We start from the raw sequence: 55,531 nt of genomic DNA on the forward strand, positions 1-55,531 counted from the left end.
GGCTGCTCGCGCACCACGTCCGGAGGATCGGATTCGCCATCTGGCCCCCAGCCTTCGCTGGGGTGAGCGGTGCAAAGGGGCGAACACGCCACGACTGTTTTCGCTGAACAATTCCGCCGCCGTTGCACTCCAGTTGCACTGTTTTTCACGCCGACAGTCTAACCGAGCACCTTCTTCAGGAACCCCGGCGGCTGGTAGGTGGAGCGGTTCATGACCACCCCGGCGATGCGGCCGCCCACCGCCTCGATCTCGTCGCGCAGGGCGATGGGTTCGGCGGCGCGGGTGGTCTCCGCGGCGACCACCAGAACGGTGGCGTCCACATAGGGGGCCAGGTTGACGGCCATGTCCGAGCGGTCGGCGGACGGGGCGTCCACCACCACGGTCTCGGCGTGCTTGCGCATGGCGTCCCAGTAGGCCGCATCGTGCAGGGCCTCGACCCGCTGGCCGGACTTCAGCACCTCGCCCCGAAACCGGGTGATCCATAGCCGGCCGCCGAGGCAGGGCTGGGCGATCAGCAGCCGGGCGGGCGCCACCGGGCGGCCGTCCTTGGCCGTCAGGCGCGGCGACACGGTGAAGAAGCACGAGCCGTCGGGCGAGGCGTAGGCGGTCTTGCCCAGCTTGCCGAAGCGGTCCGGCTGGGCGCCGACGGCCTCCAGCTGCTGCTGGGCGTTCAGGTCGGCGTCCACCAGCCAGACCGGACGGCGGGCCCGAACGGCGGCCAGGCGGGCGAACTCGCGCGCCACGGCGGAGGTCCCCTCCCCGTGGTTGGCGGCTACGAACTGGATCACGCGGCCGCGATGGCCCGACGCCGGACCCAGCGCCGCCCAAAGTCCCGCCATTTCCGCAGTGAGGTCGACCATCGAATCGTTACGCGCACCTGTTTGGCCGAAGCTATCACAACCCCCGACCGAAATCGGCTTGGTTGGACGCAGTCCAACCAGGCAGATTTCGGTCCAGTTTAAACTGGGAGCCTGATTCACGGCATCGGCGGAAACGCGAAGCGATTCCACCTCAACCGATCAGGCTCTCAGGGGAACACTCAGCGGGCCTTCAGGGGGGCCACCGCCAGCACCGGCAGCTCCAGCGTCCGCCCCGCCGATCCGGGCGTGGTGAAGCCGGGCCGCAGGAAGATGCGGATCAGCCCGACGCACAGGGCCGTGAACCCGGCGAACAGGATCACCAGCAGCATGCCGGGCATGCGCAGGCTCGTCCCCCGCGTGGGCGGCGAGGCGCGTTCCACGATGCGGATGTTGTCCGCCCCGCTCCGGGCCAGGGACGTGGCCGCGCGGCTCTGGCTTTCACGCAGGGCGAACTCGCGGATGTTGCTGGTCAGCATCTCCCGGTCCGCCGACAGGGTGGCGTTGCGGGACTCCAGCTCCGTCAGCCGCGACTGGCGCGCGCGCAGGTCGTTCAGCTGGGCCTCCAGCACCGACCGCCGCCCGATCAGGGAGTCCCGCTCGGCGGTCAGCTGGATCCGCTCGGTGTCCAGCGACACCCAGATGGGGTTCGGCCCCGTCTGCACGTCGCGCGGCCCCACCGCCGTGCCGGTGTTCACGAAGGCCTGCATCTGGGCGATGCGCTCCTCGATGTCCCGCACTGGCTGGGAGTCCGGCTGATAGCGCGCCAGCAGGTTCTCGCGCTCGGTGCGCAGCAGCAGCACCTGGTCCTGGGCCGCCACGTTCAGCTGCTGGTTCAGCACGATCTCGGCGGGAACCGAGCCCAGTTCCAGCCGCAGCCGGGCCAGCCGGTTCGACACCTGGGCGAGCTGGGCGTCCACCGCCAGCCGCTCGGCGAAGACGGTCTGGTAGGACGCCCCCAGGCTGTCGCGGGCCGTGTTGAAGTCGCCGATGTCATTGGTGCGCAGGAAGGCTTCATAGGCGCTGTCCGCGTCCAGCAGTTCATCCTCGAACACCTCGCGCTGCTCCTGCAGGGCCGGCGTCATGCGGTCCTGGAACACCTCGCGGCGATAGATCAGGTACTGATCCAGCAGGCCGTTCAGAACCGCCGCCGCCGTGTCGGCGTCGCGCGCCTCATAGCTCAGCTGGATCACCCCGCTGAGGGGCGCCGTGGACACTTCAAGGTCGCGAATCATGGTGCGCAGCGCGCTCCGCTCCGCCGCCTCGGCGCTGGCCGCCCGGGACGCCGCCCGTTCGCCCAGCACGGTCTCCACACCCACCGCCTGGATCACCCGGCGCTTCAGCTCGCTGCTGTTCAGGATGGCCGCCTCGGCCTGGGCGATCTCGTTGACCTGGGGCACATTGGTGCTGTTCCGCTCGGTCCCCACGGTGGGCTGGTAGACGTACTCCTGCCCCACTGTGGCGACGATCCCGGCCCGGGCCGTGTAGGTCTTGCTGATGGTCGTCAGAATGAGGATGACGCCGAGAATGCAGATGGCCAGGAACACGGCGACCATGACCCACAGTTCGCGGAACAGCAGGGCCGCCAGGTCCAGCAACCCGTATCGCGGGCGGGTCGACAGATAGGCGGACGTGCGCATGAACGGCGAATCCCGGCAAACAGGGTTAACAGACCCACAGTTCGCCGTTCCGCGTTAACCATCGGTTACGATTGCAGGGTCAGCCTGACGCCCGAAGCCGCCGCACGAGTCGTTGATGTCCATGGATCGCCGCCATCTTCTGATCGCCCTGGCCTCCACCGGCGCCCTGGCCGGCTGTTCCGGCGGCGCGGGACTGGGCCGATCGGCGCAGACCCCCGGCTTCCCCGACATCGCCTTCGCCGACTGGAGCGACGCCGAGCCGGAGTATCTGATCTATCCCGGCGACGAACTGGACATCCAGACGCCCACGGCGCCCGAACTGAACCGGGCGGTGCGCGTGGGCCCCGACGGGCGCATCTCCATGCCGCTGATCGGCCAGGTCATGGCGGCGGACCGCTCCCTGCCCGAACTGGAGGCGTCGCTGGCGACGGCCTACGCCAGACAGCTGCGCCATCCTATGGTCGAGGTCACCCTGACCCAGGCCGGGCCGCTGAAAGTGTGGGTGGACGGCGAAGTGCGAACCCCCGGCGTCTACGACATGCCCGGCGACATCGAGGCCTGGCAGGCGATCATCATGGCCGGCGGTTTCCTGCCCACGGGAAGGCGGTCCCAGGTGGCGCTGGTCCGGCGCGGGCCGGGCAATGTGCGCATGATGCGGGTGGTGGACCTGAGCGGACCGCGCACCACAGCCGTGGCCTTGCGCCGGTCCGATATCCTGTACGTGCCCCGCACCACCCTGGCGGAGCTGGCGGTGTTCTTCAGCCAGATCCGCGATTCGCTGCCGGTCAGCTTCAGCTATTCGATCAACGACAGCGTCTACACACGCTTCTAGAGCCTGATCGCGGTTCTATCCGAAACGATCATGCTCTAGGCGGCCAGATTGACCACGCCCTGATCGATCCAGCGGCGCGCGGCGCGCTGGGCTTCGGCCAGATCCTCGCGGTCCATCTCGGCGGACAGTTCCTTGCGATAGGCGCGAGCCTCGATCGAGCCTTTCATGGCGGCCAGATTGAAGATCATGTGGGCGCTGACCCGATCCATGGGCGCACCGCCCTGACCGGTCGAATACATCATGCCCAGGCGGAACAGGGCGTCTCCGTCCATGTCCGGAGTGGGCAGCGGCAGGCCGCTGTCCATGGGGGCTTCACAGTCGTGCGCCAGTTCTTGCGCGATCATCACCGTATCTCCTTGCGAAGGCCTTTCTGGCCTCGTCCTGTGACACGATCAAAGACCGGCGCTATTGAAGTTAAAGTTAACGGCGGAGGGCGCGCAAAATCTTTTGTGTAAAGGAGTCCTGAATACTGAAATGCTGATTCAGGACTCCTCAATCCGGTTGAAAGGTCTTGTTTACCGGGCCCGCTGGCCGAACAGCATCTTTCGCGCCTGCTCGGCCTGTTTTCCCGCCGCGCCGAGATCGCCGCGCAGGTCGTTTCCGACCGCCCTGCCTGCCTGAACCGCCGGCCGGGCGCCGACCCGCTCCATCCAGGCCTTCAGGTGGGGAAAGGCCTCCAGGTCCTGTCCTTGCGGCCCGGGCAGGATCCACGGCCAGATGGCCATGTCGGCGATGGAGTAGTCCCCCGCCACATAGTCCCGATCCGCCAGTCGCGTGTTCAGTACGCCATAGAGCCGGTTGGTCTCGTCGGTGTAGCGACGCACCCCGTAAGCGATCTGACGCTGGTCCTTGATCAGGGCGGGGGCGTACTGGCGGAAGTGATGGGTCTGGCCCGCCATGGGGCCCAGGCCCCCCACCTGCCAGAAAAGCCACTGGTCCACCTCCGCCCGCGCCCGGATGTCCGTCGGATAGAATTGACCGGTCTTGTTCGCCAGATACTGCAGGATCGCGCCGGACTCGAAGATCGACAGCGGCTTGCCGTCCGGCCCCTCGGGATCGACCAGGGCCGGCATGCGGTTGTTGGGACTGATGGCCAGGAACTCGGGCGTGAACTGCTCACCCGCGCCGATGTTCACCGGCTTGACCACATAGGGCAGACCCATCTCTTCAAGAGCGATGGAGACCTTCCAGCCATTGGGCGTGGGCCAGTACCAGAGTTCCAGGGGCTTGGTCATGATGATCCTTTCCAGCGTCACGGTTCGATTTGGGAAGGAGCGTGCGCCCTCGCAACAGGCGCGCGGAATTAACCTGAACCGCTCGTTCAGGGTGAATTCATGTCAAGGGCGAGACCTTGGCGACACAGTTAAACGGCCGCTCGCAAGAAATCCGTCGCGGCCCCTTCGAGAGGATCGCCATGAAAACCCTCGTCAAGGCCGCCGCCGTCGCCATCGGCCTCATCACCGTCTCCGCGCCCCTGGCCGCCGAGGCCCAGTCGCGTCGCGATGGCCGGGAGTGGCGCCAGGACCGTCGTGAGGACCGACGGGATTACCGCCGCGACAACCGTCAGGACCAGCGCGAATGGCGCCGTGACCGTCGCGAGGACCGCCGCGACTGGCGCCGTGATAACCGTCAGGACCGCCGCGACTTCCGTCAGGATCGCCGCGCCGATCGCTGGGAGCGGAGCAATCCCAACTGGTGGCGCGGCCGCCCCGAGTTCCGCGACTATCGCGGCGCCCGCCGGGGGTACTACTACGCCCCCAGCTACGGCTATTACCGGGTCGAGCCGCGGTATTATGGCTATCGCTGGCAGCGTGGCCACTCCCTGCCCTACGCCTATCGCAGCTACCATGTGCGTGACCCCTATTTCTACGGACTGCGGCCGGCGCCGCGGGGGTATCGCTGGGTGCACGCCAATAACGACATCGTCCTGATCGCCCTGGCTACAGGCCTGATCGCGGACATCGTCCTGAACGTTTACTGATCACCTGCCATCATCGAACGTGGAGCCCCGCCACCCGGCGGGGCTTTTTCGTTTCAGAACAGATACAAGGGCGATAGCTGACAACCACGTTCAGTTAAGGTTCATGGCGAACTGCCCAGTCTTCAATCAACGCCGCCACCCTGGCGGGTACGAGGATGAACAGCATGAAACGCTTCATCGTGGCCACGGCGATCGCGTCGCTCGTCGTGCCGATCATGGCCAGCGCGGGCGAAGCCTTCGCCCAGGACCGCCGCCCTGACCGCAACAGCGAAATGACCCGTGAACAGACCCGGCGCCCGGATTCCTCCGGCTCGACCCGCGGCGCAACGCCTCAACGGCAGGAGCGGCAGGAGGCGCGGCAGGAACGCCGCAGTGATCGTCAGGAACGCCGTGCGGACAGACCGGCGCGCCCTGATCGCCCCCAGACCGACCGCACGCCGCCCCCGCCCCAGACCGGCGGCCCCCGCACGGACCGGCGCGAAGACCGGCAAGAGCGCCGTGAGGATCGGCGCGGCGACAGACCGAACCGCCCGGACCGTCCCCAGACCGACCGCAGGCCGACCCCGCCTCAGACCGGCGGCCCGCGCACGGACAGACGAGAAGACCGGCGCGATTGGGACCGGGATCGTCGTCCCAACCCGGACGCCCGGCGCGACGATCGCCGAAATGACCGGTCAGACAGACGCCCGGATCGCCGTGACGACCGCTGGGATCGGCGTGACGACCGGCGCGGCGACCGCTGGGACCGTCGTGATGATCGACGGGACGACCGGCGCGAAGCCCGCCGGGATCGACGGGAATATCGCGAGTTCCGCCAGCGCTGGAACCGCGACCACTGGCGCCGCGACTGGCAGCGCCGTCAGCAGGCCAACTGGTGGCGTCACCACAGCTGGTTCCGCGGTTATTCTGGCCTGAGGGTCGGGTTCTACTACGCGCCCAGCTACGGCTACTATCAGGTCCCGCGCCAACATTGGGGCCGCCGCTGGTCCGAGGGCGACTACCTGCCCAGCGTCTTCTGGCGTTATCAGGTGAATGACTACCGCTTCTACGGCCTGGGTTATCCGCCGGTCGGCACCCGGTGGGTGCACGTGGACAACCACATCTATCTGATCGACCAGCATGACGGCTACATCATCGAGGTGATCTTCGACGCCTGGAACTGGTAGACCCGTTCAGACGAAAAGAGGCCCCGGCGGAGCGATCCACCGGGGCCTTTTTCATTGTGCGAAGGTGTGGGGGCTTACTCGACCCCCAGCCTGGCCTTCAGGATCTCGTTCACGGCCGCCGGATTGGCCTTGCCGCCGGTGGCCTTCATGACCTGGCCGACGAACCAGCCCAGGGCCTGGGGCTTGTCCTTCACGGCCTCGGCCTTGTCGGGATTGGCGGCGATGATGGCGTCGATGGCGGCCTCGATGGCGCCGGTGTCGGTGACCTGTTTCAGGCCGTGTTTCTCCACCACCTCGGACGGGCTCCCCTGCCCGTTCCAGACGTGGTCGAACACTTCCTTGGCGATCTTCGACGAGATGGTCCCGTCCTCGATCAGCGCCACCAGCTCGGCCACATGGGCGGCCGGGACCGGGCTCTGGTCGAAGTCCAGATGGTCGGCGGCCAGCCGGGCCGACAGTTCGTTGGTGACCCAGTTGGAGACCAGCTTGGCGTCGCGCCCCTTCGCCGCCGCCTCGAAATAGTCCGCCTTGGCCTGTTCGGAGATCAGCACCACCGCATCATATTGCGACAGGCCGTACTGGCTCATCAGCCGCTTGCGCTTCTCGTCGGGCAGCTCCGGCAGGGAGGCCTTGATCTCGTCGATCCAGGCCTGCTCGATCTCCAGCGGCAGCAGGTCCGGGTCCGGGAAGTAGCGGTAGTCCATGGCCTCTTCCTTGGAGCGCATGGACCGGGTCTCGCCGGACGCGGGGTCGTACAGGCGGGTCTCCTGATCGATCTTGCCGCCGTCCTCGAGGATCTCGATCTGTCGGCGCGCCTCGTACTGGATGGCCTGGGAGATGAAGCGGAACGAGTTGACGTTCTTGATCTCGCAGCGGGTGCCCAGATGGCTGAAGTCCCCGGTTTCCTTGTATTTGGCGTACTGGCCCTCCCGGCAGACCGACACGTTCACGTCAGCCCGCAGGTTGCCCTTCTCCATGTCCCCGTCGCAGGTGCCCAGATAGATCAGGATGGTCCGGATCTTCTTGACGTAGGCCACCGCCTCCTCAGGACTGCGCAGGTCCGGCCGGGAGACGATCTCCATCAGGGCCGTGCCCGAGCGGTTCAGGTCCACATAGGATTCGGTCGGCGACAGGTCGTGGATCAGCTTGCCGGCGTCCTGCTCCAGATGCAGGCGCTCGATGCCCACATTGAAGAAGGACCCGTCCTCGGCCTCAACCTCCACCACGCCCTCGCCCACGATGGGGTGATACAGCTGGCTGATCTGATAGCCGGTGGGCAGGTCGGGATAGAAATAGTTCTTCCGGTCGAACTGGCTGAACGTATTGATCCGGGCGTTGAGGCCCAGCCCCGTGCGCACCGCCTGCTCCACGCAGAACCGGTTCAGGGTCGGCAGCATGCCGGGGAAGCCGGCGTCCACCAGCGACACCTGCTCGTTCGGCCCGGCTCCGAAGCCGACGGCGGCGCCCGAGAACAGCTTGGCCTTCGACGCCACCTGGGCGTGGATTTCCAGCCCCATGACGATTTCCCACGGGCCGGTCCGGCCCTGGATGAGTTTGGAAGATTCAATCTTGGTGTCGGTCATGGCATCGTATCTAGAGCGGCCGCGTCAGCGGGTGAAGGCGTTTCAGACCTGCGGCGGGGCAAAAGGCGCAATAGGGGAATATTGAGGGCTGCGCCGCCGATCAAAGCAATCAGGCCGGAACCAGCCGTCAGGGCGCCTGCCCATCGACTGTCCAAAACGCCGTCAGGGTAGATGAGCGCGCCTTCAAGCGCTCCGGGCTCTAGCGCCAACCATAGACCCAGACCTGTCCAGACGAGACCAAGAAGCATCACGGCCAAGCCCACCAGCGATAGCAGCGCGAGCGGGATGACAACGATGATCCATCGGCGAGGCGACGGAAGTTCTCCAACGTGTCCCATGGATCTGGCGATGAGCCAGAGGCGCCAACCAATGAGACCGGCAAGCGCTGCCGATACAAGCGCCGTCCCCAACGAAGGCTGATAGGCGCCGTCCGGACTCATGGCTGTGAAGGATGCAACGAAGGCAAGCAGGCAGATCGGCAGAGCGACCCAGTAGATGGCCAGGACCGCACGTTTGAAAAGGCGGCTGGACCTCAAGCTCATGGCGTCTTTCTCGGCACTCTCCGATCAGGAGAAGGTTTCCAAAAGACCCATGGCCAGCCCACGAGCAGCACCGCCGCGATGGCGGTGGCCCCTGCGATCACATCATATGGATAGGGCGTCACGCCGTAGTCGCGCATTACAGCGGCACCCATCAGCGCGGCTCCTGAAAACAGGAACGCACAGATGCCTGCAGCGACCGAAAGGCCTTTTATCCACGGCCTCCACCCAGCCTTAGTCACCACCACTTCTCCGGCCGCGCCACGAACCCGGCGGCCTGCTCCAGCGCGTCGGCCACCCGGAACACCGTCGCCTCGTCCAGCGCCTTGCCGATGACCTGCAGGCCGAGCGGCAGGCCGCCCTTGTCCAGACCGGCGGGGACCGAAATGCCCGGCAGGCCGGCCAGGTTGGCGGTCACCGTGAACACGTCGTTCAGGTACATGGTCAGCGGGTCCACCTGCTTGTCGCCCAAGGCGAAGGCGGCCGACGGCGTGGACGGCGTCAGGATGGCGTCGACCTTGCCCCAGACATCGTCGAAGTCCTGGGCGATGCGGCGGCGCACCTTCAGGGCCCGGACATAATAGGCGTCATAGAATCCGGCCGACAGCACATAGGCGCCGATGGTCAGGCGGCGCTGGACCTCCTTGCCGAAGCCCTCGGCGCGGCTGGTCTCGTACAGGTCGGTCAGAGACTTCGCCTCGCTGGCCCGGTGGCCGAAGCGCATGCCGTCATAGCGGGCCAGGTTCGACGAGGCCTCGGCCGGGGCGATGATGTAATAGGCCGGCAGGGCGTACTTCGTGTGCGGCAGGCTGATCTCGACGATCTCGGCGCCGGCGTCCTTCAGCCAGGCCTTGCCCTGCTCCCACAGCGCCAGCTGTTCGGCGGGCATGCCGTCAACCACATATTCCTTCGGGATCCCGATCCGCAGGCCCTTCACGCCCTTGCCCAGGCTGGCGGTCCAGTCCGGCGTCTCCACGTCCAGGCTGGTGGAGTCCTTGGTGTCGAACGAGCACATGGACCGCAGCAGGATGGCCGCATCCGCCACCGTCTTCGTGATCGGCCCGGCCTGATCCAGCGACGAGGCGAAAGCCACCATGCCGAAGCGGCTGGCGCGGCCGTAGGTGGGCTTGATGCCGACCGTACCGGTGAAGGCCGCGGGCTGGCGGATCGAGCCGCCGGTGTCCGACGCCGTGGCCGCCAGACACAGGTCCGCCGCCACCGCCGAGGCCGAGCCGCCGGACGAGCCGCCCGGCGTCAGGTCGGCGTTGGAGCCGCTGGACTTCCAGGGATTCACTACCGGGCCGAAGGCGCTGGTCTCGTTGGACGAGCCCATGGCGAACTCGTCCATGTTCAGCTTGCCCAGCATCACCGCCCCGTCGCGCCACAGGTTGGCGGTGACGGTGGATTCATAGGGCGGCACGAAGCCCTTCAGCATGTTCGAGCCGGCCGTGGTCTGGACCCCGTCGGTGCAGAACAGGTCCTTGATCCCCAGCGGCGCGCCTTCCAGCGCCCCACCCTCGCCTTTCGCCAGCTTCGCGTCGGACGCCCGCGCCATCGCCAGCGCCTTGTCTCCCGTGATCTGGACATAGGCGTTCAGGGTCGGATTGGCAGCCTCGATGGTCTTGAGGAAGGCGGCGGTGATCTCTTCGGACGAGAAGTCGCGGGCCGTGAGGCCGTCGACGGCGGCCTTGAGGGTCAGTTTCGTCAGGTCGGTCATGGCTTACTCGACCACCTTGGGCACGACGAAGAAGCCGTCGGCGGATTTGGGAGCGTTGGACAGCACCGCATCCACCTTGCCGCCGTCGGTGACCACGTCCTCGCGCAGGCGCAGGGGCTGGCGCACATTGGAGGTCATGGGCTCCACGCCCTCCACGTCCACCTCGTTCAGCTGTTCGATCCACGCGAGGATGCCGTTCAACTCCTGGGCCAGCGGCTCAAGGCGGTCTTCCGGCGTCTTGATGCGGGCGAGGTGGGCGACGCGCCTCACCGTCGCGGCGTCGATGGCCATGCGGCCCTCCAAATCACGAAAGAAGTGAAAGTCACCTCGGGATTAGCCGCCCCTTCGCGGTTGCACAAGCGGCGCGCGCCTGGCCGTCCGCGTCGTCGCACCGGCTGGATTTCGGGGCGGGCCGGACTAAGCTGCCTCCTGCCCCCTGACCATGAGGATCCCGCCATGCCCATCACCGGACCCCAGGCCCGCGCCGCCCGCGTCCTTGTGGAATGGCCGCGCGATCATGTGGCCCGGCTGTCCGGGGTCGAGGCCGAGGCCCTGGCCGCCTTCGAACGGGGCAAGATCGATCCCGGCGACGCTGCACGCGGCGCGATCCAGTCTGCGCTGGAAAGCGGCGGCGCCGTCTTCATCCCGGAAGATGGCCGACAGGGCCTCGGCGTCCGGCTGAAATTCACCAGAAAGGACGCGAAACAGATCAATCGCATGGAAAGCGAAGGCGGTCCCGTCGGCGACGACGACGTCTGACAGCGCCGATCAGCGCGCCGGGGTGACGGTGACCCGGTCCGATACGCCGTCTTCGCCCATGCGGAACTCCACGATGAGGCGGCGATCTTCGGTGACGATGTCGCCGTCCTCGCTCATGCGGCTTTCGCGGGCGTCCAGCACCACGCGGCGACGGCCTTCCTCGGACACGGTCCACTCCTCGAAGTCGCCGATCCGGTAGACGCGCCAGCCTTCGGCGGGACCCGCGAACAGGCCCAGATAGGTGACGAGACCGTTCATGGCCGGATCGCCGCCCGATACGGCGAACAGCTTGGCGTTCTGGTTCTCCATGGGATGGAGCTGCATCACCGAGGCGGCCGACTGCAGGGCGGCGCCCGCCGCGAGCTCGATGATCTCGGGCTCACCCGCAGGCTGGGCGCGGGTGTCGGCGGGCTGGGCCGTTGGCACGGCGGCGGCGACAGGTTCGCGCGTGCGGTCCACCGCGTGTTCTTCCTCGGGCAGACCGTCGCAGGCCGAAATCATCAGGCCCAGAGCCGCCGCAATCGCCAGATTTCTGCTCATCATCCGTCCCTCCGTCAGCCAGTGGAATTCAGTTTCGCCTTTGACACGGCCTTGCGCCAGTCCTACCGCCCGTTTCGTGCCTGTTTTCGATCTTTCAGATCTGTCCGCCGCCTGCCCGCCCGACACCCCTTGGCTGGGGCTGGACCTGGGTGAGAAGACCATCGGCGTGGCCGCGTCCGACGCCACCCGCATGATCGCCAGTCCGCTGGAGCTGATCCGCAAGACGAAGTTCACCGCAGACGCAGAGCGCTTGTTCAAGCTGATGGACCATCGGAAGGTCTCGGCGCTGATCATCGGCCTGCCGGTGAACATGGACGGCAGCGAGGGGGCCCGCGCGCAGTCTGTCCGCGCTTTCGCCCGCAATCTGGAGCGCATCCGCCCGATCAATGTGGCCTTCTGGGACGAGCGGCTGTCCACCTCGGCGGTGGAGCGGTTCCTGATCGAGGATCTGGACCTGAACCGGAAACGGCGCGCCGGGGTGATCGACCGGACCGCCGCCGCCTGGATCCTGCAAGGCGCGCTGGATCGGCTGAGGCCCGCATGAACGCCTTGCTGTCCGGCTTCCTGCCGGTGTTCGCCCTGATCGCCCTGGGCTGGGGTCTGAAGGCCGCCCGCTTCCTGCCCGAGGACGGCTGGCGGCCGGTGGAGCGGCTGACCTATTTCGTCTTCTATCCGGCCTTCCTGATCCCCGGCATCTGGAACGCCGACTTCACCGGCGGCGGTGCGGGCGTTGTGGCGCTTGCGACGCTGGCGGGCGCCATGCTGATGGCCCTGATCACCTTTCTGGCCAAGCCGCTGATCAAGGTGTCCGACGCCGCCTACACCAGCGTATTCCAGGGGGTGATCCGCTGGAACGGCTTCGTCTTCCTGCCGGTCGCCGCGTCCATCTTCGGACAGGAGTCCGTGGGGCTGGCCGCAGTGGCGCTGGGCGCGTTGATCCCCTCCATCAACATCGTCTGCGTGCTGGTGCTGGCCAGATGGGGCGTGGGCCAGGGCGGCGGCTGGCGCATGGTGGGGCGTTCGCTGTGGGTCAATCCGATCATCTGGTCCTGCGTCATCGGCACGGCGCTGAACCTGACCGGCCTGCGCCCGCCGGACGTCCTGATGACGCCCTTCGCCATGCTGGGGGGCGCGGCTATCGTGCTGGGCCTGATGGTGGCGGGGGCGGGGCTAAGCTTCCGCGACGCGGCGGGACGGCCGGTGGTGGTGGGACTGGTCACGGCCGCCAAGCTGCTGGTCCTGCCCCTGATCATGGCCGGGTTCGCCATCGTGCTGGGAGCCGACCGCACGGCGCTGGGCATCGTCCTGCTGGCCGGATCGGCGCCGGGCGCAGCGGCCTCCTATGTGCTGGCGCGCCAGATGGGCGGGGACGCCCCCCTGATGGCGGCGGTGGTGGCCTTCACCACCCTGGGCGCCCTGTTCACCATGCCCCTGATGCTGTTCCTGTTCGGATTCCTGTGACTGGGGCGTCGCAGCGCTGGCGTTCGGCGGGACTCAGCCCTATAGCGAGGCCTCGATGACCCAGGCCGTCACCGATCTTGTCCGTTCACGGCTGACGCCGTTTCCCCGGGCCCATTTCAATTCCGCCGGCGATCTGAATCCCGTGACGCTGACCGCGCTGCTGGATCTGGCCGACGCCTGCGTGGATGTGAACCGTCAGGGGGCCAAGGCGCTGGATCTGATGCGCGGGCGCACGGTGGTCAATCTGTTCTTCGAGAACTCCACCCGCACCTCGGCTTCTTTCGAGATCGCGGCCAAGCGGCTGGGCGCAGACGTGGTCAGCATGAACCCGCGCACCTCCTCGGTAGCCAAGGGCGAGACCCTGATCGATACGGCCATGACCCTGAACGCCATGAAGCCGGACATTCTGGTGGTGCGCCATTCGGCGTCGGGCGCGGCGGAGCTGCTGTCCCAGAAGGTGGGCTGCGCCGTGGTCAACGCCGGCGACGGCCGGCACGAGCACCCCACCCAGGCCCTGCTGGACATGCTGAGCCTGCGCCGCGCCTTCGGCGACGTGGGGGGGCTGACGGTGGCCATCTGCGGCGACGTTGCCCACAGCCGGGTCGCGCGCTCGAACGTGGCCTTGCTGTCCATGATGGGGGTGAGGGTGCGCCTGATCGGCCCCCCAACCCTGGTGCCCGGCGACGCGGACCGCTGGGGCTGCGAGGTGTTTCACGACATGCGCGAGGGGCTGAAGGGCTGCGACGTGGTCATGATGCTGCGCCTGCAGCTGGAGCGCATGGACGGCGCCCTGGCCCCGTCGACCCGCGAATACTACCGCTTCTGGGGCCTCGACGCCGAGAAGCTGGCCTGGGCGGCGCCCGGCGCCAGGGTGATGCACCCCGGCCCCATGAACCGGGGTGTCGAGATCGACTCCGGCGTGGCCGACGACCCCGCCGTCTCCCTGATCCAGGATCAGGTGGAGATGGGCGTGGCGGTGCGCATGGCGGTGCTGGCCTCCCTGTCCGCGCGGCAGGAGGCGGAACGATGAGCGGCCCATCCTCCAAGGCTTTGGCGATCATCAACGCCCGGCTGGTGGACCCGGCGGGCGACTATGACGGCCCCGGCGCGGTGCTGATCCAGGACGGCCGCATCGTCGAGGTCGTCCACGGCGCCGCGACCCGGACCCCGGACGGGGTCGAAATCATCGACGCCGGCGGCATGGTGCTGGCGCCGGGCCTGATCGACATCCGGGTCAAGACTGGCGAGCCGGGCGCCGAGCCCAAGGAGACCCTAAAGTCGGCCAGCCTGTCGGCGGCGGCGGGCGGGGTCACCACCATCGTCATCCAGCCGGACACCGACCCGGCCGTGGACGACCCGGCCATGGTCGATTTCATCCAGCGGCGCGGCGCGGCCCTTAATCTGGTCAATGTGCGCGCGGCCGGCGCCGCCACGCGCGGGCTGGACGGCGAGCGCATGGCCGAAATCGGTCTGATGGCCGAGGCCGGCGCCCTGTACTTCACCGACGGCGACCGCATCATCGCCAACAGCCGCACCCTGCAGCGGGTGATGAGCTACGCCTCCGCCTTCAACGCCCTGATCGCCCACCGCCCGGCGGACCCGTGGCTGTCGGAGGGCGCCTGCGCCACCTCGGGCGAACTGGCCACGCGGCTGGGTCTGTCGGGCGCGCCGGCCATCGCCGAGCGTATCCAGCTGGAGCGCGATCTGGCGCTGGTGGAACAAACCGGCGCCCGGTTCCTGGCCGACCAGATCTCCACCGAGGCGGCGCTGGATTGCCTGGCTCGCGCCCGCGCCAGGGGGCTGGAGGTCGCCGCCAGCGTGTCGATCAACCACCTGTGCTTCAACGAGGTGGACATCGGCGACTACCGCACCTTCTACCGGCTGGACCCGCCCCTGCGCGCCGAGAGTGACCGGCAGGCCATGATTGAGGCGGTGCGCGAAGGGCTGATCGACGTCATCACCTCGGCCCACACCCCGGCCCCGGCCGAGGACAAGCGCCGTCCGTTCAGCGAGGCGGCGCCCGGCGCCGTGGGGCTTGAGACCCTGCTGCCCGCCGCGCTGAGCCTGCACCACGAGGCCGGGCTGGACCTGATCGACATCCTGCGGCCCCTGACCAGCGGCCCGGCCGCCCTGCTGGGGCTGGACGCGGGCGAGCTGCAAGCGGACGCCCCGGCCGATCTGGTGCTGTTCAACCCCAATGCGCCGGTGGTCATCGACGCCGACAAGCTGCGGTCCAAATCCAAGAACTCGCCCTTCGACGGGCGCGTGCTGCAGGGCAAGGTCTTGCTCACCATCGTCGGCGGGCGCATCGTGCACGACGCACGTTAAAGGGGCATTCGAGTGCAGGATCTGGTCGGACCGGCGATGCTGACGCTGGGGCTTACGGCCCTTGGGGGATATCTGCTGGGCTCCATTCCGTTCGGGGTGGTGATCACCCGGGCGGCGGGCGCAGGGGATGTGCGCAACATCGGCTCCGGCAATATCGGCGCGACCAATGTGCTGCGGACCGGCCGCAAGGATCTGGCCCTGGCCACGCTTCTGCTGGACGCGGGCAAGGGCGCGGCTGCCCTGCTGATCGCGCGCTGGCTGTTCGACAATGAGGCGGCGGCGGTCATCGCCGGCGGCGCGGCGTTTCTGGGCCACCTGTTCCCGATCTGGCTGGGCTTCAAGGGCGGCAAGGGCGTGGCCACCTTCTTCGGCCTGATCATCGCCGCCGCCTGGCCGCTGGGCCTGATGGCGGGGGCGACCTGGCTGATCGTCGCCTTCGCCCTGAGATATTCGTCGCTGGCGGCCCTGATCGCCTCGGCCGCCACGCCGCTCTATGCCCTGCTGCCCCTCGCGGTCCTGGGGCTGCCCGTCCCGGCCCCGATCCTGCTTCTGAGCGTGTTCACCGCCGTGCTGATCTGGATCCGGCACCATGAGAACATCGGCCGGCTGATGAAGGGGACGGAGTCCCGTATCGGGTCAAAGGCCAAGTGACCCCCGCGGCGGACGAGGCCGAACGCTTCGCCCGCCTGCGTCTGGCGCGCACCGACCGTGTCGGTCCCGTCGCTTTCTCCCAGTTGATGCAGCAGTTCCGCACCGCGCGGGAGGCGCTGGACGCCCTGCCGGGTCTGGCGCGGCGAGGCGGCGGCGGACACCCTCTGCCGGACGTGGGTCTCATTCAGGCCGAGCTTGCGGCGGGCGAGGCGGCGGGGGCCCGCCTGATGCTGCTGGGCGATCCCGACTACCCCCCGCAGCTGGCCGCGCTGGACCCGCCCCCGCCCCTGCTTTGGACGCGGGGCGACACGACCCTGCTCAACCGCGACAACCTCGCCATCGTCGGCGCGCGCATCGCCTCGGCGGGCGGCCAGCGGATCGCGCGGGGGCTGGCGACGGGCTTGGGTCAGGCTGGCTTCATCGTAACGTCAGGCATGGCGCGGGGCATCGACGGCGCCGCGCACGAAGGCGCCCTGCCGACCGGAACCGTCGCCGTTCTGGGCGGCGGCGTCGACGACATCTATCCGCCCGAGCACGCCGCGCTTTACGAAAGTCTGGCCGACCAGGGCTGCGTCGTCTCGGAAAGCCCCATGGGCGCGAAGGCGCAAGCCCGCGACTTTCCCCGTCGCAACCGCATCATCTCGGGGCTGGCCAGGGGCGTGATCGTGGTCGAGGCCGAACTGCGCTCCGGCTCGCTGATCACCGCGCGGCTGGCGGGCGAACAGGGGCGCGACGTGTTCGCCGTGCCCGGGTCCCCGTTGGACCCACGTTCGAAAGGTCCGAACGAGCTGCTGCGTCAGGGCGCGGTCCTGTGCGAGGGCGTGGACGATGTCCTGAACGCCTTCAACGGCCTGCGCACCCTGCGAGAGCCCGACGTCCCGGCGTGGGAACCTGGCCCGATCGACGCGGACCTGGACCTGATCGAACGCCTGGCTGCCCTGCTCTCGCCCGTCCCCGCCCCGCGCGACGAACTGGCCCGCGCCGCCGGCGCGTCCATTGGCGAAACCAACGCAGCGCTGCTGGAATTATGTCTGGCCGGCCGCGCGGTTCTACTGCCGGGGGGCATGGTCGCCACGGCCTGACCAGAGCAATCAGGGCAAGCGTCAGCCGGCTTGGCGATTGACACCGGCGCCGGACCCCACCACGTTCGCGCTCCCCTCCTCCAGACTGCGACTTCATGAACCTCGTCATCGTCGAAAGCCCGGCCAAGGCCAAAACCATCAACAAATACCTCGGCCCGGACTTCCGTGTGCTGGCCTCCTACGGCCACGTGCGGGACCTGCCGTCCAAGGACGGATCGGTGAAGCCGGACGAAGACTTCGCCATGTCATGGGAGGTCGACGCCAAGGCGTCCAAGCGCCTGAGCGAGATCGCCGAGGCGGCCAAGTCGTCCGACCGCATCATCCTGGCCACCGACCCCGACCGCGAGGGCGAGGCCATCAGCTGGCACGTGCTGGAGATCCTCCAGAAGAAGAAGGCCGTGAAGGACGCGGTCGTCCAGCGCGTCACCTTCAACGCCATCACCAAATCGGCGGTGCTTGAGGCCATGGCCCAGCCCCGCGACATCGACATGGAGCTGGTGGAGGCCTATCTGGCCCGCCGCGCCCTGGACTATCTGGTGGGCTTCACCCTGTCGCCGGTGCTGTGGCGCAAGCTGCCGGGCGCCCGGTCGGCAGGACGTGTGCAGTCCGTCGCCCTTCGCATCGTCGTCGACCGCGAGATGGAGATCGAGCGGTTCAAGGCGCAGGAGTACTGGTCGGTCGAAGCGGACCTGACCGCAGACAGCCCGCCGTTCACCGCCCGTCTGGTCAAGCACGCCGGCAAGCGGGTCCAGCGTCTGGACATCACCGACGAGGCGACGGCCCAGGCCGCCCGCGCCGCCATCGAGGCCGGCGCCTTCACCATCCGCTCGATCGAGAAGAAGCCGGTCAAGCGGAACCCGTCGCCGCCCTTCACCACCTCGACCCTCCAGCAGGAGGCCTCGCGCAAGCTGGGCTTCACCGCCCAGCGCACCATGCAGGCGGCCCAGAAGCTGTATGAAGGCGTGGACGATCAGGGCGGCCTGATCACCTACATGCGGACCGACGGGGTCTATGTGACCCCTGAAGGCATCGCCCAGGCGCGCGAAGTGATCGGCGAACGCTTCGGCCCGGCCTACGTCCCGTCCGAGCCGCGCTACTACAAGACCAAGGCCAAGAACGCCCAGGAAGCGCACGAAGCCATCCGCCCAACCAACATCACCCGCGCGCCGGAGACCCTGCGCCTGGATGGCGATCTGCAGCGGCTCTACGAGCTGATCTGGAAGCGCATGGTCGCCAGCCAGATGGAGCAGGCGCGACTGGACCGCACCACGGTCGACATCGAAACGCCAGACGGCCAGACCGGCCTGCGCGCCACCGGTCAGGTGGTCGCCTTCGACGGCTTCATCGCCGTCTACGAAGAAGGCCGCGACGAGCGCGTCAAGGGCGCCGAGGACGAGGACGATGACGGGGGCCGCCTGCCCGCGCTGAAGGAAGGCGCTGCGGCCACAGCGGAAGCTATCCGGACGGAACAGCATTTCACCGAGCCGCCGCCGCGCTATTCCGAGGCCACCCTGGTCAAGAAGCTGGAGGAGCTGGGCATCGGGCGACCCTCCACCTACGCCTCGATCCTGACCACCCTGCGCGACCGCGAATACGTCCGCATGGACAAGAACCGGTTCTATCCCGAGGACAAGGGACGGCTGGTCACGGCGTTCCTGGAGCAGTTCTTCGCCCGCTGGGTGGAATACGACTTCACCGCCGCGCTGGAGACCCAGCTGGACGAGGTGTCGGCGGGCGAACTGGACTGGAAGCTGCTGCTGCGCCGGTTCTGGGACGACTTCCACGCCGCCACCCAGGCGGCGGGCGAACTGCGCACCACCGCCATCCTCGATCACCTGAACGACGCCTTGGGCCCGCACATCTTCCCGGACAAGGGCGACGGGACCGACCCGCGCGCCTGCCCGTCCTGCGCCGACGGCCGCCTGAGCCTGAAGACCAGCCGTTTCGGCGCCTTCATCGGTTGCTCGAACTATCCGGAATGCCGCTACACCCGCCCCGTCGCCTCGCCGGACGCGGGCGAGAACGGCGAGAATGGCGGCGACCGCGAACTGGGGCTTGATCCCGAGACCAGCCAGCCGGTGCACCTGAAGATCGGCCGCTTCGGTCCCTATGTGGAGACCACCCCGCCGGAGGCCGAGAAGCCCAAACGGTCGTCCCTGCCCAAGGGGTGGTCGCCGGCGTCCGTGGATCTGGAGAAGGCCCTGCGACTGCTGCGCCTGCCGCGCGAGGTCGGGATACACCCCGAGGACGGCAAGCTGATCACCGCCGGTCTGGGCCGCTACGGTCCCTTCGTGGCCCACGACGGCACCTATGCGAACCTGTCCGACATCGAGGAGGTGTTCGATGTGGGCCTGAACCGCGCCGTCGCCCTGCTGGCCGAGAAGCGCGCCAGCCGGGGCGCGGGACGCGGCGGGGCCATGGCGCCGCTGAAGGATCTGGGCGCGCACCCCGAGACGGGTGAGCCGGTGCACGTCATGGCGGGCCGCTACGGTCCCTATGTGAAGTCGGGCAAAATCAACGCCACCCTGCCCAAGGGAACCGCGCCCGAGGACCTGACCATGGAGGCGGCCCTGCCCCTGCTGGCCGCCAAGGCTGGAAGTGCGCCCGCAAAGAAGAAGGCGGCGCCGAAGAAGACCGCAACGAAGAAGGCTCCGGCGAAGAAAACAGCGGCGAAAAAGCCGGCGGCGAAGAAGAAGGCGGCCGCGGACTGACGCTGCGCCTTGCGGCCGTCACACCGACTTGCCACAACCACCGGCATGAGTGACGCCTCTCCCATCGCCGACCGCACCACCGGCCAGGAGGTCCCCTCCTCCCATGCTCGCCCGCTAAAGCTCGACGAGGCGCTGCTGGCTTCGCCCGAGCGGTTCTTCAACCGCGAACTGTCGTGGCTGGCGTTCAACGCACGGGTTCTGGAAGAAGCAGCCAACCCCGCGCACCCCCTGCTGGAGCGGGTGCGGTTCTTGTCCATCTCGGCCAACAACCTGGACGAATTCTACATGGTCCGCGTGGCGGGCCTGAAAGGCCAGGTGCGTCAACGGCTGCGCGTGGTCTCGGCCGACGGTCTCACGCCCGCCGAGACGCTGGAGAGCATCAACACCGCCGCCGGCGCCCTGATGGCCGAACAGCAGGCCCAGTGGCGGGCCCTTTGGCGGGAGTTGAAGGACGCCGGCATCGAGGTGGTCGATCCCGCCAAGATCACCAAGACCGAGCGCGACCGGCTGGAGCCGGAGTTCCTCAATCAGCTGTTCGCCGTCCTGACGCCCCTGGCCATCGACCCGGCGCATCCGTTCCCTTTCCTGCCCAATCTGGGCTTCTCCCTGGCGCTGAAGCTGCGCCGCGAGCGGGACAATCGCATCCTCTACGCTTTGGTCCCCGTGCCGACCCAGGTGCGGCGCTTCTGGGAGCTGGCCACCGACGGTCGCTCGGTGAAGGGACGGCGGCGGTTCGTGACGCTGGAAGCCCTGCTGCTGCTGTTCATCGACCACCTCTTCCCCGGCTGCGAGGTTCTGGAGAAGGGCGTGCTGCGCCTGATCCGGGATTCCGACATCGAGATCGAGGAAGAGGCCGAGGATCTGGTGCTGGAGTTCGAGGAGGCGCTCAAACAGCGCCGCCTGGGTTCAGTGGTGCGGGTCAAGATCGAGGCCTCCATGCCGGAGGACCTCAAGACCTTCATCATCCGCGAGCTGGACGCTGAGCCCCAGGACGTGGTGATGGTGGACGGCATGCTGGGCCTGGCCCAACTGTCCGAGCTCATACCCGGCGACCGGCCCGAGCTGAAATTCCCTCCGTTCGAGCCACGCTACCCTGAGCGGGTCCGCGACCAGGGCGGCGATGTCTTCGCGGCGATCCGCGAGAAGGACATCCTGATCCACCACCCGTTCGAGAGCTTCGACGTGGTGGTCCAGTTCCTGCGTCAGGCCGCCCGCGACCCTAACGTCATCGCCATCAAACAGACCCTGTACCGCACCTCCAAGGACAGCCCCATCGTCGCCGCCCTGATCGAGGCGGCCGAAAACGGCAAGAACGTCACAGCCCTGGTGGAGATCAAGGCGCGCTTCGACGAGGAGGCCAACCTGCGCTGGGCGCGGGCCATGGAGCGGGCGGGCGTCCACGTCGTCTTCGGCTTCGTGGAGTACAAGACACACGCCAAGCTGAGCGTGGTGGTGCGGCGCGAGGCCGACGGGCTGAAGACCTATGTGCACGCGGGCACGGGCAACTATCACCCGGTCACGGCCAAGGTTTACACCGACCTGTCGCTGTTCTCGACCGATCCCGGCATCGGGCGCGACGCGGTCAAGGTGTTCAACTACATCACCGGCTATGCCCAGCCCGGCGAGATGGAGCGCCTGATCGTTTCGCCGCTGCGGATGAAGCTGTCCCTGATCCGCATGATCGAGCAGGAAATGGAGTCTGCGGGGGCCGGCAAGCCCGCCGCCATCTGGGTCAAGATGAACTCCCTGGTGGATCCCGAGATTATCGATACGCTCTACCGCGCCAGTCAGGCCGGGGTCAGCATCGACATGGTCATCCGGGGCATCTGCTGTCTGCGCCCCGGCGTGCCGGGCCTGTCGGAGAACATCCGGGTCAAGTCGATCATCGGCCGCTTCCTTGAGCACAGCCGCATTGTGGCCTTCGCCAACGGCCACGCCCTGCCCAGCGACAAGGCCCGGGTCTACATCTCATCCGCCGACTGGATGACCCGCAATCTGGATCGCCGGGTCGAGGTCATGGCGCCCGTGACCAACGCCACGGTGCACGATCAGGTGCTGGACCAGATCATGGTCGCCAACCTGAAGGACGACGCCCAGAGCTGGGTTCTGGATTCTTCCGGGAACTATCACCGGGTCAAACCCGCTGATCCCGAGCGCCCCTTCTCCGCACACGACTATTTCATCAAGAACCCCAGCCTGTCAGGCCGGGGGCGCAAGGTGAAGGTGCTGCCCAAGGTGATCACGTTTGACCGTCCCTATCGATAGGCCTCCGCCGGGCAAGGTGGATGGACGCGACGGCCGCGACGACGTGGCGGTCATCGACGTGGGCTCCAACTCGGTTCGCCTGGTCCTGTACCGGCTCGAGGGCCGGGCCATCTGGACGGTCTACAACGAGAAGGTTCTGGCGGGTCTGGGACGGGACATCGCCGCCACCGGCCGCCTGTCGCCCGAAGGGGTGAGGATGGCGCTGCCGGCGTTGCGCCGCTTCGCTTCCATCGTCGAGGGGGTGCGCCCGGCCGCCGTTCTGACGGCCGCCACCGCGGCTGTACGAGACGCCGAGGACGGCGAAGAGTTCCGTCAGCGCGTGGCCGCCGAGACCAGCCTTCAGGTGCGTGTCCTGACCGGAGAGGAGGAAGCCCGCTATGCGGCCCTTGGCGTGCTGGCCGGAGCGCCGGACGCCGAAGGGATCGCCGCGGACCTGGGCGGCGCCAGCCTGGAGCTTTGCCGGATCGGGGGCGGCAAGGTCCAGGGCGGGGTGACCCTGCCATTGGGCCCGTTCTCTCTGGCGACGCCTGACGGGTTTGACGCCGATCACGCCCGCGCCATGATTGCAGAACGCCTGAAACCCATGGCCAGGGACTATTCCGGCGCCGTGCTGCACGCGGTGGGCGGCGGCTGGCGCAGCCTGGCCCAGATCCACATGTCCATGATCGATCACCCGCTGCGGATCGTGCACCAGTACGCCATGACGGCCCAGCAGGCTCACGACACCGCCCATCTGGTGGCCCACCAGTCGCCCGCCTCACTGGCGCGCACGCCGGGAGTCTCAAAGCGGCGGGTGGAGACCCTCCCCTACGCCGCCCTCGTGCTGGAGGGGCTTCTGGAGCATGGCGGATTCAAACGGGTGGAGTTTTCGGCCTGGGGTCTGCGCGAGGGCCTGTTGTTCGAAAGCCTGGCGCCGTCGCTGGTGTCCGCCGATCCTCTCTTGGCCAGTTGCGAGGCCATCGGGCTGCGTCAGGGCGTGTCCCCCGGCCTGCCCGGGGCGCTGGAAGGCTGGCTGACGGGCGTCATGGCCGCCCTGCCGACCGCGTTCGGCGAGGAGCGGGACGGCGTCCTGACCGCCGCCGCCTGCCGCCTGGCCGATGTGGGAGCCCGGCTTCATCCGGACCACCGGGTAGAATTGGCGTTCGATCAGGTGCTGCGTGCGCCCGCGCCGGGCCAGACCCATGCCGAGCGGGCCTTCCTGGCAAGCACCATCAACGCCAGATACGGCGGATCGGCCGAGACCCCGGCCCCGCGCGTCGTCGAACGCCTGCTGAATGACGACCAGAGGCTGCGCGCCCGGGCCCTTGGTCTGGCCATGCGGCTGGGCAGCGACATGTCTGTGCGCTCGCCGCAAATCCTGGCCAGCACGGTAGTCAGTCTGAAGGGCGGCGTCCTGCGGCTGAGGGCGACAGCCGATCACGCCGACGCCCTGCTGGGCGAACAGACCCGGCGGCGCGTCAAGGCGCTGGCCGAAACCCTGGGCGCCACATTCGAAATCGGCTGACGGAAGGAAAGGTCATGGCGGTGACAGGCATAGGCGGGCTGTTCTTTCGGTCGAAAGATCCGAAGACGCTGGCCGACTGGTATGTGAAGCATCTCGGCGTGGGCCCCACCGAGGACAATCCCTGGATCTGGCCGCAACAGGCCGGACCGACGGTGTTCGCGCCGTTCAAGGCCGACAGTGACTACTTCCCCGCCGACCGCCAGTGGATGATCAATTTCCGGGTTGACGACCTGGACGGCCTCATCGCCTCGCTGACAGCGGCCGGGATCAAGGTGCTGACCAAGGCGGAATGGGACGCGCCCGAGGTGGGTCGATTCGCCCGCATCCACGACCCCGAGGGCAATCCGATCGAGTTGTGGGAGCCGGCGGCAGAATAGAAGCCGTCAGTTTTCGATCTCGACCACCTCGACCTTGGCCCCGTTCAGGACCAGGGCGATCTCGCCACGCTTGAGCTTGAGCGCGTCCTCGCCGAACAGCTGACGCCGCCAGCCCTTCAGGGCATCCACGTCGGCGTCGTCGCTGAGCGCGATCTTCTCCAGGTCCGAGACATTGGCCAGCAGCTTGGTGGCCACATTGGCCTGTTCCGACTTGGCCTTGAGCAGCACCTTCAGCAGTTCCACCACCGAAGCCGGGGCCGGTTCACGCCCGGCAGGCTTCTGGATCTCCGGCGCGTGCTCCTCGGGGTTTTTCAGAACGTCGCGCAAAACCTCGATCAGATCCTGCCCCAGGCGTGATCCTCCGAATCCCTTGGGCGGGGCGCGAAGACGGCTGAAGGCGTCGACATCGGTGGGGGCCTGGGTGGCGATCTCGTCGATGGCGTCATCCTTGAGGATGCGGCCGCGGGGCTGATCCCGCTCCTGCGCCGCGCGCTCGCGCCAAGCGGCCGTGGCCTGAAACGCGGCCAGATACTTGGCGGAAAACCGCTTGGGTTTCAGGCGCTTCCAGGCGTTCTCGGGACTGGTGTCGTAAAGCGCAGGATCGGTCAGCGCCTGCATTTCCTGGGAGACCCAGTCCAGCCGTCCTTCACGCGCCAGACGGTCGCGCAGACGGGGATACAACGCCGCCAGATGGGTTACGTCCCCAAGAGCATAGGTCAGTTGCGACTCCGACAGGGGACGACGCGCCCAGTCGGTGAAGCGGCTGCCCTTGTCCACGTCCTTCTTGAGCATCTGCCGGACCAGCGAATCATAGGCCACCTGATCCCCGAAGCCCGCAGCCATGCCCGCCACCTGTGTGTCGAACAGGGGGGTGGGCATGGCGCCCAGCTTGTTGAATATCTCCACATCCTGCCGCGCGGCGTGGAAGACCTTGGTGATCGCGGGGTCGCGAAGCAGATCCAGAAACGGCGTCAGGTCCAGGCCCTCCGCCATCGGATCAATGATGCTCGCATTCACCGATGTGGCCGCCTGGATCAGGCAGAGTTTCGGCCAGTAGGTCGTCTCCCGCATGAACTCGGTATCGACGGTGATGAACTCGGAACCGGACAGCTGGTCGCAGAACTGGGCCAGCGCCTCATTTGTGGTGATCGGCGTCATGAGGATGCTATAGCCCGGCGCAAGCCGGTCGTGGCAAGAGCACGATCCACATCCGACACGAATTCGAAGGCCCGCGTGACATGAGCGCATCGAACGACACCCGCCCCAACGGCCTGACCTATGCGCAAGCGGGGGTGGACATCGACGCGGGCGAGCGGCTGGTCCAGGCGATCAAGCCGCTGGCGAAATCCACCGCGCGGCCGGGCGCGGAGCCCTCTCTGGGCGGATTCGGCGCCTTGTTCGATCTGAAGGCTGCCGGATTCGTGGATCCCCTGATCGTCACGACCACCGACGGCGTGGGCACCAAGCTGAAAATCGCCATCGAGACCGGCCTGCACAGCGGCGTCGGCGTCGATCTGGTGGCCATGTGCGTCAACGACCTGCTGGCCCAGGGCGCCGAACCCCTGCTGTTCCTGGACTATTTCGCCACCGGCAAGCTGGACGTGGAGGCCGCAACCCAGGTGGTGGCTGGCATCGCCGAGGGCTGTCGTCAGGCCGGCTGCGCCCTCGTGGGTGGCGAGACGGCCGAGATGCCGGGCATGTACGGCGACGGCGACTACGATCTGGCGGGCTTCTCCATGGGCGCCGTGGAGCGGGGGCAGGTGCTGCCGCGGCTCGATCTGCAGAACACCGGCGACGTGATCATCGGCCTGGCCTCTTCGGGCCCGCACTCCAACGGCTATTCGCTGGTCCGCAAGGTGGTGGAGAAATCTGGCCTGAAGTGGAGCGACGAGGCGCCCTTCTCGCCGGGGCACACCCTTGCCGAGGCCCTGATGGCCCCCACGCGCATCTATGTGAAATCCATCGTGCCGCTGATGAAGGCCGGGCTGATCAAGGGCGGCGCCCACATCACCGGCGGCGGCCTGATCGAGAACCCGCCCCGCTGCATCGCCGAAGGGCTGAAAGCCTCGTTCGATTGGGACGCCTGGCCCCTGCCCCATGTGTTCCAGTGGCTGGCCGAGACCGGCGGGATCAGCGACCACGAGATGCGCCGCACCTTCAACTGCGGCGTGGGGTTCATTCTGATCGTCAGCCCCGAAAACGCCGAGCCCGTTCTGGCCTCGCTGCTGAACGCGGGCGAAGCCGCCTTTGTCTGCGGCCAGCTGGAAGCGGCCTGACCCCGGCATGTCCGGCCATGGTCACGATCATTCACCGCCGCCTGCGAAAGACGGCAAGACCCGCGTCGCCATCCTGATCTCGGGCGCCGGGTCCAACATGGCCGCGATCATTGAGGCGGCGAAAGCGGCGGACTATCCGGCCGAGATCGCAGTGGTCATCTCGAACAACCCCGATGCGCGAGGGCTGGCGCTGGCCCGGGCCGCAGGGATCGAGGCCCTGGCCATCGACCATCGCCCGTTCGGAAAGGTCCGCCACGCCCACGAACTGGCCATCGACGCGGCCCTGCGCCTGCGCGGGGTCGAGGTGGTGGTGCTGGCCGGCTATATGCGCATCCTGACCGCCTTTCTGGTGCGCGCCTGGGAGGGGCGGATGCTGAACATCCACCCCAGCCTGTTGCCGAAGTATCCCGGGCTGGACACCCACGCCCGTGCCATCGCATCGGAGGACGCCGAGGCGGGCTGCACCGTGCATCTGGTGACCGAGGGGGTGGACGAGGGGCCGGTGCTGGGTCAGGCCCGTGTAGCGGTTGAAGCAGGAGACACGGCCGAGACCCTGGCCGCGCGAGTCCGCATGGCGGAACACCGTCTTTACCCGGAGGCCCTGGCTGCCTTCATCCGGCAAAGAAAAACGGCGTCGGTCTAAACCAACGCCGTTTCCTTCTGAAGATGTATCCGAAAGTCAGTCGGGACGGGTCGCCGCTCCGGCCGCGCCGCCGATCACGGCCCCGGCGACAGTAGAGGTTGTGTCACCGCCAATAGCCTGACCGGCCGCAGCGCCTGCGATGGCGCCGGTGGCTGCGCGCTGCTCCATCGTCGTGCCGCAAGCGGCCAGAAGCGCCACGGCGCCCGCGACGGGAATGAATTTGATGATCGTCTTCATGGCCTGTTCTCCGTGAGAGAGGCCAGAAAAACGATCCCCCGACGCGGCGGTTCCCCGAAAACCGGCGATCAGCCGACGATGTCGGCGTCCGTGAAGAACTGGGCGATCTCGAGCGCGGCGTTCTCCTGGCTGTCCGAACCGTGCACCGAGTTCTCGCCGACGCTCTCGGCGTACAGGGCGCGGATGGTGCCGGGGGCGGCGTCCTTGGGGTTCGTGGCGCCCATGACTTCGCGGTAGCGGGCCACGGCGTTCTCGCCCTCCAGAACCTGCACCACCACCGGCGCGGAGGTCATGAACTCCACCAGTTCGCCGTAGAACGGGCGTTCCGCGTGGACTTCATAGAATTTCCTGGCCTGGTCTTCGGTCATCTGGATGCGGCGCTGGGCGACGATGCGCAGGCCCGCGTCCTCGATCACGGCGTTGACCTTGCCGGTCAGATTGCGACGGGTGGCGTCCGGCTTGATGATCGAGAAGGTGCGTTCGGTCATGGGAGTGACTTCTTGGGTTTGGTGGTTTGAGGGTCGCGGGCTTATAGACGCGCCGCTGCCGGTTTCCAACTGGAAGCGTTTTCCTTTTTGGCCCTGTCGCCCGGCGCGTCGCGCCTCGCTGTTTGAGGGCGTCGCCGTTTGCCGCTCCACCCCCCTCCTGACTGATTGTTCGCCTGCCATGCTCCAGATCACCGACCTGACCTTCAACGCCTGGGGCCGCAAATTCCTTGAGGACGCCTCCGTCTCCCTGCCGCCCGGCGCAAAGGTCGGGCTGGTGGGCCGCAACGGCATCGGCAAATCGACCCTGTTCAAGCTGATCCTCGGCGAACTGGCCGCCGGCGGCGACGAGATCAGCCTGCCCAAAACCGCTCGCATCGGCTCGGTCGACCAGGAACACCCCGCCACCCCTGTCAGCGTGCTCGAGACCATCCTCGAGGCCGACGAGGAGCGCCACACCCTGCTGGGCCGCCTCGAGACCGCGGAGCCCGAGGAGATGGGCGAGATCTGGACTCGCTTGATCGAGATCGACGCGGACGCCGCCCCCGCCCGCGCCGCGGAAATCCTCGCCGGTCTCGGGTTCGATCACGAAAACCAGCAGCGCCCGATGTCGGAATTCTCCGGCGGCTGGCGCATGCGCGTGGCCCTCGCCGCCGCCCTGTTTGCCGAGCCGGACATGCTGCTGCTCGACGAACCGACCAACTATCTCGATCTGGAAGGCGCGCTGTGGCTGGAGGCGCGGCTGAAGAAATACCCGCACACCGCCCTCATCATCTCCCACGACCGCGAGATGCTGAACGAGGTCTGCACCCACATCCTGCACCTGGCGAACCACACCCTGACGCTCTACACGGGCAACTACGACCAGTTCGAACAGGCCCGCGCCGAAAAGGCCCGCCTGCAGATGTCGGCCAAGGCCAAGCAGGACGCCGAGCGCGCCCACCTCCAGGCCTTTGTCGACCGCTTCAAGGCCAAGGCCTCCAAGGCCGCCCAGGCCCAGTCGCGGATGAAGCGCCTGGCCAAGATGCAGCCGGTCGCCACCACCATCGAGGAGCGGGTCGCCCCCTTCATCCTGCCGTCGCCGCCGCGCCCCCTGGCGCCGCCGCTGATCCGGCTGGAGCGGGCCAATGTCGGCTATGAGCCGGGCAAGCCGATCCTGCGCAATCTCAATCTGCGCATGGATCTGGACGACCGCATCGGCCTGCTGGGCGTCAACGGCGCGGGCAAGTCGACCTTCGCCAAGATGATCGCCGGGGCGCTGAACGTCTCCGAAGGCGAGCTGCACCGCGACCGCAAGATGCGCGTCGGCTGGTTCCACCAGCACCAGATCGAGGCCATGGACCCGACCGACACGCCGCTGGAGATCATCCGCCGCGCCATGCCCGACGCGCCCGAGAGCAGCCGCCGCTCCAAGCTGGCGCAATGGGGTCTGGGCTATGAGAAGCAGGAAACCACCGTCGCCAGCCTGTCGGGCGGCGAGCGCGCCCGCCTGCTGCTCAACCAGGTGGCGATGGATGCGCCGCACATCCTGATCCTCGACGAACCCACCAACCACCTCGACATCGACAGCCGCCGGGCCCTGCTCGACGCGCTGAACGACTATTCCGGCGCCGTCATCCTGATCACCCACGATCGCTCGCTGATGGAGATGGTCGCCGACCGCCTGTGGCTGGCGGCCGACGGTACGGTCAAGCCGTGGGACGGCGACATGGACGACTACGCCAAATTCGTTCTGGACAGGGCCAGACAGTCCGCCGTCAAGCCGAGTCAGATCAAGAACGAGACTTCGGACGCCGCGCCATCCTCGAACAACAAGGGCAAAAGGAACGACAAGAAATCAGGCCCCTCCCCCTCAACCCTGCGCCACGCGGTCAAGAAGGCCGAGGAGCGGATGAGCCAGCTGACCACTGATATCTCCCGTCTCGACGACGAGATGGCGAATGCCTCCGTGAGCAATCCCAAGGCGCTGGAAGGTCTGACCCGCGCCCGGGCGAAAGCGCAGGCGGACCTCGACGCCGCCGAGGCCGAATGGTTGCGGGCCGAAGAGGCGCTGGCTGAGGCGACCGCATGAAACCCGTGGACCTGTCTCGAGAAGCACGAAAGGCAGCGGCCGCGCGGCTGCAGACCTGGCTGAAGGATGAGCTGGATCACGAGATCGGCGGCCTTCAGGCCGAGAGCCTGCTGGACGAACTGGCTGCGGAACTCGGGCCGCTCTTCTACAATCGGGGCGTCGCTGACGCTCGCGCGGTGGTCGCCGCGCGGGCCGAGGACCTGGACGAAGCCCTTTACAGCCTGGAGCGTCAAACCAGTCTGCGTTAGCCGCAACTGACGTTCAATGACGCCGGTTTCCTGATCGAAGAACAGGTTGAGGCGGTCTTCCTGATAGTCATGCGTCACCGCGCAGGTCGTGCAGGCCATCCGGACATTGGAGTTCTGGGGAAAGGTCACGGCGCCGTGGTGCGACCCGATGAGCGAACGCGCGCCCTCGGCGTCGCAGCGCCAAGCCATGCCTGCCCCTTCATCAAATCCGGAGCCCGGCGTTTCGGGCGGGGAGTCGGTCTGCGGCGCGCACGCGGCGATCACCGCAACCGCGCCGGCCAAAACCGACGAAGACATCAGCCGCATTTCACTTCCCTCACCACGCCCGACTGCTGATCATAAAGGATATTCAGGCGATCAGGGCGATAGTCCATGGTCACCGGGCAACTGGTGCAGGTGACCCGCCATGTGGCCCCGGCCGGCGCCGGGGGTATCTGACTGCGGTTCTGGCCGATCAGGTTCCGATACTCGCTGGCGCGGCACTGGTTCTCCACCGGCGGCGGCACGCCGGGGCCGCCTTCATGGGGCGGCAGGGCGGTGCAGGCGCCCAGGGTGGCGGCCCCCGCGAGGGTCAGGCTGGCGACAATGGCGGTCTTCATGGAATGGCCTTTCGGGTTAGCCGCAACGAACTTCTTCAACGATCCCGGTTTCCTGATCAAAGAAGATGTTCAGACGGTAAGGCGAATAATCCTCGGTTATCGGACAGGTGGTGCACGTCACTCGCCGGTTGATCACATCCACAGGAACGGGAATCGCGGTGCGAGGTTGCCCGACGATGTTCTGCAACTCAGCCGCCCGGCAGAGGTCGCCGTCCATCTGCGGCATGCGTGTGCCGATAGGCTGGGTCGCCGCGGCGTAGTCAATCACCTCGCTCGCGGGCGTTGACGCGGCGGACGTCTGGATTGGAGCGACAGGGGGCGGGGCGGACGAACAGGACGCCGCCACAAGCGCCACTGCACCCATCCATGTCAGGCCGCCTTTTCCCATTTTCCCTGCTCCGTCTGCTTCCAGTAGGCCAGGTTCGCCCCGGCCTCTTTCAAGGTCTTCCAACGCCCCCGCGCATGCTGGAGCGATTCCTCGTCCCGCCCGTCGAAGATGATGAAACACCGCTCGAACGGTTCGGATGCATCCATGTCTGAGCGGTCGACGATGAACAGGGCCTGAGCGCCGTTGCCGTTCGCCGCATCGGAAGTCAGCAGGATGGGCTGGCGATCGGCGTGAGGATGGTCGGCGCGGCCGTGGGCGAGGAAAGCGTCTTCCCGCCACGCCCACAGCCGCTCGTCCAGAGTCTCCATCAGGCCGGGATCGCTCACGCGGACCAGCGCCCGCCAGCCCCTCTGCAGGGTCCGGTCCAGCAGTTCCGGCAGCACCTGATCGAGCGTCGAGCGCTCCAGGTGATAGAACCAGATTTCGCCGGACCCCGCCTCGCTCACGTCAGGATTCGTATGAATCCGCGACCATGCGGTCCAGCAGGCGCACGCCGAAGCCGACTCCGCCGTCCGGCACCATCGGGTTCTTGGAGTCCTTCACCCAGGCGGTGGGCGCGATATCGATGTGAGCCCAGGGCGTCTTGTTGACGTGGCGCTGCAGGTACAGGGCCGCCGTGATCGAGCCGCCAGCGCGGCCGTTGCCCACATTGCGCATGTCAGCGATCTGGCTGTCCACGTGGCGGTCGTAACGGTCCGGCAGCGGCATGCGCCACACCGGCTCGTCCACCTTGGGGCTGGCGGCGAGGATGGCGTCGGCGACCGCGTCGTCGTTGGCGAAGACACCCGCATATTCGTTGCCCAAAGCCACGATCATGGCCCCGGTCAGGGTGGCCAGATCGATCATGAACTTCGGCTTGAACGTCTCCTGCACGTACCAGAGGCAGTCACCCAGCACGAGGCGACCCTCGGCGTCGGTGTTGATCACCTCCACCGTCTGTCCCGACAGGGACTTGACCACATCGCCGGGGCGCTGGGCCTTGCCATCGGGCATGTTTTCAACGAGCCCGATGACGCCGATGACATTGGCCTTGGCCTTGCGTCCGGCCAGCGCCTGCATCAGGCCCGCCACCGCGGCGGCGCCGCCCATGTCCCACTTCATCTCCTCCATGCCGTCAGCGGGCTTGAGCGAGATGCCGCCGGTGTCGAAACAGACGCCCTTGCCGATAAAGGCCAGCGGTTGGTCGCCCGGCTTGCCGCCATTCCACTTCATGATGGCCACGTGGCTTTCGCGCTCGCTGCCCTCACCCACGGCCAGAAGGGTGCGCATGCCGATCTTTTCCAGCTCGGCTTCGCCCAGGATCTCGACCTCGAGACCCAGCTTCTCCAGGTCCTTGACCCGGCGCGCGAACTCGGCGGGATAGAGGACATTCGCCGGCTCGCTGACCAGATCGCGGGCGAAAATGACGCCGTCGGCCACCGCCGACAGGGGCTGGAATGCGGCTTTGGCCGCCTTGGGATCGGCGGCGACCACGCGAACCGTCTGGATGGACGGAATCTTCTCGGGCTTCAGGGTTGTGCGATACTTGTCGAACCGATAGGCGCCCAGCACGACGCCGAAGGCTGCGCGCGCGGCCTGTTCTGCGGACAGATGCTTCAGGTCCAGCGTCAGGGCTTCGGCGCCTGACATCTTCACGGCGCTATAGGCTTGGGCGGCGGCCTTCTCGATGGCTTGGTCGTCCAGCTTGGCCTTGTCGCCCGCTCCCACCAGCAGCACCTGTTCAGCGTCCACGCCGGTGGGCGCGGCGACGGCCAGGTGGCTGAGCGCGCCGCCCGTGAAGCGGCTGGCCTTCATGGCGCGGGTCAGGGCGCCCGAGGCGGCGGCGTCGTATCCCGCCGTCTCGCCCGAGAAGACGCGGCCCTCGTGCACGAGAAGCGCGAGGATCTCGGCGACGCCGGCGTCGGCGACGAATTCTACTTTCATGGAAACGAACTCCTGGCCGGGTTCCAGTCCCGGTCTTGGGATAAGCGAACACGCACCGGCTGAGCTTCCCGGCGCGCAAGGATGATGTATTACATGCCCCCCAAACCGCCGGGCCGCAACCGGCGCCGACGCCGCAAATGAACCTTATCAGCCGCTACCTCTTCCGTCAGATCGCCCTGCCCGTCGCGGCGGCGTGCGGGGCACTGTGTGGAATCGGCGTGCTGAGCCAGAGCCTCAACCAGCTCGAAGTGATCGTGGAACGGGGCCAGAGCGCGTGGATCATGCTCAAGCTGACCGCCCTGGCCACGCCCCAACTCCTGGCCGTCATCCTGCCCATCGGCGTGCTGGTAGGGGGGCTGATGGCCCTCACCCGTCTCCAAAGAGAACAGGAGTTGACCGCCTGTTTCGCTGGCGGGGTGACGCGCTGGCGCGTGGTCGCACCCGGCATGAGGCTGGCGGTCCTCGTCACCCTGCTCAGCATGTTCGTGTCCCTCTACATCCAGCCCGCCGCCCAACGCGAGGCGCGCGAGACGGCGTTCGCCATACGCACCGACCTGGCGTCGCTGCTGGTCCAGGAGGGACAGTTCGTTCAGGCGGGCGGCGGATTGACGGTCTACGTCCAGCAAATCGAGCAGAGCGGCCTGATCCGGAATCTGTTCGTCCACATCCAGGATGGAGACAAGGTCACCACCTGGGACGCCACGACCGCTCGATTCACCCGTATAGACGGTGCGCCGGCGCTGCTGATGGGGCCTGGTTCGATGCAGCAGTTCTCTGATCGAGGGGTCCTGAATTTTCTCTCTTTCGATGAATACGCCTTCGATCTGACGCCCTTCACGGGAACCGAAGAGGTCATCGCCTTCCGGGAATCGGATCTGTGGCTGGCGGAGCTGATGCGCCCCAGCGCCGACATGCTGGAGCGGACGGGCAGCCGGGAGGAGCTTCTGGCCGAAGCGCACGCACGCATCACCTCCCCCCTGTACGCCCTTACAGCCATGGCTCTGGCCCTCGCCGCCGTACTTGGCGGGCAGTTCCGGCGCACGGGTTATGGAGGGCGCGTTGCGGCGGCTGCAGCGGCCTTCCTCGTCGCGCGCGTCGCCGGATACGGCGTGGTCGCCGCCAGCGCCTGGAATGTGTGGCTGGCGCCCCTGCAGTATCTGATACCTCTGGGCGTCACAGTCCTGGCGCTGCGCATGGTGTTTCGTCAGTCCAGCCCAGTCGCCAATGTTCGGCGGGCCCTGGGGGCCCTGCCGCGTCCTCGCCCCGCTGGAGCCGCGTCATGACCGGCGGCTACACCTTCACCCGCATCGAGCGCTATGTCCTGTTCCAGGTCCTGAAGGCCCTGGGCGTTTCGCTTGCGGTGATCGCGGGCCTCGTCCTGTTAATCGATTTCGTTGAGGTGTCCCGCTCCGTCGGTCGTTACGCCGATCTGGGCGCCGCGCGCCTGTTCGGCCTGACCATGATGAAGTCTCCGGCGGTGATCCTTCAACTTCTGCCTTTCGTGTTCCTGTTCGGCACTCTGGCCGCCTTCGTGGGCCTGAATCGCCGCAGTGAACTGGTGGCCATGCGCGCCGCAGGCGTTTCAGCCTGGAGATTCGTGTTTCCCGCGGGCGTGGCGGCGCTCATTATCGGGGTGACCACTGTGACGATCCTTCATCCCCTGGCCGCGTCTCTGGACGGGAGTTACGAGCGTGAACGCGCCAGAATCCGGGGCGGGACAGGAGGCGCGGAGCAATCCGCCATCTGGTTGCGGGAAGGCGACGACAACCGACAGATCGTCATACGGGCCGACAGTCGAAATCGCGCGACGGGCCGGCTGAACGACGTGTCCTTCTTCATCTACACTGTGGGGCAGGACGGGGCCCGGAGCTTCTCGGAACGGATCGACGCCGCCACGGCCACCCTGTCGTCGGGCAGTTGGCGGCTGACCGATGCACGGGGCGCCTCTGTGGGTCAGCAGGCGCGGCCCTACGCCTCCCTGGACCTGCCCTCGAGCATTGCGGATGACGACGCCTTCAACCAGTTCGCCGACCCGGACTCCACACCCTTCTGGTCGCTTCCGCCCCAGATCGCGCGAATTGAGGCTGCAGGGTTCTCGGCCACCGAACACCGCCTGAAGTTCCAGCAGTTGCTGGCCACGCCCCTGATGTTAGCCGCCATGTCGATCCTGGCGGCGGCCTTCTCACTGCGGTTGATGCGGCTCGGCGATCTGGCCCGCATGAGCGCCGCGGCGGTGATCCTCGGTTTCGCCTTCTTTTTCATCAATCAGTTCACGGCGGCTCTGGGCGCGGCCGAGGCGATTCCGCCTTTTCTCGCCGCCTGGCTCCCGCCCATACTGACGGCCCTGTCCGCCTTCACCTTGCTCTTCTATACCGAAGACGGGTAACCGGACGACGGAACCGGAAAGCCGCGTCGTTTCGGCCGGGAGCAAGACTTGGTAAGCATGCCGCATGCTTGGCGTTTGAACAGCGGATCGACCATGCGTCGACGCCTGCTCACAGGTGCGGCTGTCGTGCTGCTCGGACCCGGCGCCGCCCTGGCCCAGCAACCGCCATCCGACCGCCTTCCTGACGGCGCCCTCTACATCGAGGCGGAGGACGTCATTCGCGACGGCGACACCGGCGAGGTAGCGGCGCGGGGCGGAAATGAGCGCGTCCTGGCCCGGTTCGAAGGCCGCAATCTTCGCGGCCGGGAGGTCACCTACAATCTCAACACCGGCGTCGCGACGGCGTTGGGCGATGTCGAACTGATCGACGTCGACGGCACGGTGGTGACCGCCGATCTGCTGGAGATGAACGAGAATTTGCAGACCGGGGTGGCGGTGAATCTGGCTGTGCGCAGTGTCGACGGCAGCCACCTGATGGCTGCCACGGCCGTCCGGCGATCGCAGGCCGTCAACGAGCTGAATTACGCTCTGTTCACCCCCTGCCCCATCTGCGACGACGACGGCCGCCGCAAGGAGCCGACCTGGTCCATCCAGGCGCAGAAGGTGGTGCAGGACGAGAGCCTGCGCGCCATTCTGTACCAGAACGCCCTGTTCCGCGTAGGCGGTGTGCCGGTGCTGTGGCTGCCCTTCTTCGCGCATCCAGACCCGACGGTGGAGCGGGCCTCGGGCTTTCTGGTCCCCCGCATCGAGTACGACGAGGCGCGGGGGCTTTCCTACGAGCAACCTTACCTGATCGTCGTGTCGCCGTCGGAGGACTGGGTCATCAGCCCCCAGTTCAACACCGAGGTGAATCCGTTCCTGAACCTGCAGTGGCGCCGACATTTCGGCGACGGGATTGTCGAGGCCCGGGCAGGCTACACATATGCGGACATTCCCGGGGTCGAGGATCAGGACCATCGCGGCTATCTGCTGGCCCATGGAGCCTTCAATCCGGACGGGCCATGGCGCTGGGGTTTCACCGCAGAGCGTGCGTCAGACAAGACGCTGTTCGACCGCTACGGAACGGAAGACCCCTACCAGGACAACGGCCTCTATTACGGTGACCGCCGCCGCCTGATCTCGCAGCTCTACGCCGAACACCAGACGGAACGATCCTACCTGTCAGCGGCAGCCTTCACCATTCAGAGTCTGCGTGTCCTGGAGGTCGATCGGGCTAACCCGGCCAACAACGTCTTCGAACGCGACGGCGTCACTCCGGTCGCGGCCCCCGTGATCGAGGCCATGTGGGAGCCGCGTCAGGGCATCCTGGGCGGACGGCTTCGCCTGAGCGGGAACGCAGCGGTGCTGATTCGCGAAAACTATGTGGGTGCGCCTGTCCTGGCGCCGGATCAGGTTCCCTCAGCTGATCCTTCCGACCCGGATTTCTCCGGCTATCCGGGCGTGGACAGCGCGCGGATTGTGCTGAGCGCGGACTGGCGTCGCGTATTGACGTCTCCCATCGGACTGAGATGGGAGCCTTTCGTGAATCTGCGCGGCGACGCCTATGCGGTGGACGATCTGCCCTCAACCGGCGATGACGCTGTGACGACGACACGGGTCAGAGCCACCGCAGGTCTCGATGTCAGCTATCCGCTGATCCGAAGGTTCGAAAACGGAGCGGATCTGGTTCTGGAGCCGCTGGCCCAGATTTCGATCTCCAATCGCGCCGACCTCGATCCCCGCCTGCCCAACGAGGACAGTCAGGTGACGGATCTGGATGAGACCTCCCTGTTCGCTATCGACCGTTTCACCGGCCACGATCTCTATGAAGGCGGGCTGCGCCTTGTGGCGGGCGGCCGAGCCAGTCTGCGCTGGGACAATGATCGTTCGGCCAGCATCTTCCTCGGACGGGGCTGGCGGGACGAACGGGAGGATCGTTACCTGGTGCCCACCGGCGACGGAACCGGAAGCCTCTTCGACCCCTCGGGTCTGGCGGATCGGGCCTCGGACTGGGTCGTCTCTGCGACGTTCTCGCCCGGATCTCAGATCCGGGGCTGGGCCCACGCCCAGATCGACGACGGCGGCGAGGTGCGCCGGGCGGAAATCATGGTGGACGGTTCATGGGGCGCGCGGAACCTGGCCACGGTCAGCTATATCGTCGACCGTTCAAACCCCGTCGATGTCGATCCCACCCTCCCCCTGGCCACCCGAACCTACCGGAACTACGAGTTCGTTCAGTTCAGCGGCCAGCAGTTCGTCAGCGGCAACTGGGGTGTGGCCAGCCGCGGCATCATGGATCTTCAGGAGGACCGGTTCACCCGGGGCGAAGTCGGTCTCCTGTTCGAGGATGACTGCATCCGCTTCGAGATCGGATACCGCCGGGACAACACGCGTGTTGACCCATCCGGACCCCGCACCGGGGCCTATGTGCGCCTAACCCTCGCCACATTGGGCGGTACAGGTTATCAACGCGATGACATGTGGTGATCGGACGTCCGTCCGAACCATGATATGGGCGCCATTCATCGGTACGCTCCGCCGAAATGAGCGCTGAGCGGATCCAGGGACAAAGACGAAACATGCTTTTCAAGCGTTACACGGCGGGGGTCGCGGTCGCGGCCATGTTGGCTTCTGCGGCGCCGGGCCAGTTGGCTGTGGCCCAGACCGCGCCGGATACGCCCGTGGCCGGCCAGGTGGACCCTTCCGCAGAGCAGGCCCCGCAACGCCCGGCCCCGGCTGCGGATTTTGATCTGGCCGAAGGGCTTGTTGTGCTCGTCAATGATGTGCCGATCACCAGCTATGAGCTTCGTCAGCGCATGCTGTTGCTCATCGCCATGACCCAGGTTCAGCCTACCGCCGAAAACCTGCCGGCCATTCAGCAGCAGGCCCTGAACACTCTTATCGACGAGAAGCTGCAACGACAGGAGTTGGCGCGTTACGAGGTCAACATTCCCGATGAGGATGTGGACGCCGAACTCGCAATGATCGCCCAGTCAGTGGGCATCACGTCCGAGGCGTACCTTGCTTATCTGGCGGACGGGGGTGTCCGTCCCGAGACAGTTCGGGAGGAGATGCGCGTCCGCATCGGATGGGAGGCCCTCGTGCGGGGCCGGTTTGGTCCCCGCGCCCGTGTCGGTCGGAACCAGGTCGACCAGACCATTCAGCGTATCTCGGCCGCCGCCAGCCGTCCCCAGTATCTGGTCGGCGAAATCTTCCTCGACGCATCGCGCGTCGGCGGCCAGCAGGCGGCCATGAACGGCGCCAACCAGCTGGTGCAGCAGATCATTCAGGGAGCGCCCTTTATGGCTGTGGCCCGCCAGTTCTCGGCCGCCCCGTCGGCCGCCAGCGGCGGCGACGCCGGCTGGCTGATCCAGGGAGAAGTGCCCCCGGGCCTGCAAACCGCCCTGGACAACATGGAAGCCGGTCAGCTCTCGCGGCCCATACCGGTCGAAGGCGGGGTCTACATCATCTACCTGCGCGACAAGCGTGACGGCTCGTCCACCAGTCTGGTGAACCTCCGTCAAGTGATGATCGAGGCGGACCCGGACGCTTCCGACGAGGTCATCGCCGCCGCCACCCAGCGGCTGAACGCCCTTCGCTCCGGCCTGACCTGCGACAACATTCTCGAGCGGTCCCGGCAGGAAACGGACATGCTGGGCGCCGATCTCGGTGAGTCTGATGTGGATGACCTTGCTCCGCAGTTCCAGCAGGTGGCCCGCTCGGCCGAGGTGGGCTCGATCAGCGCGCCTGTGCGCACGCCGCTGGGGGTGCACCTGCTTGCCGTCTGCGATCGTCGCGCGGGCGGCCCCGAAGCCCCGAATTTCAACGAAGTGGAAAACCGCCTGAGGGGGCAGCAGCTTTCCATGCTGGCGCGTCGCTACATCCGCGATCTTCGGGAAGATGCGCACATCGACTTCAAGAGCTGAGCCATGACGGGGGCGCCCGCCGCAACCATGCGCGCGCCCTTGGTCATGACGCTGGGCGAACCCGCCGGAGTCGGTCCGGAGATCATCCACAAGGCTTGGGCGGCTCTCAGGAATGATCCGGAAATGGCCTTCGTCGTCATCGGCGACAGCGAGGCCCTCGCGGCGGCAGGACCGTCGCCGCTAGCCTCTATCCAGGATCCCGCCGAAGCGAGGGGCCGGTTCGGCCACGCCCTGCCCGTCCTCGACAGACCCGCGCCTGCTTCCGTCACGCCGGGCCGCCCCGACGCGGCCAACGCCGTCGCTGTGGCCGACTGGATAGAACAGGCCGTCAATCTGGCGCTGACCGGCGAAGCGGCGGGATTGGTCACCGCGCCCATCGCCAAGGCGCCGCTCTACGCCGCCGGCTTCCGCTTTCCGGGTCACACCGAGTTCATCGCCGAACTGACCGCCGATATGCCCTATTCAGGGTCGCGGGGGCCGGTGATGATGCTGACCGCCAGGGATCTGCGCGCCTGTCTGGTCACCATCCATGTCTCACTGGACGAGGTGCCTGAACTGGTCACCGACGCCCGGATTCGCCGCACGGCCCGGGTTGTACATGAGTGCCTCAACCGTGATTTCGGCATCGCCCGCCCCCGTCTGGCCATGGCGGCTCTGAACCCCCACGCGGGCGAAGGGGGCGCTCTGGGCCTGCAGGAGATCGAGATTCTGAAGCCGGCCGCCGAGGCCCTGCGCGCCGAGGGGATACAGATCACCGACCCCCTGCCCGCTGACACCCTTTTCCACGACGAGGCGCGCCGCGCCTATGACGCGGCCATATGCATGTATCACGATCAGGCCCTGATCCCGGTCAAGACGCTGGACTTCTGGGGCGGGGTCAACGCCACCCTCGGCCTGCCCATCATTCGCACCTCGCCCGACCACGGCACCGGCTTCGACATCGCGGGCAAGGGCGTCGCCCGTCCCGACAGCCTGATCGCCGCCGTCCGTCTGGCCGCAACCATGGCCGACGCTCGCCACGCCGCCTCATGACCGACCTCCCCTCCCTGCGCGAATCGCTGGACGCCCACGGGCTGTCGGCCAAGAAAAGCTTTGGCCAGCACTTCCTGCTGGACCTGAACGTGACCCGAAAGATCGTCCGGCTCGCCGGGCCATTCGAGGGCCGCGCGGTGATCGAGGTCGGCCCCGGCCCCGGCGGTCTGACCCGCGCCCTGCTGGAAAGCGACGCGGGCAAGGTCGTGCTGGTCGAGAAGGACCCCCGCTTCGTCCCCCTCCTGAACGAACTGGACGACGGTTCGGGCCGCCTTGAAATCATCCAGGCCGACGCCCTGAAGGTGAAGGAAGCCGAACTGGTCGACGGCCCGGCGCATCTGGTGTCGAACCTGCCCTACAATGTGGGCACGCCTCTGTTGATCAAGTGGCTGACCGGCCCGTGGACGCCCCACGCCCTGACTCTCATGTTCCAGAAGGAGGTGGCCCAGCGGGTCGCCGCCGAGGCAGGCGATGACGCCTACGGCCGTCTGGCGGTGATCAGCCAGGCGGTGTGCGAGGCGCGCGTGGTCATGGACCTGCCGGCCCGCGCCTTCACCCCGCCGCCCCGGGTGGATTCCGCCGTCGTCCATCTGACGCCCCGGGCCGACCGGCCAGAGCCTGCCGTGCTGAAGCGGCTGGAACAGGTCACCGCCGCCGCGTTCGGCCAGCGCCGCAAGATGCTGCGGTCCAGCCTCAAGACCCTCGGCGGCGCGGCCCTTTGCGAGGCCGCCGGCATCAATCCCGACGCGCGGGCCGAGACCGTGGACGTGGCGGGCTTCCTGCGAATGGCGCGCGCCCAGATCTAGTCGTCGATGCGCGCCAGGGACGGGCGCTGGTCCGCGATGCTGACCGCCGTCGCTTCCGCCGCCCGCATGACGCGCAGCACGTTCTCGCCGGCCAGCTTGCGGATATCCGCCTCGGACCAGCCGCGCCGCATCAGTTCGGCCAGCAGGGCCGGATAGGTCTCCACGCCGGTCAGGCCCTCGGGCAACGAGCCGACCCCGTCGAAATCACCGCCCAGACCCACATGATCCACGCCCGCCACCCGACGAATGTGGTCGATGTGATCGGCGACGTCCGAGAGGGTGGCCACCGGCGCCGGGTTCGACTCACGCCACGCAGCCAGGCCACCGGTAACCGCATCCGGATCGCCAGGGTTCAGTGACTGCAGCCGCGCCCGCTCGGCCGCCATGGCCGCGCCATGGGCGCGCACCGTTTCATTCACGAAGCCGGGCACGAAGGTCACCATCACCACCCCGCCATCCTCGGGCATCAGGCGCAACACGCTGTCGGGCACATTCCGGGGGTGGTCGGTCACGGCGCGGGCCGATGAATGGGAGAAGATCACCGGCGCCGCAGACACACGCATGGCGTCCATCATCGTGGCCTCGGACACATGGCTGAGGTCCACCAGCATCCCGAGGCGGTTCATCTCGCGCACCACCGCCTCCCCGAAGGTGCTGAGGCCGTTGTGACGGGGCGCGTCGGTGGCCGCGTCGGCCCAGCTGGTGGTCGCTGAATGGGTCAGGGTCATGTAGCGCACGCCTGCGTCGAAGAACTGGCGCAGCAGGCCCATGGAGTCCGCGATTGAGTATCCGCCCTCGATGCCGATCAGGGACGCGATGCGGCCCTCGCGGTGGAGACGCTCCACATCGTCGGCGGTGGCGGCGAATGCGAACGCGTCCGGGTGCGCGGCCAGCATCCGGTTGACCACATCGATCTGCTCGAAGGTCGCCCGCGCGGCCTCCAGCGGCTCCATGCTCGCGGGCACATATACGGACCAGAACTGCGCCCCCACCCCGCCGGCGCGCAGGCGCGGGATGTCGGTGTGCAGCGGCGGCGTCAGGCCCGACTGATCCTGCGTCAGATCCACGCCATGCACGTCCGACCCGAATCGCTGGCGCAGGGCCCAAGGCAGGTCATTATGACCGTCGATCAGCGGCGTGGTCTCCAGGATCGCGCGCGCCTGTTCAGGCGTCTGGGATGCGGCGGGCACAGCCATCATGAGGCTGACAACGGCGGCGGCGGCGAAACGGTTCATGAAGCGACTCCCCTGATCGGATGGCGTCAGAGTGTCCGCCACAGTCCTGCGACACAAGCGCCCGCGATCGCCGGGTCTGTTGCGCGGCCTCCAACCGTGGTTTCAATCGCCCCATGACCGAGACCACCGAGACCACCGATCCAGCCATGGAAGACCGCAAGGCCCGCGCCCGCGCCTGGTTCGAAGAGCTGCGCGACCGCATCTGCGCCGCCTTCGAGGCGCTGGAGGACGAAGCCCCCGCCGCTCTCTATCCCGGCGAGCCGGGCCGGTTCGTGCGCACCCCCTGGAACCGCGAGGCGGGCGGCGGCGGCGTCATGGGCATGATGCACGGCCGTCTGTTCGAGAAGGTGGGCGTGCACGTCTCCACTGTCCACGGCGAGTTTCCGGCAGACTACGCCAAGCAGGTGCCGGGCGCGGCGGAAGATCCCCGTTTCTTCGCCACGGGAGTCAGCCTCATCGCCCATATGAAGAACCCGCGCGTGCCTGCGGTGCACATGAACACCCGCTTCATCGCCACGACAAAAAACTGGTTCGGCGGCGGCGCAGACCTGACCCCGCTGTTGGCGTATCAGCGCGAGCAGGACTTCCCGGACGCCGTCGCTTTCCACGCGGCGATGCAGGCGGCCTGCGACGCCCACGACCCGGACTGGCACGCCCGGTACAAGGCGTGGTGCGAGGAGTATTTCTTCCTGCCCCATCGCAACGAGCCGCGCGGAATCGGCGGCATATTCTACGATCACCACGACAGCGGCGACTGGGACCGGGACTTCGCCTTCACACGCGACGTGGGTCTGGCCTTCCTGGACATTTATCCCCGGCTGGTGCGCGAGCGGATGGGCGAAGCGTGGACAGAGGCCGAACGCGAGGAACAGCTCATAAGACGCGGACGATACGTGGAATTCAATCTGCTGTACGACCGGGGCACCACCTTCGGCCTGAAGACCGGCGGGAATGTGGACTCCATCCTCAGCTCCATGCCGCCCGAGGTGAAGTGGCCATAGGATCCGGCGGCCCTGTGATGACCCGCGCGGCTTCGCGCTCTAGCCTGCGCAACGCGCCCCGGATTGATGGGACCCTGCCGTGTCGACCCTGAAGAAACGCTCCGTCCTGCTCGCCGGCCACGCCACCTCCGTGGCGCTGGAGCCGGAATTCTGGGCGGTGCTGGATGAGATCGCGGCCCATGACGGCCTGACCGCCGCAGGCCTTGTGGCGCGCATCGATGCAAACAGGGGACGCCGGCCGCTGGCGTCGGCCTGCCGTCTCACGGCTCTGGACTGGCGATCACGACACTCTGTGCGACCGGGGGATTGAAGCCTTGCCGTAACAGGCAGATCATCACCGCACCATCCGGGAGCCCCAAAATGAGCGATAGCCGCCTGATCCCCGCCGCCGTTTTCGGAGGCTTGCTGGCCGCAGGCCTGATCGGGGGCGGCGCCCTGATCGGCAACGGGGTCGTCAACGCAAGGGTCGGTGACCGGGTTGTCACCGTGCGCGGTCTGGCGGAGCAGGATGTTCACGCAGACATAGCGGTGATGCCTTTACGTTTCACCGCTTCCGGCGACAGCCTGTCCGAGGTCCAGTCCCGCATCGACGCGGACCTTGCGATCGTGACACGGTTTCTGGCCGCGCAGGGCTACAGCGAGGACGAAATCAGCCTCGGGCGGCTTGAGGTCACAGACCTGCTGTCGCGGGAATATTCACCTCAGAACATCCGCGCCCGTTTCATACTGGCCCAAAGCGTCAGCGTGCGGACTGACGACGTGAGCAAGGTCCAGACGACGACGCGGGCGTTGAACGAACTGGTTCGGCAGGGAGTCGTTCTGCAGGACTTTCAGGGACCTTCCTACATCTTCACCGGTCTGAATGACGTACGCCCCCGGATGATCGCCGAAGCCACTGCGTCGGCCCGCAGCGGCGCCGAACAATTCGCCCAGGACTCTGGCGCGCGTCTGGGTCCCATCAAGCAGGCGACCCAGGGATCGTTCCAGATTCTTCCACGCGATGAGGGGGACGGGGACGAGTCCTCGACCCCCAACAAGCGCGTTCGAGTGGTGACGACGATCAGCTACCAACTGCGCTGATCGTCAGTCCGGCGAAGGCGCCGGTTCGGGCGCCGGCGGGGCCGGGACCGGGTTGGCTGGCGGCTCCACATTGGGCAACTCTGGCAACTGGACGTTGATGTCCACGTCGCGATCCTGCGGCGTCGGGGTCATGGCGCCGCCGGACCACAACACCCAGGCGATGATCGCCACCAGAACCACCAGGCCGCCGATGATAAACGCCAGACCCGCGCCGCCTGACTTCTTGGGGGGCGGCGGCGGATTGTGGTTGTGGACCGTGGTCTGGGCCCGCGGCTCTTCGGGAGGCGGGGCCGGAGGCATGTTCGGATCAGTCATTGGATATTTCCTTACTCAGCATTGGGCGCGGCAGGCGCCTCAGGCAGGCTGACATCGACGTCCACGTCCCTTTCGCCGCCGGGCATGCCGCCGCCCGCGAACAGGAACCAGGCGATGACGATCACCACCACGACCAACCCGCCGACGATGAACGCCAGGCCCGAGTTGCCGCCTCCCTTACCGTCTTCCGCCATGATCGAATCCTCCCATTGTTATCTGATGGAGCCGAAACGGAATCGAAGCCTTGCGGTTCCCTGTGGTCGCGCTGGCGCGTGAGCGCGTGCTACTTATGTTCTCCCCTTTCGAATCCGCATCAGGCAGCCTTTCGTTTCGTGACCGATCTTCCGTCTCCCCGCATTTCCGACCTGGCCCGCGCCCGTCCGCCCGAGGGCGCCCCCCAGGGCGCTGGCGACTACATGGCCGGGCTCAATCCCGAACAGCGGCTGGCGGTCGAAACCACCGAAGGGCCCGTGCTGGTGCTGGCGGGCGCCGGCACGGGCAAGACGCGGGTCCTGACCACGCGGCTGGCGCACATCCTGGCCGCCGGCAAGGCGCGGCCGTGGGAGCTGCTGGTGGTCACCTTCACCAACAAGGCCGCGCGCGAAATGCGCGAGCGGATCACCCACCTTATCGGCCCGTCGGCCGAGGGCCTGCGCTGGCTGGGCACCTTCCACAGCGTGGCCGCCCAGATCCTGCGTCGCCATGCGGAGCTGGTGGGGCTGAAATCCAGCTTCACCATTCTGGACATGGATGATCAGGAGCGGGTGCTGAAACAGCTGCTGGAAGCAGCCAACATCGACACCAAGCGGTGGACGCCCCGGTCCCTGTCCGGGATGATCGACCACTGGAAGAACCGCGGCTGGACGCCCGACACCCTGCCGTCGGGCGAGGACTTCGCCAACGGCAAGGGCAAGGGGTTGTACGCCGCCTATCAGGCGCGGCTGGTTTCGCTGAACGCCTGCGACTTCGGCGACCTGCTGCTGCACAACCTGACCATCCTGGGCAAGAACCCGGATCTGGCCGAGGAGTACCGGCGGCGGTTCAAATACATCCTGGTGGACGAGTATCAGGACACCAACGTGGCCCAGTACCTGTGGCTTCGCCTGCTGTCGTCCTCCACCGGCAATGTCTGCTGCGTCGGCGATGACGACCAGTCCATCTATGGCTGGCGCGGCGCCGAGGTGGACAACATCCTGCGCTTCGAGCGGGATTTCCCGGGTGCGAAGGTGATCCGGCTGGAGCGGAACTATCGCTCCACGTCCCACATCCTGGGCGCCGCCTCGGGCCTGATCGAGGCCAACAAGGGCCGTCTGGGCAAGACCCTGTGGACCGAGGCGGACGGCGGCGAGAAGGTGCGGGTGCAGGGCGTCTGGGACGGCGAGGCCGAAAGCCGCCTGATCGCCGACGAGATCGAGACCCAGCGCCGCGCCGGACGCAAATACAGCGACATCGCCATTCTGGTGCGCGCCTCGTTCCAGATGCGGGCGTTCGAGGAGCGCTTCGTCCTGCTGGCCATCCCCTACACCGTCGTGGGCGGGCCGCGCTTCTTCGAGCGGGCCGAGATTCGCGACGCCCACGCCTATTTGCGGCTGATCCAGTCCGAGGACGACGATCTGGCGTTCGAGCGCATCGTCAATACGCCCAAGCGCGGCATCGGCGACACCTCGGTGCAGAAGATCCTGGCCATCGCCCGCCAGCACAATCTGTCCGCCCTCACCGCCGTGCGCGGCCTGATCAACACGGACGAACTGCAGGCCCGCACCCGCACGGCCCTGTCCAATTTCGTGCGCGATCTGGACCGCTGGCGGGCCATGGCGGCGACCGTGACCCATGGCGAGCTGACCGAGACCATTCTGGAGGAAAGCGGCTACACCGACATGCAGCGCGCCGACCGGGCCAGCGGCCAGACCCGCCTGGACAACCTCAAGGAGCTGACCCAGTCCATGCAGGCATTCGACAGTCTGCAGGCCTATCTGGAGCACGTCTCGCTGGTCATGGATCTGGACCGGGGCGCGGGCGAGGACGCCGTGCAGATCATGACCCTGCACGCCGCCAAGGGGCTGGAGTTCCCGCTGGTGTTCCTGCCCGGCTGGGAGGAAGGGGTGTTCCCGTCCCAGCGCAGCATCGACGAGAAGGGCGAAAAGGGCCTCGAGGAGGAACGGCGCCTGGCCTATGTGGGCGTCACCCGGGCCCGCGAGGACGCGCGCATCAGCTTCGCCGCCAATCGTCTGGTCTATGGGCGCTGGACCAGTCAGCTGCCCAGCCGCTTCGTGGACGAACTGCCCATCGACCATGTGCAGGCCGAAAGCGACACCGGCTACTACGGCGCCGGGCCGGGTCTGAAGGAAGCCAGGTCCCGCTGGGACGACACGCCGGTGTTCGGCGCGGGGTACTCCAGCCCCGGCTGGAAGCGGGCCCAGAGCTTCACCGCCTCGACCACGCCCCGCGACCGCATAGCCCGCAACGCCGTCATCGAGGGCAAGGGCCGCCTGATCGCCACGGGGGACCCGAAGGCCTCGTCCAACTGGGCGCGTGGCGAGCGCGTGTTCCACCAGAAGTTCGGCTATGGCGCGATCCGCGCCATCGAGGGCAACAAGCTGGTGGTGGATTTCGAGAAGGCCGGCGAGAAGAAGGTGATCGATACGTTCGTTGAGAAAACGTAGACCAGCGGCCAACCGGTCCCGGTAAGCCAATCCTTAACGCCCCGCGCGCAACCTTCGGCGCGTGACTCACGCACCCGCCCCGCCCCCGCACAGGACACCGCCGCCCGGCTATCGGGAGCCGGCCATGTGGGAGCGCGTGGCCTCGATTATCCTGCTGATCATGCTGTCAGGTGCCATTCTGGGGCCGGTGTTCGCGCCGTCCAGCGGCGGGGGCGCGGACTCCAGCCTGCTGCGGCTGATGTGGCTGCCCGCCTATGGGGCGATACTCGGCCTGATGGCTAGCCGTTACGAAGCCATGGCGCGGCTGTGGTTTCCGCTGTTGTTGCTGCTTCTGCTGGCTTTGCTGGCCTATGCCTCGCGCTACTGGTCGCTGGCGCCGGACATCACCATCCGGCGGGTGATCGCCCTGGTGATGAGCACCTTCTTCGCGGTCTATCTGGCCGCGGCATGGCCGGGGCGACGGCTGCCGATCCTGCTGACCCAGACGGCGCTGATCCTGGCGGTGCTGAGCCTGATCTTCGTGGTGGCCCTGCCGTCCATCGGCATCCACCAGGACGTCAACGCCGGGCTGTGGCGCGGCGTCTGGTACGAGAAGAACACCATGGGCTGGGTCATGGTGGCGGGCGCGGTGTCCGCCGCCGCCGTGCTGGCCTCGCCGGGGCCGCACCGGCGGCTGGCCATGGTCGCCTTTCCGTTCTGTGTGCTCATGATCCTGGGCACCCAGTCCAAGACCGCCCTGCTGTGCCTGATGGCCGCCTGCGGGGTCATCGGCGGCCTGTGGGTGCTGAGAAAGATCGGCCCGGCCTTGGCCGTAGCCGGGGTCTGGACCGGCGTGGTGGCCGTGGCGGCGCTGGCGGGCATTCTGTTCGCCGCGCCGGAGTTCATCCTCGAAGCGCTCGGCAAGGACCCGTCCCTGACCGGCCGCACCGAGATCTGGGAGGCCATCGGCCGATTCAGCGAGCAGCGGCCCATGACCGGCTACGGCTACGCCGCTTTCTGGGGCCTGCACTCCGACCCCGCCAACTATATCCGCGTGCAGAACCAGTGGGACGTGCCCTCGGCCCACCAGGGCTGGCTGGAGGTGCTGATCCAGCTGGGCTGGATCGGCGTGTGGTCGGTGGGCGCGGTGGTGGTGGTCGGCGTCATGGGCAGCTTCCTGCGACTGCCGGTGGCGGGCCGTCAGGAAGGTTTCTGGGCGGCGGGCTATCTGGCGGCTTTCCTGCTGCTGAGCCTGTCGGAAAGCGTGCTGCTGCGGCACCAGGACCTGCCGTGGGTGCTGTTCATGGCGGTTCTGGCGCGGGCATTTGCGCCCCTGACGCCGCCGGAAGCGATCGCCGAGCCGAGGCGGCGCGCGGCCGCCAGACGTCCCGCGGCGAGGCCCCTGCCCGCCCATGCCGGGGTGGTGAACCGCTGACGCTTGCTACCCGGGGCGTGGGAGCTTAGCTGATCGCTCCCCGAATCGCGGCAAGACTGGCGCATGACTTCTCCCGCTTCCCTGTTTGACGATCTCCCCGAGCCCGCCCCCAAGGCGGACAAGCCCGAACTGAAGGTTCAGGCCCCCGCCGCGCCCGAGGCCGTGGCCGCGCCGGTGGAGACGCATCCGGCCCCCACGGGCGGTGCGGCCAACGCCTATTCCGCCTCGTCCATCGAGGTGCTGGAAGGGCTGGAGCCGGTGCGCAAGCGGCCCGGCATGTACATCGGCGGCACCGACGAGCGGGCCCTGCACCACCTGTTCGCCGAGGTGCTGGACAACGCCATGGACGAGGCGGTGGCCCGCCACGCTAGGCTGATCACCGTGGATCTGGACGCCGAGGGCTTCCTGTCGGTGCGCGACGACGGCCGGGGCATCCCGGTGGACCCGCATCCCAAACATCCGGGCAAGTCGGCGCTGGAAGTGGTCATGACCGTGCTGCACTCGGGCGGCAAATTCTCCGGCAAGGCCTATGAGACCTCCGGCGGCCTGCACGGCGTGGGCGTTTCCGTGGTCAACGCCCTGTCGGAACGGCTGGACGTCACCGTCTGGCGCGACGGGCACGAATGGCGTCAGTCGTTCAGCCGGGGCCACCCGCTGGGGCCCATCGAACAGGTCGGGACCAGCCGCAAGAAGGGCACCCTGATCCGCTTCCGGCCCGATGACGAGATCTTCGGCCACGGCGCGGCGTTCAAGCCCGCGCGGCTGTACCGCATGACGCGGTCCAAGGCCTATCTGTTCCGGGGCGTCGAGATCCGCTGGACCTGCGCCCCGGAGCGGATCACCGACGCCACCCCCGCCGAGGCGACCCTGCACTTCCCCGGCGGTCTGGCCGACGCCCTGGCCGAGCGCATCGGCGAGATCGACACGGTCACCCCCGCCTTCGCGGGCCGTGTGGAGAAGAAGGGCGAGGCCGGGGCCGTGGAATGGGCCGTGACCTGGTCGCCCATCGGTTTCGGCGACGCCGACAGCTTCGTCTCGTCCTACTGCAACACCGTGCCGACGCCCGACGGCGGCACCCACGAAGCGGGCTTCCGCGCCGCCCTGGTCAAGGGCCTGAAGGCCTATGGAGAGATGTCGGGCGAAAAGCGCGCGGGCCTGATCACCGCTGAAGACGTGATCGCCAACGCCGGGGCCATGGTCTCGGTGTTCATCCGCAATCCCGAGTTCCAGGGCCAGACCAAGGACCGCCTGTCCTCGCCCGAGGGCCAGCGCCTGACCGAACAGCTGGTGCGCGATCCGTTCGACCACTGGCTGACCGAAAGCCCCAAACAGGCCTCGACCCTGCTGGGCTTCGTCATCGACCGGGCCGAGGACCGGCTGCGCCGCCGCAAGGACAAGGAAGTCCAGCGCGCCGCCGCCACGCGCAAGCTGCGCCTGCCCGGCAAGCTGTCGGACTGCTCGCGTCAGGCAGCGGCCGGCACGGAGCTGTTCATCGTCGAGGGCGACTCGGCCGGCGGCTCGGCCAAGCAGGCGCGGGACCGCACCACCCAGGCCATCCTGCCCCTGCGCGGCAAGATCCTGAATGTGGCCTCGGCCACCGCCGACAAGCTGCGCCAGAACGTGGAGCTGACCGACCTGATGCTGGCGCTGGGCGTGCAGGCGGGAACCCGGTTCAGCGTCGACGACCTGCGCTACGAGCGCATCGTCATCATGACGGACGCCGACGTGGACGGGGCGCACATCGCCGCCCTTCTGATCACCTTCTTCTACCGCGCCATGCCGGACCTGATCCGCCAAGGCCGGCTGTTCATGGCCCTGCCGCCGCTCTACCGCCTCTCCGCCGGGCCGCTCAGCGACTACGCCCGCGACGACGCGCACCGCGACGAGCTTCTGGCCACCACCTTCAAGGGTAAGAAGGTGGAAATCGGCCGCTTCAAGGGTCTGGGCGAGATGATGGCCGCCCAGCTCAAGGAGACCACCATGGATCCGAAGAAGCGCACCCTCGCCCGCGTCACCCTGCCCGAGAGCGAGGACGAGATCATGGATCTGGTCGAGCGTCTGATGGGCCGCAAGGCCGAGGCCCGCTTCGACTTCATCCAGCAGAACGCCCGCTTCGCCGTGGCGGAGCTTGACGTCTAGGCTGAACCGACCCTGACCCTTCCTCCCGGAGATCAGCCATGAAGACCCTCGCCCGTCTCGCCCTGCCCGCCGCCCTGGCCTTCGCTGCGCCGGCCACCGCCCAGCAGGTGATCGCCGACGTCGGCTTCCAGAACTCCGAGGCGGTCCGCTACGACGCGGCCGATGATCGCTACATCGTCGCCAACCTGGGGCCGCGCGGGCCCGGCAACGACGGCTTCGTCTCGCTGGTGTCGCCCGAGGGCGAGGTGGTGGAACTGAAGTGGATCGAAGGCGGCGTCGACGGCGTCAGCCTCCATGAGCCTTTGGGCCTGTTCATCCGGGGCGACGAGATCCATGTGGCGGATCAGAAGGCCATCCGGGTGTTCGACCGGCGCACCGGCGCGCCGCTGCGCACCATCGACGTGCCGGACGCGGTGCGCCTGAACGACCTGTACGTCAACGAGGCGGGCGTCGCCTATGTCACCGATTCCGGCACCGACACCGACCCCGGCGCCCTGTACCGCATCCAGCCGGACGGGACGGTGGAGGCCTTCGTCTCGCGGTCGGCCGACCTGAACCGGGTCAATGGCGTCGCGGTGACGGCCGAGGGCCTGGTGGTGCACGGGGGCCTGCTGTCGGACGTGCTGACCTTCCGCGATGCGCAGACCGGCGCGGTGGTGCGGGAACTGACCCTGCCCACCGGCCGCATCGACGGCATTGTTCCCCTCGCCGACGGCGGCCTGCTGGTGGCCAGCCAGAACGGTCACAACGTCTATCACGTCAGCGCCGGGGGCGAGGCCCGCGCGGTGGCGGCCGACATCCCCGTGCCCGCCGCCATCGGTTACGACACCCGCCGCGGCCGCCTGCTGGTCCCCCAGATCGTCGCCTCGTCCGTGACGATCTTCGAGATCGAGGTGGACTAGCCCTGGTCCTCGAGCGGCTCGGTCAGGGCGAAGGCGACGCGCAGCAGGCGGTTCTCGCGGGCCAGTTCATAGACATAGGTGTCGCCGGGGTTCACCTCGACGGCCCAGACATTGGTGGTCGAGACCTGGGCGTCGGTCCGGTTGAACAGGTCGATGGAGAACTGATCCACCGGGAATTCCTGGCGCGTGGCCGTGCCCTCGGTCTCGGTGTCGCCGCCGTACCAGTGCAGGGTGTGCTCCGTGCCGTCCGGGTCGCGATGATCGTGCTTCAGGGTCAGGCCGCCGTCGTCGTTGCGGGTGATGACCCAGGTGCGGCTGTGGTCCTCGCCGACCCAGAACGGGATGCGGATCTCGCTGTCGGAACAGTCGCGCACGTGCATCAGCAGGCGCTGGGCGCGGAAATCATCGTCCACGGGGTCGTCGGTGATGACCTGCCCCTCGAACCGCTGGCCGCACAGCTCGGTCAGATTGGCGAAGAAGGCGTCCTGGGCGTCGGCGGTTTCAGCCGTTGCGGCATCGTCATTGGCAGGCTGCGAGCAGGCGGCGATGGCCAGGGCGGACAGAATGGCGACGGGGGCGCTGAAGGCCTTGAGGGTCATGTTCATGACCTTCAGCCTAACGGCCAAGCCGCCCGGCACAAGCAAAACCGGTCATGCCCAACCCGCCGTTGACTTTGGCGCGGGCCTGAGTATGTTCCGCCGCTCCGATTTCTGCGGCCGGGACCGATCCGTTCCGGCCGTTTGCACTAAGGTAATCCCCGATGGCCAAACCGGCATCCATCAAGATCCGCCTGAACTCCACGGCGGACACCGGCTTCTTCTACGTCACCAAGAAGAACGCTCGCACCATGACCGAGAAGATGGTCGTTCGTAAGTACGACCCGGTCGCGAAGAAGCATGTCGAATTCAAGGAAGGCAAGATCAAGTAATTCCTTGATCTGCTAATCGAATTGAAAGCGCCCGGTCGCCCGACCGGGCGTTTTGCTTTGCCTGACCCCCGGCTCAGGCGGGCTCGTTCGCCTTGAACGGCGCCATCTGTTCGGCCAGCGCCCGCCTGAATGCCGGCCGCGCCGTGCACCGCTCCAGATAGGCCGACAGCGCCGGATAGTCCGTCAGGATGTCCAGGTGCCGCAGGTTCCTCAGCACCGTGGCCATCAGGATGTCGGCGGCGCTGAACTGGTCGCCCACGAACCACAGACGCTCGCCCAGCGCCGTCTGAAGATCATCCAGACGGCGGCGCAGGGCGGCCTCGACCTGCGGACGGCGCTCCACCGTCCAGCTCTCACCCGCATAGAACAGGTCGATCAGCACCAGATTGGTGACGAAGGGCTCCACGCTGTTCAGGGCCGCGAACATCCAGGTCATGACCATGGCCCGCCCGGCTTCATCCCGAGGCATCAACTGATCGGACTTCTGGGCCAGATAGAGGACGATGGCGCCGGACTCGAACATCTCCACCCGGTCGTCGCGAAAGGCCGGCACCTGACCGAACGGCTGCCAGGCCCGGTACGTAGGCGACGCCTGATCCTCGGGCCCCAGCAGGTGGTCGTCATAGCCGAACCCCGCCTCCTCCAGAGCCCACCGGACCCTGAGGTCGCGCACCAGCCCTTGGGCGAAAGGCGGGACCCACTTAAACGCGGACACCTGCATCATGACGCACTCCTCTCCGTTTCACTGCTTGCATTTTACGTTGATATCAACATAATTGCCGCCATGTCAAAGACGATTCCCGCCGCGTTCCAGACCACCCTGCACATCCGCGACCATTGCCTGTGCCTGCACGCCCAGCGGGCGGCGCGGCGGCTGGCGCGGCGATTCGACGAGGCGTTCCGCCCTCTCGGCATCACCAGCGGACAGTTCTCGCTGATGAACGGCCTGAACCGCCCCACACCGCCGCCCATCAGCGCGCTGGCGACCCTGCTGGCCATGGACCGGTCCACCGTGACTGCCAACCTCAAGCCGCTGGAGCGTCAGGGGCTGGCGACCGTTTCAATCGATCCCGAGGACCGGCGCAGCCGCCGCGCGACCCTGACCGACGAGGGCCGCGCCCTGCTGGCCCGCGCCACCCCCATCTGGATCGCCGTGCACGGCGCGCTCGAGGCCGAACTGGACGGCGGTGGGGACGCGTTGCGCGCCGGCCTGAACGCGGTAGGGCGCCCCTGATCCGCGGTGCTCTTACCCCAACACCAGAGACACGATCAGGGCGATCAGCAGGATCAGGCTGACCCCCTTCCAGAATCGCACCGGGTCGCGCTCCAGCAACGACATCTCGCGCGGCGGCTCCACCGCCAGCGCCCCGCCGCTCTCCAGCGCCTGCACCAGATCCTGCACGTCGGCCCAGCGGTGCGCCGGGTCCGGCGCGATGGCCCGCATGATCGCCGCCTCCAGCCAGGCTGGCGCGTCCGGCCGGCGCCGCGTCAGGGGCGTCGGCCGCTCGTACGGCAGGCGGCTGTCCGGATCGACCTCGCCCCACGGCGCCTCGCCCGCGAACAGCCGGTACAGCGTCACCCCCAAGGCGAACTGGTCGGTCTTCTCCTCCCCGTCGCTGTCGCCCGCGAACATCTCCGGGGCCACGAAGCCGGGCGTGCCGGGCGCCCGGGCGCCGGTCTCCTCCACCCGCTCCACCCGGGCCACGCCCAGGTCGATCAGCTTCACCCCGCCGCCCGGGCTCAGGATCACATTGTCCGGCTTGATGTCGCGGTGCACGACCCCCTGCCGGTGCAGGGCCATGACCGCCCGCGCGAGACAGGCGGCGATGCGCACCCCCTCGGCCATGGGGATCGGCTCGCCCCGCGACAGCCGCCCGTGCAGGGTGCCGCCCTCATGGAAGGGCTGGACGTTGTACAGCCGGCTCTGGCGCGCCGGATCGACCGGAAGCGTCCGCCCCAGATGGGGGCTGTCCACATGCTGGCCGATGAAGGCCTCGCGCAGCAGGATCGCGCGCAGGTCCGCTTCCGACAGGCCGCCCGGCTTGGGAAATTTCAGCACCACGGGGTCACCCCCCTGCCGATCCCGCGCCACGAACAGCCGCGTGTGCCGCCCGTCCGCCAGTTGCCGCTCCAGTCGCCAGTCGTCCACGATCTCGCCGGCCTTCGGCGGCGGCGGCATGGGCAGGGCCTCGCTCTGTGCGCCCAGCGACGCCCAGTCCAGCGCCCCGGTGCGGATCACGTCGATGACGATGGCGGTGGCGTTGTCCTGCCCGTCCGCCGCCAGCGCCGCCTGCACGATGGCCTGCGCATCGGCGTCGGGCGAGGCGCGGCGGCCCAGGATGCGCCCGATCTCCCCCTCGTTCAGCGCCCGGTGCGCCCCGTCGGTGGTGAGCAGCAATCTGTCGTGCGGCTCCAGCGCCTGCACCCGCACGTCCAGCTTCACATCGGACTCGATGCCCACGGCGCGGAACAGCATGTGGTCCTGCCCCGGCCGGTTCAACACATGGTCGTCGGTCAGCCGCGTCAGAACCCCGTCGCGCCAGTGCCAGGCCCGGCTGTCGCCCACATGGACCACCGTGGCCTCGCGCCCGCGCAGGATCATGGCCGTGAAGGTCGCCGCCGCGCCCTCCATCTTCGGATCGCTGCGCCCGGTGGCGTGAAGCCAGCGGTTGAACCCCCGCAGCGCCGCTGTCGCCGACGCCGCCACCCCCGACAGGGGCTTCTGGTCCAGATAGCCGTCGATGAAACTGCGCACCGCCAGCTCGGCCGCCACGCGCCCGCCCCGGGCCCCGCCGACGCCATCGGCGATGGCCGCGATCACCCCATGCAGGCGCTGCTCCTCGGGCGACCCCAGGTGCACCC

Annotated in this window: 55 protein-coding genes (1 of these 55 cut by a window edge); 33 read left to right on the forward strand and 22 right to left on the reverse strand. The window is 67.6% G+C overall.

All coding sequences use genetic code 11. The annotated features are described in order from the left end of the window. Positions 1–158: 158 nt before the first annotated feature. Positions 159–860, reverse strand: a complete 702-nt coding sequence (locus C0461_RS00525; protein ID WP_292102742.1) for a hfsB — start codon at positions 858–860, stop codon at positions 159–161. A 179-nt stretch (positions 861–1,039) separates the two neighbouring features. Continuing rightward, a complete protein-coding gene (locus C0461_RS00530; protein ID WP_292102743.1) occupies positions 1,040–2,497 on the reverse strand; it encodes a Wzz/FepE/Etk N-terminal domain-containing protein in 1,458 nt (485 codons plus the stop codon). Positions 2,498–2,612: 115 nt separating this feature from the next. Here C0461_RS00530 and C0461_RS00535 point away from each other — a divergent pair, with 115 nt between their 5' ends. Then, complete coding sequence (locus C0461_RS00535; protein ID WP_292102747.1) at positions 2,613–3,329, forward strand: polysaccharide biosynthesis/export family protein; 717 nt, start codon at positions 2,613–2,615, stop codon at positions 3,327–3,329. 35 nt (positions 3,330–3,364) lie between these two features. Here C0461_RS00535 and C0461_RS00540 read toward each other — a convergent pair whose 3' ends face one another. Then, a complete protein-coding gene (locus tag C0461_RS00540; protein ID WP_292102751.1) occupies positions 3,365–3,673 on the reverse strand; it encodes a sel1 repeat family protein in 309 nt (102 codons plus the stop codon). Between the two features lie 171 nt (positions 3,674–3,844). After that, on the reverse strand, positions 3,845–4,564 hold the full coding sequence (locus C0461_RS00545; RefSeq protein WP_292102752.1) for a glutathione S-transferase N-terminal domain-containing protein: 720 nt from the start codon (positions 4,562–4,564) through the stop codon (positions 3,845–3,847). Between the two features lie 179 nt (positions 4,565–4,743). Between C0461_RS00545 and C0461_RS00550 the strand changes: the two genes are divergently transcribed. Further along, positions 4,744–5,310 (forward strand): RcnB family protein, encoded by a 567-nt coding sequence (locus C0461_RS00550; RefSeq protein ID WP_292102753.1) that lies wholly within the window; start codon positions 4,744–4,746, stop codon positions 5,308–5,310. 164 nt (positions 5,311–5,474) lie between these two features. Next, positions 5,475–6,476, forward strand: a complete 1,002-nt coding sequence (locus C0461_RS00555) for an RcnB family protein (protein WP_292102754.1) — start codon at positions 5,475–5,477, stop codon at positions 6,474–6,476. 74 nt (positions 6,477–6,550) lie between these two features. Here C0461_RS00555 and gatB read toward each other — a convergent pair whose 3' ends face one another. From gatB to gatC, 4 genes are all read right to left on the reverse strand, one after another. Continuing rightward, positions 6,551–8,059, reverse strand: a complete 1,509-nt coding sequence (gene gatB, locus C0461_RS00560) for an Asp-tRNA(Asn)/Glu-tRNA(Gln) amidotransferase subunit GatB (RefSeq protein ID WP_292102762.1) — start codon at positions 8,057–8,059, stop codon at positions 6,551–6,553. Further along, the gene (locus tag C0461_RS00565; RefSeq protein ID WP_292102766.1) at positions 8,056–8,601 is read right to left on the reverse strand and encodes a hypothetical protein; all 546 of its coding nucleotides are present in this window, start codon (positions 8,599–8,601) and stop codon (positions 8,056–8,058) included. The genes gatB and C0461_RS00565 overlap by 4 nt, the downstream gene beginning before the upstream one ends. A 235-nt stretch (positions 8,602–8,836) precedes the next feature. After that, positions 8,837–10,315, reverse strand: a complete 1,479-nt coding sequence (gene gatA, locus C0461_RS00570; RefSeq protein WP_292102767.1) for an Asp-tRNA(Asn)/Glu-tRNA(Gln) amidotransferase subunit GatA — start codon at positions 10,313–10,315, stop codon at positions 8,837–8,839. Between the two features lie 3 nt (positions 10,316–10,318). After that, on the reverse strand, positions 10,319–10,606 hold the full coding sequence (gene gatC / locus C0461_RS00575) for an Asp-tRNA(Asn)/Glu-tRNA(Gln) amidotransferase subunit GatC (RefSeq protein ID WP_292102769.1): 288 nt from the start codon (positions 10,604–10,606) through the stop codon (positions 10,319–10,321). Between the two features lie 165 nt (positions 10,607–10,771). On the opposite strand from gatC, the gene C0461_RS00580 reads away from it, so the two are divergent. After that, positions 10,772–11,074: a DNA-binding protein gene (locus C0461_RS00580; protein WP_292102776.1), complete on the forward strand. Its 303-nt coding sequence runs from the start codon at positions 10,772–10,774 to the stop codon at positions 11,072–11,074. Between the two features lie 9 nt (positions 11,075–11,083). Here C0461_RS00580 and C0461_RS00585 read toward each other — a convergent pair whose 3' ends face one another. Further along, positions 11,084–11,617, reverse strand: coding sequence for a hypothetical protein (locus C0461_RS00585; protein ID WP_292102783.1), 534 nt, complete (start codon positions 11,615–11,617; stop codon positions 11,084–11,086). A gap of 73 nt (positions 11,618–11,690) precedes the next feature. Between C0461_RS00585 and ruvX the strand changes: the two genes are divergently transcribed. The 10 genes from ruvX (at position 11,691) to C0461_RS00635 (ending at position 23,993) form a co-directional block, all read left to right on the forward strand. Beyond that, positions 11,691–12,158, forward strand: a complete 468-nt coding sequence (ruvX, locus tag C0461_RS00590) for a Holliday junction resolvase RuvX (RefSeq protein WP_292102790.1) — start codon at positions 11,691–11,693, stop codon at positions 12,156–12,158. Beyond that, positions 12,155–13,075: an AEC family transporter gene (locus C0461_RS00595; RefSeq protein ID WP_292102792.1), complete on the forward strand. Its 921-nt coding sequence runs from the start codon at positions 12,155–12,157 to the stop codon at positions 13,073–13,075. The genes ruvX and C0461_RS00595 overlap by 4 nt, the downstream gene beginning before the upstream one ends. Before the next feature lie 55 nt (positions 13,076–13,130). Beyond that, a complete protein-coding gene (locus C0461_RS00600; RefSeq protein ID WP_196838618.1) occupies positions 13,131–14,105 on the forward strand; it encodes an aspartate carbamoyltransferase catalytic subunit in 975 nt (324 codons plus the stop codon). Beyond that, positions 14,102–15,403: a dihydroorotase gene (gene pyrC, locus C0461_RS00605; protein WP_292102803.1), complete on the forward strand. Its 1,302-nt coding sequence runs from the start codon at positions 14,102–14,104 to the stop codon at positions 15,401–15,403. Before C0461_RS00600 ends, pyrC begins: the two co-directional genes overlap by 4 nt. Positions 15,404–15,415: 12 nt before the next feature. Further along, positions 15,416–16,054, forward strand: a complete 639-nt coding sequence (plsY, locus tag C0461_RS00610; protein ID WP_292102813.1) for a glycerol-3-phosphate 1-O-acyltransferase PlsY — start codon at positions 15,416–15,418, stop codon at positions 16,052–16,054. Next, positions 16,051–17,136, forward strand: coding sequence for a DNA-processing protein DprA (gene dprA, locus C0461_RS00615; RefSeq protein WP_292102823.1), 1,086 nt, complete (start codon positions 16,051–16,053; stop codon positions 17,134–17,136). Before plsY ends, dprA begins: the two co-directional genes overlap by 4 nt. Before the next feature lie 95 nt (positions 17,137–17,231). Next, positions 17,232–19,847, forward strand: a complete 2,616-nt coding sequence (gene topA / locus C0461_RS00620; protein WP_292102829.1) for a type I DNA topoisomerase — start codon at positions 17,232–17,234, stop codon at positions 19,845–19,847. Between the two features lie 45 nt (positions 19,848–19,892). Further along, positions 19,893–22,112, forward strand: coding sequence for an RNA degradosome polyphosphate kinase (locus C0461_RS00625; RefSeq protein WP_292102836.1), 2,220 nt, complete (start codon positions 19,893–19,895; stop codon positions 22,110–22,112). A 16-nt stretch (positions 22,113–22,128) separates the two neighbouring features. Continuing rightward, a complete protein-coding gene (locus tag C0461_RS00630; RefSeq protein WP_292103109.1) occupies positions 22,129–23,616 on the forward strand; it encodes a Ppx/GppA phosphatase family protein in 1,488 nt (495 codons plus the stop codon). A 14-nt stretch (positions 23,617–23,630) separates the two neighbouring features. Continuing rightward, positions 23,631–23,993 (forward strand): VOC family protein, encoded by a 363-nt coding sequence (locus C0461_RS00635; RefSeq protein WP_292102838.1) that lies wholly within the window; start codon positions 23,631–23,633, stop codon positions 23,991–23,993. A 6-nt stretch (positions 23,994–23,999) separates the two neighbouring features. Here the strand turns inward: C0461_RS00635 and rnd are convergent, their stop codons facing one another. Continuing rightward, positions 24,000–25,151, reverse strand: coding sequence for a ribonuclease D (rnd, locus tag C0461_RS00640; RefSeq protein ID WP_292102844.1), 1,152 nt, complete (start codon positions 25,149–25,151; stop codon positions 24,000–24,002). A gap of 80 nt (positions 25,152–25,231) precedes the next feature. Here rnd and purM point away from each other — a divergent pair, with 80 nt between their 5' ends. After that, positions 25,232–26,269, forward strand: a complete 1,038-nt coding sequence (gene purM, locus C0461_RS00645; RefSeq protein WP_292102847.1) for a phosphoribosylformylglycinamidine cyclo-ligase — start codon at positions 25,232–25,234, stop codon at positions 26,267–26,269. A 7-nt stretch (positions 26,270–26,276) separates the two neighbouring features. Continuing rightward, positions 26,277–26,912 (forward strand): phosphoribosylglycinamide formyltransferase, encoded by a 636-nt coding sequence (gene purN, locus C0461_RS00650; RefSeq protein WP_292102854.1) that lies wholly within the window; start codon positions 26,277–26,279, stop codon positions 26,910–26,912. A 36-nt stretch (positions 26,913–26,948) separates the two neighbouring features. Here purN and C0461_RS00655 read toward each other — a convergent pair whose 3' ends face one another. Continuing rightward, complete coding sequence (locus tag C0461_RS00655; protein WP_292102856.1) at positions 26,949–27,149, reverse strand: glycine zipper 2TM domain-containing protein; 201 nt, start codon at positions 27,147–27,149, stop codon at positions 26,949–26,951. A 68-nt stretch (positions 27,150–27,217) separates the two neighbouring features. Beyond that, entirely contained in the window at positions 27,218–27,637 is a 420-nt protein-coding gene (gene ndk, locus C0461_RS00660) for a nucleoside-diphosphate kinase (protein WP_292102866.1), read from the reverse strand. 178 nt (positions 27,638–27,815) lie between these two features. Between ndk and C0461_RS00665 the strand changes: the two genes are divergently transcribed. Together C0461_RS00665 and C0461_RS00670 are read left to right on the forward strand one after the other, a co-directional pair. After that, positions 27,816–29,705 (forward strand): ABC-F family ATP-binding cassette domain-containing protein, encoded by a 1,890-nt coding sequence (locus C0461_RS00665; protein ID WP_292102880.1) that lies wholly within the window; start codon positions 27,816–27,818, stop codon positions 29,703–29,705. After that, positions 29,702–29,953 (forward strand): DUF2164 family protein, encoded by a 252-nt coding sequence (locus tag C0461_RS00670; RefSeq protein WP_292102883.1) that lies wholly within the window; start codon positions 29,702–29,704, stop codon positions 29,951–29,953. Before C0461_RS00665 ends, C0461_RS00670 begins: the two co-directional genes overlap by 4 nt. A gap of 296 nt (positions 29,954–30,249) precedes the next feature. On the opposite strand, the gene C0461_RS00675 is transcribed toward C0461_RS00670, so the two are convergent. From C0461_RS00675 to C0461_RS00690, 4 genes are all read right to left on the reverse strand, one after another. Then, positions 30,250–30,552 carry a hemolysin gene (locus C0461_RS00675; RefSeq protein WP_292102891.1) on the reverse strand — a complete coding sequence of 101 codons (303 nt, stop codon included), beginning with the start codon at positions 30,550–30,552 and terminating at the stop codon, positions 30,250–30,252. Positions 30,553–30,568: 16 nt separating this feature from the next. Further along, positions 30,569–30,820, reverse strand: coding sequence for a hypothetical protein (locus tag C0461_RS00680; protein WP_292102894.1), 252 nt, complete (start codon positions 30,818–30,820; stop codon positions 30,569–30,571). Positions 30,821–30,921: 101 nt separating this feature from the next. Beyond that, entirely contained in the window at positions 30,922–31,386 is a 465-nt protein-coding gene (locus tag C0461_RS00685; RefSeq protein WP_292102896.1) for a DNA polymerase III subunit chi, read from the reverse strand. 1 nt (position 31,387) lies between these two features. Further along, positions 31,388–32,863 carry a leucyl aminopeptidase gene (locus C0461_RS00690; protein WP_292102899.1) on the reverse strand — a complete coding sequence of 492 codons (1,476 nt, stop codon included), beginning with the start codon at positions 32,861–32,863 and terminating at the stop codon, positions 31,388–31,390. Between the two features lie 137 nt (positions 32,864–33,000). On the opposite strand from C0461_RS00690, the gene C0461_RS00695 reads away from it, so the two are divergent. From C0461_RS00695 to rsmA, 6 genes are all read left to right on the forward strand, one after another. Next, complete coding sequence (locus tag C0461_RS00695) at positions 33,001–34,146, forward strand: LptF/LptG family permease (protein ID WP_292102902.1); 1,146 nt, start codon at positions 33,001–33,003, stop codon at positions 34,144–34,146. Continuing rightward, positions 34,143–35,249 (forward strand): LPS export ABC transporter permease LptG, encoded by a 1,107-nt coding sequence (lptG, locus tag C0461_RS00700; RefSeq protein WP_292102912.1) that lies wholly within the window; start codon positions 34,143–34,145, stop codon positions 35,247–35,249. The genes C0461_RS00695 and lptG overlap by 4 nt, the downstream gene beginning before the upstream one ends. A gap of 93 nt (positions 35,250–35,342) precedes the next feature. Continuing rightward, complete coding sequence (gene lptD / locus C0461_RS00705; protein WP_292102931.1) at positions 35,343–37,715, forward strand: LPS assembly protein LptD; 2,373 nt, start codon at positions 35,343–35,345, stop codon at positions 37,713–37,715. 92 nt (positions 37,716–37,807) lie between these two features. Continuing rightward, positions 37,808–39,154: a peptidylprolyl isomerase gene (locus tag C0461_RS00710; RefSeq protein WP_292102934.1), complete on the forward strand. Its 1,347-nt coding sequence runs from the start codon at positions 37,808–37,810 to the stop codon at positions 39,152–39,154. Between the two features lie 3 nt (positions 39,155–39,157). Next, positions 39,158–40,186 (forward strand): 4-hydroxythreonine-4-phosphate dehydrogenase PdxA, encoded by a 1,029-nt coding sequence (pdxA, locus tag C0461_RS00715; protein WP_292102936.1) that lies wholly within the window; start codon positions 39,158–39,160, stop codon positions 40,184–40,186. Next, positions 40,183–40,992: a 16S rRNA (adenine(1518)-N(6)/adenine(1519)-N(6))-dimethyltransferase RsmA gene (gene rsmA / locus C0461_RS00720; RefSeq protein WP_292102939.1), complete on the forward strand. Its 810-nt coding sequence runs from the start codon at positions 40,183–40,185 to the stop codon at positions 40,990–40,992. Before pdxA ends, rsmA begins: the two co-directional genes overlap by 4 nt. On the opposite strand, the gene C0461_RS00725 is transcribed toward rsmA, so the two are convergent. Next, on the reverse strand, positions 40,989–42,227 hold the full coding sequence (locus C0461_RS00725) for a dipeptidase (RefSeq protein WP_292102941.1): 1,239 nt from the start codon (positions 42,225–42,227) through the stop codon (positions 40,989–40,991). The genes rsmA and C0461_RS00725 overlap by 4 nt on opposite strands. A gap of 113 nt (positions 42,228–42,340) precedes the next feature. Here C0461_RS00725 and hemF point away from each other — a divergent pair, with 113 nt between their 5' ends. The 3 genes from hemF to C0461_RS00740 all read left to right on the forward strand — a co-directional run bounded on the left by hemF (position 42,341) and on the right by C0461_RS00740 (position 44,308). Then, positions 42,341–43,228 (forward strand): oxygen-dependent coproporphyrinogen oxidase, encoded by an 888-nt coding sequence (gene hemF, locus C0461_RS00730; protein ID WP_292102943.1) that lies wholly within the window; start codon positions 42,341–42,343, stop codon positions 43,226–43,228. A gap of 79 nt (positions 43,229–43,307) precedes the next feature. Beyond that, positions 43,308–43,538, forward strand: a complete 231-nt coding sequence (locus tag C0461_RS00735) for a ribbon-helix-helix domain-containing protein (RefSeq protein ID WP_292102952.1) — start codon at positions 43,308–43,310, stop codon at positions 43,536–43,538. A gap of 50 nt (positions 43,539–43,588) precedes the next feature. Next, a complete protein-coding gene (locus C0461_RS00740) occupies positions 43,589–44,308 on the forward strand; it encodes an SIMPL domain-containing protein (RefSeq protein WP_292102958.1) in 720 nt (239 codons plus the stop codon). A gap of 3 nt (positions 44,309–44,311) precedes the next feature. On the opposite strand, the gene C0461_RS00745 is transcribed toward C0461_RS00740, so the two are convergent. Continuing rightward, positions 44,312–44,623, reverse strand: coding sequence for a hypothetical protein (locus C0461_RS00745; RefSeq protein ID WP_292102961.1), 312 nt, complete (start codon positions 44,621–44,623; stop codon positions 44,312–44,314). An 11-nt stretch (positions 44,624–44,634) separates the two neighbouring features. Further along, a complete protein-coding gene (locus C0461_RS00750; protein ID WP_292102971.1) occupies positions 44,635–44,817 on the reverse strand; it encodes a hypothetical protein in 183 nt (60 codons plus the stop codon). 138 nt (positions 44,818–44,955) lie between these two features. On the opposite strand from C0461_RS00750, the gene C0461_RS00755 reads away from it, so the two are divergent. The 4 genes from C0461_RS00755 to C0461_RS00770 all read left to right on the forward strand — a co-directional run bounded on the left by C0461_RS00755 (position 44,956) and on the right by C0461_RS00770 (position 51,741). Then, a complete protein-coding gene (locus C0461_RS00755) occupies positions 44,956–47,286 on the forward strand; it encodes a UvrD-helicase domain-containing protein (RefSeq protein WP_292102981.1) in 2,331 nt (776 codons plus the stop codon). Between the two features lie 124 nt (positions 47,287–47,410). Next, positions 47,411–48,700 carry an O-antigen ligase family protein gene (locus C0461_RS00760; protein ID WP_292102986.1) on the forward strand — a complete coding sequence of 430 codons (1,290 nt, stop codon included), beginning with the start codon at positions 47,411–47,413 and terminating at the stop codon, positions 48,698–48,700. 63 nt (positions 48,701–48,763) lie between these two features. Further along, positions 48,764–50,839, forward strand: a complete 2,076-nt coding sequence (gene parE / locus C0461_RS00765) for a DNA topoisomerase IV subunit B (RefSeq protein ID WP_292102989.1) — start codon at positions 48,764–48,766, stop codon at positions 50,837–50,839. A gap of 38 nt (positions 50,840–50,877) precedes the next feature. Further along, entirely contained in the window at positions 50,878–51,741 is an 864-nt protein-coding gene (locus C0461_RS00770) for an SMP-30/gluconolactonase/LRE family protein (RefSeq protein WP_292102992.1), read from the forward strand. Here C0461_RS00770 and C0461_RS00775 read toward each other — a convergent pair. Then, positions 51,738–52,346 (reverse strand): hypothetical protein, encoded by a 609-nt coding sequence (locus C0461_RS00775; RefSeq protein ID WP_292102995.1) that lies wholly within the window; start codon positions 52,344–52,346, stop codon positions 51,738–51,740. The two genes, C0461_RS00770 and C0461_RS00775, sit on opposite strands and share 4 nt — an antisense overlap. Positions 52,347–52,501: 155 nt before the next feature. Here C0461_RS00775 and rpmG point away from each other — a divergent pair, with 155 nt between their 5' ends. After that, positions 52,502–52,669: a 50S ribosomal protein L33 gene (gene rpmG, locus C0461_RS00780; RefSeq protein ID WP_021695965.1), complete on the forward strand. Its 168-nt coding sequence runs from the start codon at positions 52,502–52,504 to the stop codon at positions 52,667–52,669. 73 nt (positions 52,670–52,742) lie between these two features. Here rpmG and C0461_RS00785 read toward each other — a convergent pair whose 3' ends face one another. After that, a complete protein-coding gene (locus C0461_RS00785) occupies positions 52,743–53,393 on the reverse strand; it encodes a glutathione S-transferase family protein (RefSeq protein ID WP_292103010.1) in 651 nt (216 codons plus the stop codon). 60 nt (positions 53,394–53,453) lie between these two features. On the opposite strand from C0461_RS00785, the gene C0461_RS00790 reads away from it, so the two are divergent. Then, positions 53,454–53,903: a MarR family transcriptional regulator gene (locus tag C0461_RS00790; RefSeq protein ID WP_292103012.1), complete on the forward strand. Its 450-nt coding sequence runs from the start codon at positions 53,454–53,456 to the stop codon at positions 53,901–53,903. Between the two features lie 12 nt (positions 53,904–53,915). On the opposite strand, the gene C0461_RS00795 is transcribed toward C0461_RS00790, so the two are convergent. Beyond that, a protein-coding gene (locus C0461_RS00795) for a bifunctional protein-serine/threonine kinase/phosphatase (RefSeq protein ID WP_292103018.1) crosses the window boundary here: on the reverse strand, positions 53,916–55,531 show its 3' portion. Its footprint extends 79 nt past the window's final position; 1,616 of the gene's 1,695 nt are visible here — the last part of the coding sequence; the start codon falls outside the window, past its right edge; it ends in the stop codon at positions 53,916–53,918.

It is taken from the genome of Brevundimonas sp., from assembly GCF_013823285.1.
Taxonomy (GTDB): Bacteria; Pseudomonadota; Alphaproteobacteria; order Caulobacterales; family Caulobacteraceae; genus Brevundimonas.

What these genes read in the sequence shown, in the direction of transcription:
- C0461_RS00525 (WP_292102742.1), bottom strand. Translation starts at nt 860, where the DNA reads ATGGTCGACCTCACTGCGGAAATGGCGGGACTTTGGGCGGCGCTGGGT.
- C0461_RS00530 (WP_292102743.1), bottom strand. Translation starts at nt 2,497, where the DNA reads ATGCGCACGTCCGCCTATCTGTCGACCCGCCCGCGATACGGGTTGCTG.
- C0461_RS00535 (WP_292102747.1), top strand. Translation starts at nt 2,613, where the DNA reads ATGTCCATGGATCGCCGCCATCTTCTGATCGCCCTGGCCTCCACCGGC.
- C0461_RS00540 (WP_292102751.1), bottom strand. Translation starts at nt 3,673, where the DNA reads ATGATCGCGCAAGAACTGGCGCACGACTGTGAAGCCCCCATGGACAGC.
- C0461_RS00545 (WP_292102752.1), bottom strand. Translation starts at nt 4,564, where the DNA reads ATGACCAAGCCCCTGGAACTCTGGTACTGGCCCACGCCCAATGGCTGG.
- C0461_RS00550 (WP_292102753.1), top strand. Translation starts at nt 4,744, where the DNA reads ATGAAAACCCTCGTCAAGGCCGCCGCCGTCGCCATCGGCCTCATCACC.
- C0461_RS00555 (WP_292102754.1), top strand. Translation starts at nt 5,475, where the DNA reads ATGAAACGCTTCATCGTGGCCACGGCGATCGCGTCGCTCGTCGTGCCG.
- gatB (WP_292102762.1), bottom strand. Translation starts at nt 8,059, where the DNA reads ATGACCGACACCAAGATTGAATCTTCCAAACTCATCCAGGGCCGGACC.
- C0461_RS00565 (WP_292102766.1), bottom strand. Translation starts at nt 8,601, where the DNA reads ATGAGCTTGAGGTCCAGCCGCCTTTTCAAACGTGCGGTCCTGGCCATC.
- gatA (WP_292102767.1), bottom strand. Translation starts at nt 10,315, where the DNA reads ATGACCGACCTGACGAAACTGACCCTCAAGGCCGCCGTCGACGGCCTC.
- gatC (WP_292102769.1), bottom strand. Translation starts at nt 10,606, where the DNA reads ATGGCCATCGACGCCGCGACGGTGAGGCGCGTCGCCCACCTCGCCCGC.
- C0461_RS00580 (WP_292102776.1), top strand. Translation starts at nt 10,772, where the DNA reads ATGCCCATCACCGGACCCCAGGCCCGCGCCGCCCGCGTCCTTGTGGAA.
- C0461_RS00585 (WP_292102783.1), bottom strand. Translation starts at nt 11,617, where the DNA reads ATGATGAGCAGAAATCTGGCGATTGCGGCGGCTCTGGGCCTGATGATT.
- C0461_RS00595 (WP_292102792.1), top strand. Translation starts at nt 12,155, where the DNA reads ATGAACGCCTTGCTGTCCGGCTTCCTGCCGGTGTTCGCCCTGATCGCC.
- C0461_RS00600 (WP_196838618.1), top strand. Translation starts at nt 13,131, where the DNA reads ATGACCCAGGCCGTCACCGATCTTGTCCGTTCACGGCTGACGCCGTTT.
- pyrC (WP_292102803.1), top strand. Translation starts at nt 14,102, where the DNA reads ATGAGCGGCCCATCCTCCAAGGCTTTGGCGATCATCAACGCCCGGCTG.
- topA (WP_292102829.1), top strand. Translation starts at nt 17,232, where the DNA reads ATGAACCTCGTCATCGTCGAAAGCCCGGCCAAGGCCAAAACCATCAAC.
- C0461_RS00625 (WP_292102836.1), top strand. Translation starts at nt 19,893, where the DNA reads ATGAGTGACGCCTCTCCCATCGCCGACCGCACCACCGGCCAGGAGGTC.
- C0461_RS00635 (WP_292102838.1), top strand. Translation starts at nt 23,631, where the DNA reads ATGGCGGTGACAGGCATAGGCGGGCTGTTCTTTCGGTCGAAAGATCCG.
- rnd (WP_292102844.1), bottom strand. Translation starts at nt 25,151, where the DNA reads ATGACGCCGATCACCACAAATGAGGCGCTGGCCCAGTTCTGCGACCAG.
- purM (WP_292102847.1), top strand. Translation starts at nt 25,232, where the DNA reads ATGAGCGCATCGAACGACACCCGCCCCAACGGCCTGACCTATGCGCAA.
- purN (WP_292102854.1), top strand. Translation starts at nt 26,277, where the DNA reads ATGTCCGGCCATGGTCACGATCATTCACCGCCGCCTGCGAAAGACGGC.
- C0461_RS00655 (WP_292102856.1), bottom strand. Translation starts at nt 27,149, where the DNA reads ATGAAGACGATCATCAAATTCATTCCCGTCGCGGGCGCCGTGGCGCTT.
- ndk (WP_292102866.1), bottom strand. Translation starts at nt 27,637, where the DNA reads ATGACCGAACGCACCTTCTCGATCATCAAGCCGGACGCCACCCGTCGC.
- C0461_RS00665 (WP_292102880.1), top strand. Translation starts at nt 27,816, where the DNA reads ATGCTCCAGATCACCGACCTGACCTTCAACGCCTGGGGCCGCAAATTC.
- C0461_RS00670 (WP_292102883.1), top strand. Translation starts at nt 29,702, where the DNA reads ATGAAACCCGTGGACCTGTCTCGAGAAGCACGAAAGGCAGCGGCCGCG.
- C0461_RS00675 (WP_292102891.1), bottom strand. Translation starts at nt 30,552, where the DNA reads ATGAAGACCGCCATTGTCGCCAGCCTGACCCTCGCGGGGGCCGCCACC.
- C0461_RS00690 (WP_292102899.1), bottom strand. Translation starts at nt 32,863, where the DNA reads ATGAAAGTAGAATTCGTCGCCGACGCCGGCGTCGCCGAGATCCTCGCG.
- C0461_RS00695 (WP_292102902.1), top strand. Translation starts at nt 33,001, where the DNA reads ATGAACCTTATCAGCCGCTACCTCTTCCGTCAGATCGCCCTGCCCGTC.
- lptG (WP_292102912.1), top strand. Translation starts at nt 34,143, where the DNA reads ATGACCGGCGGCTACACCTTCACCCGCATCGAGCGCTATGTCCTGTTC.
- lptD (WP_292102931.1), top strand. Translation starts at nt 35,343, where the DNA reads ATGCGTCGACGCCTGCTCACAGGTGCGGCTGTCGTGCTGCTCGGACCC.
- C0461_RS00710 (WP_292102934.1), top strand. Translation starts at nt 37,808, where the DNA reads ATGCTTTTCAAGCGTTACACGGCGGGGGTCGCGGTCGCGGCCATGTTG.
- pdxA (WP_292102936.1), top strand. Translation starts at nt 39,158, where the DNA reads ATGACGGGGGCGCCCGCCGCAACCATGCGCGCGCCCTTGGTCATGACG.
- rsmA (WP_292102939.1), top strand. Translation starts at nt 40,183, where the DNA reads ATGACCGACCTCCCCTCCCTGCGCGAATCGCTGGACGCCCACGGGCTG.
- C0461_RS00725 (WP_292102941.1), bottom strand. Translation starts at nt 42,227, where the DNA reads ATGAACCGTTTCGCCGCCGCCGCCGTTGTCAGCCTCATGATGGCTGTG.
- hemF (WP_292102943.1), top strand. Translation starts at nt 42,341, where the DNA reads ATGACCGAGACCACCGAGACCACCGATCCAGCCATGGAAGACCGCAAG.
- C0461_RS00740 (WP_292102958.1), top strand. Translation starts at nt 43,589, where the DNA reads ATGAGCGATAGCCGCCTGATCCCCGCCGCCGTTTTCGGAGGCTTGCTG.
- C0461_RS00745 (WP_292102961.1), bottom strand. Translation starts at nt 44,623, where the DNA reads ATGACTGATCCGAACATGCCTCCGGCCCCGCCTCCCGAAGAGCCGCGG.
- C0461_RS00750 (WP_292102971.1), bottom strand. Translation starts at nt 44,817, where the DNA reads ATGGCGGAAGACGGTAAGGGAGGCGGCAACTCGGGCCTGGCGTTCATC.
- C0461_RS00760 (WP_292102986.1), top strand. Translation starts at nt 47,411, where the DNA reads ATGTGGGAGCGCGTGGCCTCGATTATCCTGCTGATCATGCTGTCAGGT.
- parE (WP_292102989.1), top strand. Translation starts at nt 48,764, where the DNA reads ATGACTTCTCCCGCTTCCCTGTTTGACGATCTCCCCGAGCCCGCCCCC.
- C0461_RS00770 (WP_292102992.1), top strand. Translation starts at nt 50,878, where the DNA reads ATGAAGACCCTCGCCCGTCTCGCCCTGCCCGCCGCCCTGGCCTTCGCT.
- C0461_RS00775 (WP_292102995.1), bottom strand. Translation starts at nt 52,346, where the DNA reads ATGAACATGACCCTCAAGGCCTTCAGCGCCCCCGTCGCCATTCTGTCC.
- rpmG (WP_021695965.1), top strand. Translation starts at nt 52,502, where the DNA reads ATGGCCAAACCGGCATCCATCAAGATCCGCCTGAACTCCACGGCGGAC.
- C0461_RS00785 (WP_292103010.1), bottom strand. Translation starts at nt 53,393, where the DNA reads ATGATGCAGGTGTCCGCGTTTAAGTGGGTCCCGCCTTTCGCCCAAGGG.
- C0461_RS00790 (WP_292103012.1), top strand. Translation starts at nt 53,454, where the DNA reads ATGTCAAAGACGATTCCCGCCGCGTTCCAGACCACCCTGCACATCCGC.